This is a genomic window from Paenibacillus doosanensis (genome assembly GCF_025060755.1).
Lineage (GTDB): Bacteria > Bacillota > Bacilli > Paenibacillales > NBRC-103111 > Paenibacillus_S > Paenibacillus_S doosanensis.
In genome coordinates, this window is sequence record NZ_JANYUY010000049.1 from 1 (window position 1) to 57,010 (window position 57,010).

Annotated in this window: 54 protein-coding genes, 1 tRNA gene and 1 pseudogene (1 of these 56 cut by a window edge); 12 read left to right on the top strand and 44 right to left on the bottom strand. The window is 55.2% G+C overall.

The window, feature by feature from the left end:
* Window positions 1–440: 440 nt before the first annotated feature.
* From N0M98_RS26425 to N0M98_RS26460, 8 genes are all read right to left on the bottom strand, one after another.
* Window positions 441–1,715 (bottom strand): MFS transporter, encoded by a 1,275-nt coding sequence (locus tag N0M98_RS26425; RefSeq protein WP_249861426.1) that lies wholly within the window; start codon window positions 1,713–1,715, stop codon window positions 441–443.
* Between the two features lie 225 nt (window positions 1,716–1,940).
* On the bottom strand, window positions 1,941–3,227 hold the full coding sequence (locus N0M98_RS26430; RefSeq protein ID WP_259619615.1) for an MFS transporter: 1,287 nt from the start codon (window positions 3,225–3,227) through the stop codon (window positions 1,941–1,943).
* 47 nt (window positions 3,228–3,274) lie between these two features.
* A complete protein-coding gene (locus N0M98_RS26435) occupies window positions 3,275–4,225 on the bottom strand; it encodes a phosphoglycerate dehydrogenase (protein ID WP_249861424.1) in 951 nt (316 codons plus the stop codon).
* 116 nt (window positions 4,226–4,341) lie between these two features.
* The gene (gene pdxA, locus N0M98_RS26440) at window positions 4,342–5,346 is read right to left on the bottom strand and encodes a 4-hydroxythreonine-4-phosphate dehydrogenase PdxA (RefSeq protein WP_249861423.1); all 1,005 of its coding nucleotides are present in this window, start codon (window positions 5,344–5,346) and stop codon (window positions 4,342–4,344) included.
* A complete protein-coding gene (locus tag N0M98_RS26445; protein ID WP_259619616.1) occupies window positions 5,343–6,629 on the bottom strand; it encodes a four-carbon acid sugar kinase family protein in 1,287 nt (428 codons plus the stop codon). The genes pdxA and N0M98_RS26445 overlap by 4 nt, the downstream gene beginning before the upstream one ends.
* 21 nt (window positions 6,630–6,650) lie before the next feature.
* The gene (locus N0M98_RS26450; RefSeq protein WP_259619617.1) at window positions 6,651–7,817 is read right to left on the bottom strand and encodes an iron-containing alcohol dehydrogenase; all 1,167 of its coding nucleotides are present in this window, start codon (window positions 7,815–7,817) and stop codon (window positions 6,651–6,653) included.
* A gap of 33 nt (window positions 7,818–7,850) precedes the next feature.
* The gene (gene dapA, locus N0M98_RS26455) at window positions 7,851–8,735 is read right to left on the bottom strand and encodes a 4-hydroxy-tetrahydrodipicolinate synthase (RefSeq protein ID WP_259619618.1); all 885 of its coding nucleotides are present in this window, start codon (window positions 8,733–8,735) and stop codon (window positions 7,851–7,853) included.
* A gap of 318 nt (window positions 8,736–9,053) precedes the next feature.
* Window positions 9,054–10,844, bottom strand: a complete 1,791-nt coding sequence (locus tag N0M98_RS26460) for a PrpR N-terminal domain-containing protein (protein WP_259619619.1) — start codon at window positions 10,842–10,844, stop codon at window positions 9,054–9,056.
* A 219-nt stretch (window positions 10,845–11,063) separates the two neighbouring features.
* Between N0M98_RS26460 and N0M98_RS26465 the strand changes: the two genes are divergently transcribed.
* The 6 genes from N0M98_RS26465 (at window position 11,064) to N0M98_RS26490 (ending at window position 15,056) form a co-directional block, all read left to right on the top strand.
* A complete protein-coding gene (locus N0M98_RS26465; protein WP_259619620.1) occupies window positions 11,064–11,645 on the top strand; it encodes a type 1 glutamine amidotransferase family protein in 582 nt (193 codons plus the stop codon).
* Window positions 11,646–11,887: 242 nt separating this feature from the next.
* The gene (locus tag N0M98_RS26470; protein WP_259619621.1) at window positions 11,888–12,292 is read left to right on the top strand and encodes a VOC family protein; all 405 of its coding nucleotides are present in this window, start codon (window positions 11,888–11,890) and stop codon (window positions 12,290–12,292) included.
* A 178-nt stretch (window positions 12,293–12,470) separates the two neighbouring features.
* Window positions 12,471–12,710 (top strand): hypothetical protein, encoded by a 240-nt coding sequence (locus N0M98_RS26475; RefSeq protein ID WP_259619622.1) that lies wholly within the window; start codon window positions 12,471–12,473, stop codon window positions 12,708–12,710.
* A gap of 125 nt (window positions 12,711–12,835) precedes the next feature.
* Window positions 12,836–12,912, top strand: a tRNA-Asp gene (locus N0M98_RS26480).
* A gap of 112 nt (window positions 12,913–13,024) precedes the next feature.
* Window positions 13,025–13,996: a tRNA glutamyl-Q(34) synthetase GluQRS gene (gene gluQRS, locus N0M98_RS26485; protein ID WP_259619623.1), complete on the top strand. Its 972-nt coding sequence runs from the start codon at window positions 13,025–13,027 to the stop codon at window positions 13,994–13,996.
* Window positions 13,997–14,066: 70 nt separating this feature from the next.
* Window positions 14,067–15,056, top strand: a complete 990-nt coding sequence (locus N0M98_RS26490) for an MsnO8 family LLM class oxidoreductase (protein WP_259619624.1) — start codon at window positions 14,067–14,069, stop codon at window positions 15,054–15,056.
* A gap of 615 nt (window positions 15,057–15,671) precedes the next feature.
* Here the strand turns inward: N0M98_RS26490 and N0M98_RS26495 are convergent.
* The 7 genes from N0M98_RS26495 to N0M98_RS26525 all read right to left on the bottom strand — a co-directional run bounded on the left by N0M98_RS26495 (window position 15,672) and on the right by N0M98_RS26525 (window position 21,387).
* Window positions 15,672–16,883 (bottom strand): nucleotidyltransferase domain-containing protein, encoded by a 1,212-nt coding sequence (locus N0M98_RS26495; protein WP_259619625.1) that lies wholly within the window; start codon window positions 16,881–16,883, stop codon window positions 15,672–15,674.
* A 21-nt stretch (window positions 16,884–16,904) separates the two neighbouring features.
* Entirely contained in the window at window positions 16,905–17,348 is a 444-nt protein-coding gene (locus N0M98_RS26500; RefSeq protein WP_259619626.1) for a S24/S26 family peptidase, read from the bottom strand.
* A gap of 10 nt (window positions 17,349–17,358) precedes the next feature.
* The gene (locus N0M98_RS26505) at window positions 17,359–17,622 is read right to left on the bottom strand and encodes a PqqD family protein (protein WP_249861411.1); all 264 of its coding nucleotides are present in this window, start codon (window positions 17,620–17,622) and stop codon (window positions 17,359–17,361) included.
* Entirely contained in the window at window positions 17,600–18,511 is a 912-nt protein-coding gene (locus N0M98_RS26510; protein WP_259619627.1) for a hypothetical protein, read from the bottom strand. The genes N0M98_RS26505 and N0M98_RS26510 overlap by 23 nt, the downstream gene beginning before the upstream one ends.
* A gap of 127 nt (window positions 18,512–18,638) precedes the next feature.
* The gene (locus N0M98_RS26515) at window positions 18,639–18,767 is read right to left on the bottom strand and encodes a hypothetical protein (RefSeq protein WP_259619628.1); all 129 of its coding nucleotides are present in this window, start codon (window positions 18,765–18,767) and stop codon (window positions 18,639–18,641) included.
* A gap of 652 nt (window positions 18,768–19,419) precedes the next feature.
* Window positions 19,420–20,049 (bottom strand): response regulator transcription factor, encoded by a 630-nt coding sequence (locus N0M98_RS26520; protein WP_249861408.1) that lies wholly within the window; start codon window positions 20,047–20,049, stop codon window positions 19,420–19,422.
* A gap of 9 nt (window positions 20,050–20,058) precedes the next feature.
* Window positions 20,059–21,387 (bottom strand): sensor histidine kinase, encoded by a 1,329-nt coding sequence (locus N0M98_RS26525; RefSeq protein ID WP_259619629.1) that lies wholly within the window; start codon window positions 21,385–21,387, stop codon window positions 20,059–20,061.
* A gap of 182 nt (window positions 21,388–21,569) precedes the next feature.
* On the opposite strand from N0M98_RS26525, the gene N0M98_RS26530 reads away from it, so the two are divergent.
* The gene (locus N0M98_RS26530; RefSeq protein WP_249861406.1) at window positions 21,570–21,947 is read left to right on the top strand and encodes a hypothetical protein; all 378 of its coding nucleotides are present in this window, start codon (window positions 21,570–21,572) and stop codon (window positions 21,945–21,947) included.
* Between the two features lie 31 nt (window positions 21,948–21,978).
* Window positions 21,979–22,875: a YitT family protein gene (locus N0M98_RS26535; RefSeq protein ID WP_375295555.1), complete on the top strand. Its 897-nt coding sequence runs from the start codon at window positions 21,979–21,981 to the stop codon at window positions 22,873–22,875.
* A 202-nt stretch (window positions 22,876–23,077) separates the two neighbouring features.
* Here the strand turns inward: N0M98_RS26535 and N0M98_RS26540 are convergent, their stop codons facing one another.
* Both N0M98_RS26540 and N0M98_RS26545 read right to left on the bottom strand, forming a co-directional pair.
* Window positions 23,078–23,281, bottom strand: a complete 204-nt coding sequence (locus tag N0M98_RS26540; RefSeq protein WP_259619630.1) for a 2-hydroxymuconate tautomerase family protein — start codon at window positions 23,279–23,281, stop codon at window positions 23,078–23,080.
* Window positions 23,262–24,455 carry a YbfB/YjiJ family MFS transporter gene (locus tag N0M98_RS26545; RefSeq protein WP_259619631.1) on the bottom strand — a complete coding sequence of 398 codons (1,194 nt, stop codon included), beginning with the start codon at window positions 24,453–24,455 and terminating at the stop codon, window positions 23,262–23,264. The genes N0M98_RS26540 and N0M98_RS26545 overlap by 20 nt, the downstream gene beginning before the upstream one ends.
* Window positions 24,456–24,624: 169 nt before the next feature.
* Between N0M98_RS26545 and N0M98_RS26550 the strand changes: the two genes are divergently transcribed.
* Window positions 24,625–25,482: a LysR family transcriptional regulator gene (locus N0M98_RS26550; protein WP_259619632.1), complete on the top strand. Its 858-nt coding sequence runs from the start codon at window positions 24,625–24,627 to the stop codon at window positions 25,480–25,482.
* A gap of 658 nt (window positions 25,483–26,140) precedes the next feature.
* Here N0M98_RS26550 and N0M98_RS26555 read toward each other — a convergent pair.
* Entirely contained in the window at window positions 26,141–26,467 is a 327-nt protein-coding gene (locus tag N0M98_RS26555) for an ArsR/SmtB family transcription factor (protein WP_259619633.1), read from the bottom strand.
* Window positions 26,468–26,640: 173 nt separating this feature from the next.
* Here N0M98_RS26555 and N0M98_RS26560 point away from each other — a divergent pair, with 173 nt between their 5' ends.
* Window positions 26,641–28,044 carry an MFS transporter gene (locus tag N0M98_RS26560; protein ID WP_259619634.1) on the top strand — a complete coding sequence of 468 codons (1,404 nt, stop codon included), beginning with the start codon at window positions 26,641–26,643 and terminating at the stop codon, window positions 28,042–28,044.
* A gap of 36 nt (window positions 28,045–28,080) precedes the next feature.
* Here N0M98_RS26560 and N0M98_RS26565 read toward each other — a convergent pair.
* From N0M98_RS26565 to N0M98_RS26625, 13 genes and pseudogenes are all read right to left on the bottom strand, one after another.
* A pseudogene (locus N0M98_RS26565) lies at window positions 28,081–28,266 on the bottom strand (carbohydrate ABC transporter permease); the annotation flags it as partial.
* A gap of 109 nt (window positions 28,267–28,375) precedes the next feature.
* Entirely contained in the window at window positions 28,376–29,770 is a 1,395-nt protein-coding gene (locus N0M98_RS26570) for an MATE family efflux transporter (protein WP_259619635.1), read from the bottom strand.
* Between the two features lie 218 nt (window positions 29,771–29,988).
* Window positions 29,989–30,960: a Gfo/Idh/MocA family protein gene (locus N0M98_RS26575; protein WP_259619636.1), complete on the bottom strand. Its 972-nt coding sequence runs from the start codon at window positions 30,958–30,960 to the stop codon at window positions 29,989–29,991.
* Window positions 30,961–31,075: 115 nt separating this feature from the next.
* The gene (locus N0M98_RS26580) at window positions 31,076–32,083 is read right to left on the bottom strand and encodes an aldose 1-epimerase (protein ID WP_259619637.1); all 1,008 of its coding nucleotides are present in this window, start codon (window positions 32,081–32,083) and stop codon (window positions 31,076–31,078) included.
* Window positions 32,084–32,224: 141 nt separating this feature from the next.
* A complete protein-coding gene (locus N0M98_RS26585) occupies window positions 32,225–32,641 on the bottom strand; it encodes an NUDIX hydrolase (RefSeq protein ID WP_259619638.1) in 417 nt (138 codons plus the stop codon).
* Between the two features lie 34 nt (window positions 32,642–32,675).
* The gene (locus tag N0M98_RS26590; RefSeq protein ID WP_259619639.1) at window positions 32,676–33,107 is read right to left on the bottom strand and encodes a nucleoside 2-deoxyribosyltransferase; all 432 of its coding nucleotides are present in this window, start codon (window positions 33,105–33,107) and stop codon (window positions 32,676–32,678) included.
* Window positions 33,108–33,159: 52 nt separating this feature from the next.
* Complete coding sequence (locus tag N0M98_RS26595; RefSeq protein WP_249861396.1) at window positions 33,160–34,506, bottom strand: ABC transporter substrate-binding protein; 1,347 nt, start codon at window positions 34,504–34,506, stop codon at window positions 33,160–33,162.
* A gap of 191 nt (window positions 34,507–34,697) precedes the next feature.
* Complete coding sequence (locus N0M98_RS26600) at window positions 34,698–36,248, bottom strand: response regulator transcription factor (protein WP_259619640.1); 1,551 nt, start codon at window positions 36,246–36,248, stop codon at window positions 34,698–34,700.
* Window positions 36,245–38,068, bottom strand: coding sequence for a cache domain-containing sensor histidine kinase (locus N0M98_RS26605; protein ID WP_259619641.1), 1,824 nt, complete (start codon window positions 38,066–38,068; stop codon window positions 36,245–36,247). Before N0M98_RS26605 ends, N0M98_RS26600 begins: the two co-directional genes overlap by 4 nt.
* Window positions 38,069–38,312: 244 nt before the next feature.
* Window positions 38,313–38,975 carry a FusB/FusC family EF-G-binding protein gene (locus tag N0M98_RS26610; protein WP_259619642.1) on the bottom strand — a complete coding sequence of 221 codons (663 nt, stop codon included), beginning with the start codon at window positions 38,973–38,975 and terminating at the stop codon, window positions 38,313–38,315.
* Between the two features lie 286 nt (window positions 38,976–39,261).
* On the bottom strand, window positions 39,262–39,660 hold the full coding sequence (locus tag N0M98_RS26615; RefSeq protein WP_249866436.1) for a DoxX family protein: 399 nt from the start codon (window positions 39,658–39,660) through the stop codon (window positions 39,262–39,264).
* A 238-nt stretch (window positions 39,661–39,898) separates the two neighbouring features.
* Entirely contained in the window at window positions 39,899–40,594 is a 696-nt protein-coding gene (locus N0M98_RS26620) for a response regulator transcription factor (protein WP_259619643.1), read from the bottom strand.
* Window positions 40,595–40,599: 5 nt separating this feature from the next.
* Window positions 40,600–41,757: a sensor histidine kinase gene (locus tag N0M98_RS26625; RefSeq protein WP_259619644.1), complete on the bottom strand. Its 1,158-nt coding sequence runs from the start codon at window positions 41,755–41,757 to the stop codon at window positions 40,600–40,602.
* Window positions 41,758–42,129: 372 nt separating this feature from the next.
* Between N0M98_RS26625 and N0M98_RS26630 the strand changes: the two genes are divergently transcribed.
* On the top strand, window positions 42,130–42,459 hold the full coding sequence (locus N0M98_RS26630; RefSeq protein ID WP_259619645.1) for a helix-turn-helix domain-containing protein: 330 nt from the start codon (window positions 42,130–42,132) through the stop codon (window positions 42,457–42,459).
* Between the two features lie 40 nt (window positions 42,460–42,499).
* Here N0M98_RS26630 and N0M98_RS26635 read toward each other — a convergent pair whose 3' ends face one another.
* Both N0M98_RS26635 and N0M98_RS26640 read right to left on the bottom strand, forming a co-directional pair.
* Entirely contained in the window at window positions 42,500–42,715 is a 216-nt protein-coding gene (locus tag N0M98_RS26635; protein ID WP_259619646.1) for a DUF6199 family natural product biosynthesis protein, read from the bottom strand.
* Between the two features lie 58 nt (window positions 42,716–42,773).
* Window positions 42,774–43,376: a YdcF family protein gene (locus N0M98_RS26640; RefSeq protein ID WP_259619647.1), complete on the bottom strand. Its 603-nt coding sequence runs from the start codon at window positions 43,374–43,376 to the stop codon at window positions 42,774–42,776.
* A gap of 226 nt (window positions 43,377–43,602) precedes the next feature.
* Between N0M98_RS26640 and N0M98_RS26645 the strand changes: the two genes are divergently transcribed.
* Window positions 43,603–44,607 (top strand): SH3 domain-containing protein, encoded by a 1,005-nt coding sequence (locus tag N0M98_RS26645; protein WP_259619648.1) that lies wholly within the window; start codon window positions 43,603–43,605, stop codon window positions 44,605–44,607.
* Between the two features lie 76 nt (window positions 44,608–44,683).
* Here N0M98_RS26645 and N0M98_RS26650 read toward each other — a convergent pair whose 3' ends face one another.
* From N0M98_RS26650 to cobJ, 11 genes are all read right to left on the bottom strand, one after another.
* The gene (locus N0M98_RS26650) at window positions 44,684–45,241 is read right to left on the bottom strand and encodes a nitroreductase family protein (protein ID WP_259619649.1); all 558 of its coding nucleotides are present in this window, start codon (window positions 45,239–45,241) and stop codon (window positions 44,684–44,686) included.
* Between the two features lie 5 nt (window positions 45,242–45,246).
* Window positions 45,247–46,710: a cobyrinic acid a,c-diamide synthase CobB gene (locus N0M98_RS26655; RefSeq protein WP_259619650.1), complete on the bottom strand. Its 1,464-nt coding sequence runs from the start codon at window positions 46,708–46,710 to the stop codon at window positions 45,247–45,249.
* Window positions 46,694–47,854: a cobalt-precorrin 5A hydrolase gene (locus N0M98_RS26660; protein ID WP_259619651.1), complete on the bottom strand. Its 1,161-nt coding sequence runs from the start codon at window positions 47,852–47,854 to the stop codon at window positions 46,694–46,696. The genes N0M98_RS26655 and N0M98_RS26660 overlap by 17 nt, the downstream gene beginning before the upstream one ends.
* Window positions 47,851–48,627 (bottom strand): precorrin-4 C(11)-methyltransferase, encoded by a 777-nt coding sequence (cobM, locus tag N0M98_RS26665; RefSeq protein ID WP_259619652.1) that lies wholly within the window; start codon window positions 48,625–48,627, stop codon window positions 47,851–47,853. The genes N0M98_RS26660 and cobM overlap by 4 nt, the downstream gene beginning before the upstream one ends.
* Entirely contained in the window at window positions 48,627–49,337 is a 711-nt protein-coding gene (cobI, locus tag N0M98_RS26670) for a precorrin-2 C(20)-methyltransferase (RefSeq protein WP_259619653.1), read from the bottom strand. The genes cobM and cobI overlap by 1 nt, the downstream gene beginning before the upstream one ends.
* The gene (gene cbiE, locus N0M98_RS26675; protein ID WP_259619661.1) at window positions 49,330–50,583 is read right to left on the bottom strand and encodes a precorrin-6y C5,15-methyltransferase (decarboxylating) subunit CbiE; all 1,254 of its coding nucleotides are present in this window, start codon (window positions 50,581–50,583) and stop codon (window positions 49,330–49,332) included. The genes cobI and cbiE overlap by 8 nt, the downstream gene beginning before the upstream one ends.
* A gap of 426 nt (window positions 50,584–51,009) precedes the next feature.
* The gene (locus N0M98_RS26680) at window positions 51,010–52,128 is read right to left on the bottom strand and encodes a cobalt-precorrin-5B (C(1))-methyltransferase (protein ID WP_249866434.1); all 1,119 of its coding nucleotides are present in this window, start codon (window positions 52,126–52,128) and stop codon (window positions 51,010–51,012) included.
* 24 nt (window positions 52,129–52,152) lie between these two features.
* Entirely contained in the window at window positions 52,153–52,803 is a 651-nt protein-coding gene (locus N0M98_RS26685) for a precorrin-8X methylmutase (RefSeq protein WP_259619654.1), read from the bottom strand.
* Between the two features lie 3 nt (window positions 52,804–52,806).
* Window positions 52,807–53,580, bottom strand: coding sequence for a precorrin-6A reductase (gene cobK / locus N0M98_RS26690; RefSeq protein WP_259619655.1), 774 nt, complete (start codon window positions 53,578–53,580; stop codon window positions 52,807–52,809).
* A 196-nt stretch (window positions 53,581–53,776) separates the two neighbouring features.
* Window positions 53,777–54,949: a sirohydrochlorin chelatase gene (locus tag N0M98_RS26695; RefSeq protein WP_259619656.1), complete on the bottom strand. Its 1,173-nt coding sequence runs from the start codon at window positions 54,947–54,949 to the stop codon at window positions 53,777–53,779.
* A 34-nt stretch (window positions 54,950–54,983) separates the two neighbouring features.
* Window positions 54,984–57,010, bottom strand: partial view of a precorrin-3B C(17)-methyltransferase gene (gene cobJ, locus N0M98_RS26700; RefSeq protein WP_259619657.1) — the 3' portion only. It continues 67 nt past the right edge of the window; 2,027 of the gene's 2,094 nt are visible here — the last part of the coding sequence; its start codon lies off the right edge, out of view — the gene reads right to left on this strand; it ends in the stop codon at window positions 54,984–54,986.

Here is a 57,010-nt window from a genome sequence, read left to right on the forward strand (position 1 = left end):
TGTCCTCCTTGATTTGATGTTGCGGTTGGCAGACCGGCTATCATCTTATCATAAAGGTCAAGGGATTTTTACTCATAGCTATAAGCTTTCCTGAACCCCCAGTCGAACTGGGGGTTTTCTTAGACAAAAAAAGCGAATGAACGAGTATCGTCCATTCGCTGCCTTCTGTGCATACCGGCAGAGCGCTCTTGATGAACCTAGGAGCGCCTGCAGAAAAGAGCGCGATTGACTTGCTGGCGTTCCACGACAGTCGGATGCCTGCGCTGTCTCCCCCGCAGCGCATTCGCACTTCTCAGTTCCGATTAACGAATCGCAGCTGTCAAGAAAACGTCCGTCATCCTCAACGCGCTATCTCTCCATCTATACGAATCCGTTTTTTATTATGCATAACCGTGCGCTTCTCCATCGGCCCAACTTCCGTAACGGCGGGCCGGCTGCCGCTAGACAGCGGATTGGCGGCTTTCGCTCGTCCGGTTAATTCGTTTGGCCTGAGCGGCCAGCATGACGAAATGCAGCAGGAACACGCCGGAAATAATATAGAACACGACCGAGATGCCCATATGGCTGGCGACGATCCCGCCGAACAAGGAGCCGGAGACGTTGCCGAGCGAGCTTGCGCTGGCATTATACGAGAAGACGCTCCCCTGAATCGATTTCGGCGTCAAGCTTCTAAGCAGCGAGCTGATCGACGGAATAAGACCGCCCACGCATAGACCGGATAGAAAACGCGCTCCCATGAGAACCCACGGATCGGTAATTCGCGCTTGCGGAATATACAGGATCGAGATTAACAGGAGACAGCAGAGCAGCACGTTCAAATAACCGTACCGGTCGCCGATCCGCCCGAGGATCGGGGCCGAGATCATCGTGCCCAGAGCGCTCGACGCAAAGATAAGACCGGCCATGATCTCTACATGATTCTCGATGTGCATACTTTTTACGTACAGCGTAATGATCGGGCTGATGCTCTGAAAGCTGACGGAGATGAGGAACGTCGAGACGAAGAGCGTCAAGATGACCGGCGCCTGCTTCACGACATCCTTCAGCTGCACTTTCTCGAATTTGGCCCCAGCCGCACCGGATTGACCTGCTGCAGCTTCCGCAGCCGCCTGGCCCCTCCGCCATTGAAACCGGAACTTCGGGTATTTCTTTTTCTCATGAACGCCGAACAGCACCAGCAATCCGGCGATAAAGAGACAAATGCCGGTAAAAAAGAACGAATTGCGCATCCCGAGCCATTCGGCCAAGATACCTCCGAGCAGCGGCCCGAGCAGTTGTCCCGTCACCTGGCCGGTTTGCAGCGTCCCGAGCACTTTGCCGACCTGCTCCTTCGGGGTCTCGATGGCCATCAGCGCGACCGCGCCGACGCTGAAGCCCCCCATCGTGCCGAACAGCCCTCTCAGCAGCAGCAGCTGGAGCGGCGTATGCACAAGCCCCATCGCGGCAATGATAATCGCCGAGCCAAGCCCGGCGCGGACCATCGTTACTTTTTGCCCGTACTTGTCGGAGAATTTCCCCCAGAACGGCGACACCAAGGCGATCATCAAATGATTGATGCCGAAGATCATCGCCGCCCACAGCGCAGCCTTCTGCACGTCATGAATGCCCAGCTCCTGAACGTACAGCGGCAGAAACGGGATAATCATCCCGATTCCCGCCGAGCTGAAAAACGTGCCGAACCATAAAATGTACAAATTGCGTTTCCATGCTTCCATCTGGAGTAACCTTCTTTACAGTAAATTATGCGATGAATGCACAGAATGCACTATCCTCTCAATAACTAATGTATAGAATACTCCGAACGAATAAAAGAAACCATGGATTTACCTGCCCTGTAACATGGACTATTATGCTTTTTTGCAGCCGTTTGCAGCTGCCTCCGCAACCAAATGGGGCGGGCGGAGCCCCGTTACCGGCACACCGCCCGCCCCTATCGGCAGCTATTCATGTTCCGCTTGAATCGGTTTTACTTTGCCTAACAGGAACAAATAATTCAAAATTCCGATGACGATCAGCGCCGCGGAGAACAGCAGGGCCGGTACGAAGGAGCCGTAAGCCGCGACGAAAAAGCCGGTAATGATCGGGCCTACCACGCCGCCCATATTGGATACCGTATTTTGCATGCCCGCGACGACAGAGGTCATATTTTTCGGAGCTACGTCGCCAGGCAGCGCCCATACTTGCGAAGCGGCGACCGTGGTGCCCGATTTGGCGATGCATAAGAGCACCACAGCCAGCACGGCCAATTGGGCGAAGGCGGCGAAGCCGATACAAGACGCCATCAACAATCCGATAATAAGAAACAGCTTGCGCGTCGCCGTCAGCGACAATAAGCCTTTGGCATAAATGCGGTCGGACAGCCATCCCGCAATGACCTCGACGACCATCGCGCAAAGCAGCGGCAGGGAAGCCATAAAGCCCATCTCGATCAAGCTCATGCCTCTTTCTTTCACCAGGTACGTCGGCAGCCAAGTAATGAAGAAATACGAATTGTAATTGATCATGAAGAAACCGATGCACATTGCCCAAATATTGCGATACTTCAGCAGCTGATACCATTTCATCGGCTGCTCGGCGTCCAAACCTTCCCGTTTGAACTGCCCTTCCCGGATATGCTTCAGCTCCGCTTCATTGACGCCTTTATGCTCTTCCGGCGTTTCCTTGAAGTACAAAATCCAAATAATCGACCAAATGATGCCCAGCAAACCGATGATGAGGAAGGTCATTTTCCAATCGAACATGGCAATCAGCCAGACGATCAGCGGCATCGCGATAGCTCCGCCGAATTTGGAGCCGCTGTCAAAAATCCCCGCTACCGTCGCTCTCTCCTTGTCCGGAAACCATTTGGACGAAATTCCGGCGTTGCTCGGATAAGCGGCGGCTTCGCCGACCCCGAGCGCGATGCGGAAGCCGAGAATCGATTTGAAGCCTGTCGCCAGACCGGTCACCGCCGTAGAGAGCGACCACCAAGCGACGGCGAAGCCGAGCGTTTTCTTCTGTCCGATCCGGTCGGCCACCCAGCCGGACGGAACCTGCAGCAGCGCGTACGACCAGAAGAAGCCGGACAGCACGACGCCCATCTGAGCGGCATCCAAGCCGAATTCCTTCGTAATATACGGCGCTGCCGCCGAGAGAACCGTTCGATCTATATAATTGATCGCTATTGCTGCCCACATAAGAATGGCGACGACCCAGCGCACATTAGATTTCTTAGTCAGTGTTTGCAAGATGTATCTCTCCGTCTCTTGATGTTGTAAGTGAATCCGATTCTCGTTTACAAGCCGTTCATCACATGCTCGGGTCTTTGCCCGTTCACAAGAACATTCACGATATTGCGCACGCAAGTCATGCCCAGCGCGTTCACCGCCCCGCTCGTATAGCCGGCGATATGCGGCAAAGCGATACAATTAGGAAGCGCAAATAACGGATGCTCCTTCAGCGGTTCCTGCTCGAATACATCCAATGCCGCTCCGGCGATGATGCCTTCGGTCAGCGCTTCATGCAGAGCCTCTTCCTCAACGATGCCTCCGCGGGCCGCGTTAATCAAATAAGCGCTTTCTTTCATCCGCTTCAATTGATCCTTGCCGATAAAATGTTGCGTTTGTTCCGTCAAAGCGATGTGCAGCGTGACGAAATCGCTGCGTTCGAGCAGCTCGTCCAGCGTGACGAAGGACACTCCATGCCGCTCGGCGAACGCGTGATCCGGATACGGATCATACGCCAGTATATTCATATCGAAGCCGCCCGCCCGGCGCGCAACCTCCTTGCCGATGCTGCCGAGGCCGATAATGCCTACCGTTCGGCCGTATACGTCGGTGCCGAAAATCCGCGGCCATTCTCCCTTCTTCGTCAGCTCGTTTGCCAGCGGAATTTGCCGGGCGAGCGACAGCATCAAGGCAAAAGCGAAGTCGGCCACCGCATGCTTGTTGGCGTTAGGCACGTTCGTCACCCACACTTGACGCTCCTTGGCCGCCTTCAGGTCGATATTGTCCACGCCGACGCCGTGCTTGCAAACCAGCTTCAATCGCGGCGCTTGCGCGAGAACCTGCTCCGTAATCTGATTAAACGCAACGATCGCGGCGTCCGCGTCCTGAGCCGCGGCGATAAACGCTTCCTCCGTAATATCTGCCGGCAAATGCATGAGCTCAATGCCGTACTTCTCCAAATACTCGATAGGTTCGTTGGAATATTTGGCGAAGGACGGCGATGTCGATACAACTTTCATCGTAGTAGTCGCTCCTTCTAAAAGCAGGCGGTGAACGCTAACGTTGCTGCGGAACCGTTCCCGCTGGCTTCGCCCCGCTTCATTCACCGCAGCTTTTCGGTTGTCTGTAATCCAAGCTATTTAACGGTAGTCTTCGGAGCCAAATCGGCTCCGGATTGAATCGCCGCGAGCATGCTGCGTTCGTCGGCGATGTTTTTGCCTGCGATGTCGAAGGCGGTGCCGTGATCGACGGAAGTGCGCACGATGCCGCCCTTCAGACCGACCGTGATATTAACGCCTTCCTCCAGTCCCAGCACCTTGATCGGCACATGGCCCTGATCGTGATAGCAGGCGACGACGATATCGAAATCTTTGCGCACCGCCCGGAAAAACAGCGTGTCCGCAGGATAGGGACCGGTAACCCGGATGCCTTCGGCCGCCGCCTGCTCGATGCCGGGAATAAGCTTCTCCTCTTCCTCCCCGTTGCCGAACAATCCGTTCTCGCCCGCATGCGGATTAATGCCGCACACCGCAATGCGCGGGTTGTCGTAGCCGGCGCGGGTCAGCGTCTCATGAGCGAGCTTAACGACTTTGTACGTCCGTTCCGGATTGATCGTCTCGATCGCTTTGATCAAACCGACATGCGTCGTCAGATGGATGACCTTCAGCTTCGGCGAGGACAGCATCATGGAATAGTCCTCGGTGCCCGTCAAATCGGCCAATATCTCGGTGTGCCCCGGATACAGATGGCCTCCCTTCTGCAGCGCTTCCTTATTCAGCGGCGCCGTGCAGATCGCCTGAATCTCCTGCGCTTTGGCCAAATCAACCGCTTTCTTCAAATATTGAAAAGCGGCGTCTCCAGCCTGCGGAGACATGACGCCAAGCGGCAGGTCCGCCGGAAGCAAGTTCATATCCAGGCAGTCGATCGTGCCGTGAACGAACGCCCCTTCGCCGGGCCGCTCAACCCGCCGCAGCCGGACCGGCGTGCCCGTTATGTCGATGGCGCGCTGCAAAATACCGTAATCGCCGATGACGACCGGACGGCAAATATCGTAAACCGATGCATGTCCGAGCGCTTTTACAATCACCTCGGGGCCGATGCCTGCCGCATCCCCCATTGTAATGCCGATAATAGGCTTCATCGTTCTCCTCCTCGCAGCTTGCGGGCCGCCTTGATCATAGCCGACTCCGAGCCGAAATTTCCTGCTTTGGTCACTGCATATAGGTCTTTCCCCGGCTTGCGGACGGTTCCTAGCGGAATGCCGGGCTCCACCTCGTCCAGCAGATGAAATTCATCCGCCCCAAGCTGCTGAAACACTTGACGCGCCGTATCGCCGCCGGTCAGGAACAAGTAGCGCAGATCGAAGCGATCCGCGATCCGCACGGCCCATTCGCCGAGCACCCGGGAAATCCGGTTGCTGATGTCGACCGGGCTGCAGCCGAGCTCCCGGCCGAGCCGCTGCGTGCGCTCCACTTCGCTGGATGAATACAGCGCAATATGGCGCCCCGCCTTCACGGCCGCTTCCGCCTCCGGCAGCACGCGGCTCCACTCCAGCTGCAGGGGCGCCCCCTCGCGGATAATTTCCTCCGCGCGAACCTCGATCCCGGCCGTGCCGGGCTCCGCCAGCAGCCGCCGCAGCTGCTCGCGGCCGATCGCGCTGACGCTGCCCACGACAAGCAGCACCGGCGTTTCGTGCGCCGCAAGCGCGACCCGCTTCGTCTGAGGCTCGAAGCCGTAAGCCTGCGGCAGCGCGCTCATCAGCCCCGCCGAGCCTACCCAGACGATGGACTTGCCGGTATGCTTCATATGCCGGGCAAGCCGCTCCAAATCTTCGGCGTCCGCGGAGTCCGCCGTTATATAAGCGACGCCCCGCTCCTGCAGCGCGGCCAGTTTGGCGCTTACAATCTCGGGCGGCTGCCGCAGATCGCTGCGGGACAAATGCCCGACCTCCTTGCCCGCTTGCTCTTGGATGAGCCTCGTGATCAGCGAGTCGCGGACCGGCGTCTTCGGGTCCTTCGCCACTTCCGTCTCATGCAGCGGCTTGCCGCTGAGGTACATGACGCCCTCTTCGACCGTGCGCCCGTTCTGGGGGAAACCGGGAGCGATGACGACGAGCTCCGGGCGGAACGCATCGAATACCGCGTTAATCTCCTGCCCGATATTGCCCCTCATCGTCGAGTCGATCTTCTTATAGATGATATCGAACGGCTCGGCCCGGAGCGATTCGCACGCTGCCTTCACTCGGCGGTACGCTTCCTGCGCGCTTACGGAGCGGCTGTCCGTATCGATAATAACGGCATCCTTGTTCCTTAGCCCTTCCGCCTGCGGCTCCAAAATGACCGATACGTCGAAGCCATAGCGGATCAGCTGTCCGCCGCAATCGCTTGCGCCCGTCAAATCATCCGAAATAACGGATATTCTCATGCCCGTTCCCCCTTTATCCCTTTAAGAAAGCAATTTGCGGTAAATCGCTTCCATATCCTGCAGGCTGAGCTCCTTCGGATTGTTATTCAGCAGACGCGTTACTTTCGAGGCCGAAACGGCCATCTCCGGCACGTCTTCCAGCTTTACTCCGAAGCTTCTCAAATCCTGCGGAATCTCAAGCAGCCTCGTCCATTCGACGATGCGCTCGACGACCTTGCTTGCCGCCTGGGAAGAAGTCAGCCCCTGCGTATTGATGCCCATCGGTTCGGCCGCTTGCTGCAGCCGGTCCGCAATCGCGTCCATGTTGAACTCCATCACATGAGGCAGCAGCATCGAGTTGGCGACGCCATGGGCGATTTTGAATTTGCCGCCGAGCGGATACGCCAAAGCGTGAACGGCTGCGGTGCCTGCGGCGGTCAAAGCCATGCCGCCGTACATGGAGCCAAGCAGCATCTTCTCCCTGGCCTCCACGGAAGCTCCGTTCCGATACGCCTCCACGATGCTCGAGGAGATCAGCCGAATCGACTCCAAAGCGAACATATCGCTGATCGGATTGGCCTTATTCGATATGAACGATTCGAGCGAATGCGTGAACGCGTCCATCCCGGTAGCCGCCGTAATCGGCTTCGGCAAGCCGAGCGTCAGCATCGGATCGAGGAAGACGAGCTTGGGCAGCATATATCGGCTGACGATGCCGATCTTCAGCTCTTCCTCCGGCAGCGTGACGATCGCGTTCGGAGTCACCTCCGCGCCCGTGCCGGAGGTAGTCGGGATCAGGATCGTCGGCAGCCCCGGCTTCTTGACCAGATCTGTTCCGAGCAGGTCGCGGACGGAACTGTCGTTCGTGGACAGAACGGACAAAATTTTCGCGGAATCGAGAACGCTGCCCCCTCCGAAGCCGATCACGAGATCGTAAGCTGCCCCCTCCATGGCGGCAAATACTTGCTCGATATTATCGATCGTCGGTTCCGGCAAAATGCTTGTACTGACGTCCGCCTGCACGCCCTTGTCCGCCAGTTGGCCGACCAGCGTATCGACGAAGCCTAACGATTGGATCGAAGGCTGCGTAAGAATAAGCGCCTTATGCACATCGGCGCCGATCAGGTGCAGATGCTCTCCCACCCGCTGCAGCGAATTTCGGCCCGCGACGATATGATCCGCGGTTTGAAACCGGTATAGCGTTTGCATAAATTCAACCCCTTGAATTTGTAGGAATATTGGCTAGCGGCGATCGTTATAAAAATCGACCATAGCTTGAACCTTCTCTAGCGCCTCTCCCGATAAAGAGGATACCGGCGATTTGGGAGGCCCGACCGAGATGCCGTGCAGTTCCACCGCTTTTTTCAACACCGAAGGAAGCGTTCCCAAAGCGAACGTGTCGCGCAGCGGCTGAAGCGCATCCTGCGCTTTTTGCGCTTCTCCGATATTGCCGTTTCTCCAGTTCTCATAGATGGAGACGACGGTTTCCGGAAGCATATTGCCCGTTGCAGCAACCGCTCCCGCGCCGCCGGCAAGCAGCGTCTTCAAAATTAAAGAGTCGGTTCCGGCATATACGTCGAACGGTTCGTCCTTCGTAACGCGAATATAATGCTCGATGTTGGCGAAATTGCCGCTGCTGTCTTTAATGCCGATGATATTCGGAATTTTGGCCAAGACGGCCGCCGTCTCCGGCTCCAAATTCACTCCGGTCCGCGCAGGGATGTTATACAGAATGACCGGCAGCTTCACCGCTTCGGCAATCTTCGTATAATGAACGATAAGCTCCTCCTGCGATGGCGCTATAAAGAACGGCGTAATGACGGAAATGGCGTCCGCTCCCAATTGCTCCATTTGCTTGGAAAGCTCGATCACATCTTCCGTTGTCCCGCCTCCCGTGCCCACAATGACGGGAACTCTGCCTTTCACTTCCTCTATGACGATCCGAGCCATGAAACGCTTTTCTTCCGCTGTCAGCAAATGAAATTCGCCGTTCGTTCCGAGAATGAAAATGCCGTGAACGCCCGATTCGATAAGCCGGTTAGCCAATTGGCGCACTACAGGCTCGTTGATTCGCTTCTCTTCCGTGAGCGGCGTCAGCATCGCAGGAATAATCCCTTTTAATTCCACCGTAAAAGCCTCCTTTTTTTCCACAGTCGATTGCATCGTTTTAATTAACAACATTAATGAATCATAAATCTCACTTAATGAATTATAGATAATATCGTTTAAAATATCAACAGTTATATTTGATTATACGACGTATTTTTAATGAGTGCTGCATTATAAAACAACAATGGTTGCATTTTGCAACAAAAAAACCTATATCCGGCTTCCGAATGATTACTCACTCAGAACCGAATATAGGTTGCATAGATGATAAGCGCTTGCCCGAAATGGGTAATACACAGCCTGCAAACCGCGGCAATGCTCTGTTTATCGAAGCTCTCATGTCGGGTCTTTCAGCATTCGCCATAATGTCGAACGGTTGATTCCGAGCCTCTTGGCGGCGCGGGACTGATTCATGTTCTCTTCCTGCAGCACCAGTTGAACGATCTCTTTCTGAATGCTCTGAAGGGGCTGGTCCAGATTGAGCGTTCTTGCGGCCCCCGGCTGGCTTTGCTCCGTTCTTCGTTTCTCCAGCGCGGCAATCAGTTCCTCATCGATATATTCCCCTTCGGCCGCTTTGACAAGCTCTTTCACCGTATCCCGCAGCTCGATCAAATTTCCCTTCCAAGCATATTCATAGAGCGCTTCCTGCGCCTTCGGACGGATGCCGACGACCTGCTTGCCGTATTTCTCGTTGTTCTCCGATATAAATATGCGGATCAGCTCCTCCAGCTCCTGCGGGTTGCTGCGCAGCGGCTTCATCTCGACGATCGCTCCGCTCATCAGCGCGAACAGGTCCGGCTCCAAAAGCCCTTCGTCCTGAAGCCGGTCCGGCGCTTTCTCGAAGGAGAACATCATGAGCGCCGCGCATTTGGCAACCGTATCCGCGAGTCTTCGTTGATATTTGGGAGACAGGCGCTCCGCTCCGCGCAAATAGATCATGCTGCCTTCCTCCGCTCCCTCCAGCAGCTGCTTCACCTGGCGGTAAGCTTCGTCCGAGCTTCGCAGAACGGTAACTTCCAGCAGCTCTCCCCCCTCCGGCCGAAACTGCCTCCACAGCGTGCCGGCAAGAATCCGTTTGCCCGTTCCTTGCTCGCCGTATACGGTAACGGGCTGCCGGCGCTCCAGACGCTTCGCCGCAAAGGCCAGCGAGTCCCGAAAATCGGCGCGGGCCCGAATGAGATGCGGAAACGTTCCGAGGAACGGCTCCAGGCGCTGCACCTGAATATCGCTTTCGCTTTCCGTCACCGGACGCACATACAGATGAAAAAGCGCCGTCTCGTCCTCGCCCCGGGCAGCCGTCAGCTTATAGCGGAACGTCGGGTCGTATAACTCGAATGCGGCGGCCGAATCATCCGGCTTCTCCTCCGCTTGACGCAGCATCTCCGGCAAGGCGGGAAAACGCCGCCGCATCGCCTGAGCGGCTTCCGGGCCGGACTGCGTTCCCAGCAGCTCCAGGAAAGCGGCGTTCATGAACTTCACATTCCCGTCCGCCTGCACGGCGGCCATTCCCTGCTCCGCTCCTTGAGCGAGCGAGCTCAGCATACGCCCCTCGGCCTTGTAACGGCCTACGGCCCGGCACAAATTTCCGGCATTCTCGAACGCCTCCAGCACCGATTCCTTGCCGGATGTAATCAGGATGCCTTGAAGCCCCTGCTCCTTGGCCAGCCGCACCGTATTGGTGCCGCCGACAATGACGAGCGCCCCCTTCTTCCTCGCCGCTTCCAGCGCCGCGTTCACTTCGTCCTGCTCATAGATGACCGTGTGCGGAATATGCACGTCAAGCAGCCGCGAGACGGCTACGACCGCTTCGATAATGTTCGGAAAACCGATCATTTCGATCGGCGTTGTATATTCTTTCAGCAGCGTAATAAGCCGCAAAATATCATAGCCGGATATTTTAATCTCCACTACAGGCAGCGAGGAGCGGTCGCGGACGAGCTGAGCCGTCCCGCCGCGGCTGATGATGACGTCATAGCCCTCCTCTTCATATTGGCGGATCGGCAAAGATTCCGACAAGTCCCTCTGCACGACGGTCACATCAAAATCGCCGAGCTGATCGGTGAGACTGGAGGTTAGCTCCACCAGTCCGCGATAGGGCGCAATAACCAGCGCCTTTATTTTTTTCATAGCGTACTCCTTTTGCCGGCACATAAATTCCGGACACTTTCTTCATGCTTCATTTTCGGTCACTTTATAGCTAAATATACTGACTGGCCGCTTGAGTGTCAATTTAAGTGGCGTTTTGCATCAACGTATCGACTGACCGTATTTGTCAGGGAAGATCCATTATACTGAAAGAGAAATGCTGCTGTAAAAAGCGGACTTATCACAATGGAGGGATCGTTGATGAAGGAAGTTTGGATTTTCATAACGGACGGCTTCGCCGACTGGGAGGCAAGCTACGCGGCGGCCGAGCTTAATAACCCGGACAACGGGTATCGGGTCAAAACCGTCGCAATCGATACTAAGCCCAAAACATCTATGGGAGGCTTTCAAGTCATCCCCCATTATGATCTGACGAAAGATCCCGTCCAGGCGGAGATCGCCATGCTTATCGTCCCCGGAGGCACCGGGTGGAGAGAGGATGTCAATCAGCAGGCCGCCCGGCTGGTCAAACGCTGTTTGGACAACGGCATACCGGTCGCCGCGATTTGCGACGCGACTACGATGCTGGCCCGCCACGGCTTCCTGGATAACGTCAAGCATACCGGAAACAGGCTGGAATGGATGAAGCAGGGGGCTCCGGACTATCGCGGCGATGCCGGCTATATCGAAGCCCAATCAGTCAGCGACAGCTTGGTTATTACCGCGAACGGCAGCGCTGCCGCAGAATTCACCCGCCATATTCTGGAGAAGCTCGGCGTCTACGAGGGCAAGAAGCTGGAGGAGTGGTACGCTATAGTCAAAAAAGGCTATTTGCCCGAATAGCCGCGCTCTTCATTGCGCAGGATTACTCCCGCAGCACCCCGTCCATACTAGAAATATAGCAAGCAGCGAGCAAGCGGAGCCGTTTGGCGGGCTATGCACGATTCCGACCCGAAAGGGGCCTAATATTAGCTCGGCATGTAATTATAGCAATCCGTAAGAAATCATCGTATGTCTTACCTGCTATACTTGGATACAAATCAAATGAATTTAAAACTCTCTTTCTAAGAAAGGATGATGTATTTATGGCTAAATTAACCCCCTATTTATTTTCCGAGGACGCGAAAGCCCAAGCTGATTTTTATATTGGGGCGCTCGGAGGCGAGATTGTCTCCGTCATGACACACGGGCAGCTTCCCGATCCGGAAGAAGCGCTCAAGGACAAAGTGCTGCACCTTAGCATGGTAGCCGCCGGCATCCCGATTTTCATGTGCGACGCCGCTTTCATGCCGATTCACCGCGGCAACCAAATCCATCTTAGTCTGGAATTTGCTACTGAATCGGAAGCCCATGAAGCCTTCGGCAAGCTTGCGGAGGGCGGTCAAGTGAGACATCCGCTCCAACCCGAATTCTGGGGCACGCTGTTCGGACAGCTTGAGGATAAATACGGCGTAAACTGGATGATCACTACCGAAGCCAAACAGGCATAGCCCCGATTTTCATACATTTATTGTTAAAAGGAGGTCGCCGTTCGTTTCGGATCGGCCTCCTTTTGGCATGGACAAATTCCTCTCTCGCAATAAAAGGAAAAAACGGATGAATGTCGAATCATATACCATTATGTCGAAAATGATTAGCGGCCGATTACTTGTGCAGGAGGTGACTCCCTTGCTTATTTCCAAAGCCTTATATACGGATACGGAGCTCTTCGCCGCTTCCTTGTTCCAGCTGAAGGTGTCCGTGTGGGAACGGACGGCCGACGATATTCCGGTCCGCGTCGAGGACGGCGGGATTATTACCAAAATTACGCCGTTCAGCGTAACGATCAACGGCATCCGTTATATCCGCAGCGACTGCGAGTTTCGTACGGACGCGGATGCAAACGGGCCTGCGGGGCGAAACATATAAAACGGCAACCAAGCCTCTATTATCGGTCCCGACCGACTTCCTATTCCGGGACAGAAAAAGGCTTGTCAGATTATGCCTATTTGTGGTAAAATTGATCTTGTGTTGAAAAACGCAATACAAAGTGTGGAGCCGTGGTGTAGAGGCCTAACATGCCTGCCTGTCACGCAGGAGACCGCGGGTTCGAATCCCGTCGGCTCCGCCATGATTTATCCTTGCATACGACGAGCTTACCGGGTTCGTCGCACATAACTTGAAGAAGACCGAGCAGAGCGACTATTCTGCTCTTTTTTGTATTGGTTAAGGAGCGTGAGAGGATGAACCGTCGCGGACGTTTTGCACCTACTCCATCGGGACTGCTTCATATCGGCAATGCCTTCACCGCGCTCGCCGCCTGGCTGCAAATGCGCCAATGCGGCGGCGAATTCGTGCTGCGCATCGAAGATATCGATCAAGCGCGCTCCCGTCCCGCCTATGCCGAACAGCTGCAGAACGACCTCTTGTGGCTCGGCATCGATTGGGATGAGGGGCCCGGAATCGGAGGCCCCTATGCCCCTTATGAGCAGAGCCGTCGCGAGCCGCTGTACATGGAAGCGATCGAACGGCTGCAGCAGGCCGGCCGCTTGTACCCTTGCTACTGCAGCCGCCGCGAGCTGGCTTCCATCGGCAGCGCTCCCCACGGGCTGGCGTCCGAAGGCGGCGTCTACCCCGGGCGGTGCCGCTTCCTTACGGCGGAGGAGCGGCAGGTCAAAGCCGCGAAAAAGACGCCGGCGCTGCGCTTCATCATGCCGCAGCAGGAAGTAACGTTCCGCGACATGCTGTCCGGAACGCATACGTTCTCAGGCGACGCGCTCGGAGACTTCGTCGTCAAGAGAGCCGACGGCATGTTCAGCTACCAGCTCGCCGTCACCGTCGACGATGCCGCCATGGGCATCACCGACGTGCTGCGCGGCGCCGATCTGCTGGACTCGACGCCCCGGCAGCTCATGCTGTACGAGGCGCTTGCGCTGGAAGCGCCCGCATTCGCCCACGTCCCGCTGCTCGTGGACGAGGGCGGCCAGCGCCTGTCCAAGCGCGACCGCTCGCTGACGCTTGCCTCGCTGCGAGGCGAGGGCGTCGCGCCTCAGCGGCTTCTCGGCGCGCTGGCCTGCCTGGCCGGCTGGGTTGACCGGCCGGAGCCGCTCACGGCGCGCGAGCTGATCCCGCGCTTCGGCCCCGTTCGCCCGCCCGGAGCGCAAGCGAAGATGATCGTCGACGGCACGATCCGAAGCTTGTTGACGGCAAACTGAGCGCCGTCCGACAAATAGGATGATGCCCGGCCGTTTGCAGCACCAACCACTACCATTGTACGGAGGAATCATGAACGAACATTCGACGATCCGACTCAGCGTGCTTGATCTCGTCCCCGTCCTGAATCAAGCGTCTCCGAGCGCCGCTTTGAAGCATGCGGCAGAGCTCGCCCAAACCGCCGAGAAGCTCGGTTATACGCGCTACTGGACCGCCGAGCATCACGATATGCCGGGGCTGGCCTGTACTTCGCCCGAAGTGCTGCTCGCCTCGATCGGGGCCGTAACCCGCACGATCCGGCTGGGGTCGGGCGCGCTGCTGCTGCCTCATTACAGTCCGCTGAAGGTGGCCGAGTCGTTCCACATGCTGGCCAGCTTGTACCCCGGCCGCATCGACCTCGGCATCGGCCGGGCACCGGGCGGATCGGCCCATGTCACCCTTGCGCTCAGCGGCAACTTTCTGGAGCGGGTACGGCAGATGCCGGATTCGCTCGACGCGCTATCCAAGCTGCTGCAGGGAAGCTACGCTTGGGACGGGGAGCCGGTTACGGCCAGGCCGGTGCCCGACATAGCGCCGCAGCTTTGGCTCCTAGGCACGAACCGTAAGAGCGCGGCTTACGCCGCCGGTCACGGAGCCGGGTACGTCTTCGGGCAGTTTATGAGCGACCTGGAGGCGGACGAAGTGATTCCCGCCTATCGCGAGGCGTTCGTCCCGTCGCCTTTGGGCCCGGCCCCGCGCGCCATCGTAGCGGTCGGCGTCGTCTGCGCGGAAACGGAGGAGGAAGCGCGGCAGCTCGCCGAGCGGGTCAAAGCGTCCGTTCCGCCGGAAGCGAGAGCCGCCGCCTCGTCAGCAGAGCCTTCTCCCGCTGCCGGACGGAAGCTTCTCGTCGGCGCGCCGCAGCAAGTGAAGGCGCAGCTGGAGCGAATGTCCCGCCGATACGGCGTAGACGAGTTTATCGTCGTTACGGCCATACCGGATTATGCGCAGCGGCTCCGCTCTTACGAGCTGCTGGCCCAAGCGTTATGGGGGAACGGAGTCCTTCCGTCCGCCCCGAAACGATAAAAAATCTTGCCGGCCGCCGCCTTCCCCCCGGACAGACTTCCCTTTCTCTGCATATCTTAAATAATAAGAACGCCTTGATCCGAGAGCCGGTTGATTGGACGACGGCCGCGATCAAAGGAGGTTTGATTGCCGATAGGACATGTTTTTGGCCCTCGCGTACGCTTTAACGGGCCCAAGCATGCTTATCCGGCAAAAGAGTGCGAACGGAGGGGAAGTACTTTGCGCATAACGGATCGTTGGCTTAGTCTTACCCGCACGACCTTTTTATTCATGCTCCTTGCGGGGTTAGGTTGGTTCGTGGTCAATCCGGCTAGTGTGTTTATTTGCGTCCAGGAAGTTAGAATTATACTTAAATTGATGTAAATGTCCGGTATCCGCGCAATCCGCAGTCTCCGTCTTCCGAGCCGTACGCCAAGGCTCCTAAGCCGGGGACTATTTCGTCCGCAGTGCGGCGGGCATCCGCCGGTCGGACGTTGAAAACTCGCTTGGACGGATCTAAAAAGGCGGAGATTTCGTCGCGGCCTGCGGTCGATAGAGGTTTCCACTTCGAGGTTTCCACTCGCTCTTGCAGACGCTTTTCCAGATTCAAATGGCCGAAACCTTTTTTGCCCAGGCCTATAAGCCCAGCCTCAGCAGCAGTTCATACTGCTGCTTAAAATCCTTTTTGCCTTGTACAATTCCGCAAACGAAGCGAAACGTGTTTCTGCTATTTAGCAGCATGTTTCGGAGGATGCGAAGAATCCAGGCTGCGGGCAGCAAGAACGGCATTGTTTTCAAAAATGAACAGTAAGGAATTTCGGCCATTTTCTCATAGCCTGGAAAGCAAATTTCCAAGTATACCCCTATGGTTAAAGGGGCCTTCTTGACTTCCTTATTATTCGTATATACTTGACGCAGCATGACGACATGAGGCTCCCTTTGGTTCGCCCCGAAGGTCCCCCCCGATAAAATATATTCGCCGATCAACTCATAAAAGCCCTCTTTCATCTTCGGAAGCTTGATGGGAGGGCTCACTTCAAACCAGCGCCGGCATAGGGCGAATATGTTGTGCGCGAATAAAACCAGATTCAGCTTCTTAAGCTCCCGCTCCAAATATCCCCAATCCAGCTCCTTCTCAAAATAGATCATATACATAGCGGCATCCATGACCATCCGAATTCCGCAGCCGTAACCGTAAAAATGCTTCGCCATATGAACCAGCATATACAGTAAATGATCGTTTACCGAGAACTCGTAGGTATATCTGTTAGGCTGCATGACGGCCTTGTCCCAGACGTCCGAGAAGTAGTTCATATAATCAAATTTATTGTTAATATTGTTGACCAACAGCTGCGTATGAATCTCAAGATGGACGGTGCCTTTCGAATAGCTCCAAACCTCGCCGGTGACAATCCCCGGTTTAAAACCCATACTTTGCAAAAGCTCATGGGACTTCTCCCGGTCCTCGGGCTTGATTAAAATATCGATATCCCCCATCGTTCTCATCTCTTTCACCGGATAGCAGTTTTTTATCGCATAACCTTTGAAGATGAGATGGGGAATCTGCAGCCGGCTGAGTTCATCAATAACTCGAAGCATTTCGCTTTCCTGATGGAGCGCTCTTACAATCGTTGAGGTGAAATCTTGTTTCATCATCTGCAATAATGCAGCAGGAGGCCTCTTTCCCTGTTCTTGCGTCTTGGCCATTAAATAAATCATTCCGCCGACGAAGTGAATGTTCCCCAGTTGATAAACCTGCTCCCATTCGATTTGCCGCTGCTCCGGGGACCTCCTTTGATGAATAAAGGCGGCAAGCAAGGAAATAAAGTATGCCGGTTGATGCTCCATTGCACAATTCCTCCGCTCATTTCATATTCTTCTTATTGTTCCAATCCGCCGAAGCCGCAAGATCCACATCCATACACTCGCATATACCCTATACCTGAACTGCCCGCAGTTGTATTCCCTGCCCTTGCGGGTAAAGGAAGTAACGACGGCCATAACATTTTTTTGCGGCAGCTTGCTTTCAATCTGCGATTGGGCGTCACCGCACATATCGTAGCTATCCGGCCTTACTTTGACAATTCGATGCAGAACCATCTGCCCCGTCGATCTTCGGTACAGAACAATATCTCCCTTTTTCAAAGCACATGGATCGCATTTCGTTAGCACAACCTCGTCCCGCCCATGCTTCCACAACGGATACATACTGTTTCCCGTCACGGGAATCGCTACATTCCAATTTAGTTCGAGCATCGGCAAAAGCAGGGCGGATAGCTGATCCGGAGTGATCTTCGCGCTTGATCTGTGCATAGCGGAACGATTACTCCAACAAGCCAGCAAGCTGCAGCTTGTCCACAAACTCGCGAATATCCGCTATCGCCGTTGCAGCATCGATTTCGTATTCTTCCTGCATCGCTTGAAGCAGCTCCGCTTCGGTCTTGTCCGTCCCCAGCTGCTTCCACAAAAACGCCCCGCTATCGTTTAGGGTGATCATTCCTTTGAAGCTGATCGTGGCGGCGCCTACGGGCACAACGATTTGGCTGTCAGCAATCGTATGGATGCTAAAACCGTTTACCAGTTTCATATTTGAAACCCCTCTTCGCTATAATTTCATCATAAACGACCTCAACCGCCTCCTGACTCCTATTGCAATGCAATCTGTAGACGGGAACCGTTGCGACCAGATTCTCGATTCTTTCGAGCGTCTTTAAGCCTAATCCGCTGTCGTAATAAGGCCTCTCGATTTGAGCGGTTAATTCGAAGATACTGTCCCTGGCATTCAACCGCTCTATCCTATTGCGTTCGGAACGCCGAATGAATACAACCGCCTTCAGGGGCACCCGGACATTCATGTTCAGATCCGTCTTCCCGCTCCATGGCGTCCCGAAGATATAGGGGATTCCTTCATAAAAGCGAATCGCGGGCTTATCGTCGTTGACGATCACAACGTCCTCGCCAAAACGTTCCTTCCAAAGATTCGTATGCGTGGACTTGCCGATGCCGCTATTCGCCGAAAAGACAATCCCCTGATGCTCAAACGCCAGGGATGAGCCGTGCAGGACGGCCCCCCCAAGCTGAGTTAACCGATTGCTGAAGGCAGCTCCCGTAAAAATATATTCCCAATCGGTCAACGAAAATATCGGATGATTTCGTCCTTTCCATAGGTGAATCCGCACCTCGGAATAATCCCGGTTGTAATAGAATGCCGTCGCAAGCTTCCCCGTCTCTTGATCCCTTACATATCTGCATAATTGATGTTCGCTTGTACGAACGATGGTAGCGGATTTCACTTGCTCGATGATTTCGCCGGGCGGTTCCTCCACCTCGTCGCAGGCAACCGTCTGTAACCACATATCTCGATTTGTAAAAGCGTCATTTTTGTATGCGGACAACCGTTTATCAAAAAAGGAAGTATCGATCATCCCGCATTCCATATGGAGATCCGCTATCGTTACTTTGTTCACGGCTTGCATTAAAAGTCTTCCCCATCCCCTAGTCCTCCCGAAAGGGAGCAGATGTTGGTAAGTTCATACTCTTCAATTTCTATTTGCGGCTTTTCATATTGCTTCTTCAACTTCGAAACCTCCCTTCTTTCCATGATTACGGCATCGTGCCCGAGACTACGCTTCGGCTGTAGATGACCGTCTCGGCGCCTGCGCTATCCTTGTAAACCAGATACGCTCTTGCGTACCAGGTTTCGCCTGAATTCACTTTTGTCTTGTTCATCATATACTGCCCCGTTTCCGTCGGTCCGCTGGATTTGGCCCGCAAGACACCTGCGCTGCTAAATGGGTTTCCAGACCGGGTATTCCGTGGTCAGATCAATATCATTGCCCAGCCTATAGTGCGCTTTCAAATCATTGCGAACAAGGTTAAGCTCACTCGCCGTTGTGATGACATAAGGATTCTCCTCCGTACCGGCCCCAGAGGCAAAGCCCGAGGCCCACGCCTTCCCGTCTGCAAATAGCACGAACGTTAGCGCCGCGAAAAAAAATAGAAGCGCTAACCTGCTTAGTCCAGACTTCTTATTCCAGGTATACAAATGACTCGGCTCCTTTACTTCTGACCTATTTATCCTTACCGAAAATTATAATCACGAATGGAGACAAAAAGTAAGTAGACACTTATATGTCTACCTGCCGCCCGTTTGGTCAGGAACCAATCCCCCAAAAGTGACGTGATGCTCTGAAGCTTATTCCGTCCGCATCCAGCCTAAGCTGGATCGGCGTCTAACCATTCCTCTGGGATCGTTCTATGGGTAGACATTCCTTTCGGGGGTGCCCACGGATTTCCACAGGATATGGCTGCGCTTCATTTCCTAAACAATAAAAAACTGCTCATTGGGATGAGCCCAAGAGCAGTTTTTCACGGTTGTTTTCATTTACGGGTCAAGCAAGCCCCATTTTTTGCATTTCTCGGCTAATTCCAGGCTCGACTTCTCCCAACGAAATTTTTTCATGATTCTCCCGACATGCTTTTTCACGGCCGCCAGGCTGACACTAAGCTCCACCGAAATTTGATACTGCGTTTTCCCGTCCAGGATGGCCCGTAACAGGCTGCAGTCCCCGTCGCTGAGCATGCTTCGCTTTTTTTCATAGACGAGCTTTCTGAGACGATCGCCGTATTTGGACGACTTGTTTTGATAAGCAAGGAGAATGACCTCGGGCAGTTGCTCGAAATCGTATTTATACACATAATCGTAAGCCCCGTTCAGAAACGCTTCATTAAAAATCTCGTCATCTTGATCCAGCGAGCTCAGCATAATGACTTTGACGTAAGGAAACTGAACGGTAATATCCAGCGCTGCGTCCAGCCCCGACGCCTTGGAATCATTCAAGATAATATCCATGATCACAATATCGGCGTGTTCGTTACGAAGCAGCGTGAAGCATTCTTGAATCGTAGACACGCAGGAAAACAAATCGATTTGTTCATGCCCGGCCAAAAATTGCTGCAGCCCGCTTCTCCATTCTTGATCATCCTCGACATACATTGCCCTGATCCGATCCATAGCACCACCTTAAACCGTTTGTCTTAAAGTCAGTATGACCGTAGTTCCTTGGCCCGGCGCACTTCTGATCTCCACCTTGCCTCCATGCGCCTCCATAACTCGTTTGACATGATACATCCCCAAGCCGAAATGCTCCCTCGTTCGATGCTTCGTAGAGAAGAAGGGCTCGAAGACATTGTGCAGCTGCACGCTGTTCATGCCTGGGCCGGTATCGCCGATAGAAAGCAGAACCTTCCTTCTCCGGCTTTCAGTCTTGATCCGAAGGGTCCCTTCCCCCTCCATCGCTTCGATTGCATTGTTGCATATATTGAGTATACACTCCGAAAGGAGCTGTCTATCCACAGGCAGCATGAGAGTCCTGTAGCATTTGTCCACGCGAATATTCGAGAAGGCCTTACAGATGTCCACAATTTCATCCAAGATGATGGCCAGGTCATGCCTCTCTTTATGTAATTCCGTCTTGTCGCTCACCGCACGTGAAATAGTGGCCATCGTCTTCATCATGGCTTCATGGGTCGTTAACAGATTGTCTACCATCGGTTCTATCTCTTCATAGCGCTTCATGGTCAGGCTCTTTCGGATGTTGAGTGCATTCAGTTTAATTTTCCCGATCGAATTTTTCAACGAATGATGAATGATTGCTGTGCCGACATGAACCGTCCGGATGGACTTTCGCTGCAGCCCCAAAAAAGCTCCCCTAAGATATAAAATAAGAAGAAGCAGGATGCTTCCGACACATAGGTAAGGGATGAAAATCAAGATCCGGTCGCCCATCACAGAGGACGAAAAATGATACACATTTAAAATCGTTACAGGAACCAAAAACATCAAAGCTATCGCGATATGATGCGCGCGCTTCCGCGAATCTTTCTCCATGACGACGGGACGAATCGCTAACCACCAAACAGCCAGCACGTATACAAGCCCCCACGCGGAAATAAACGCCGTATTCAATTTATTTACGGACAGATCCGTCTGAATCAGCAAAGTCATCCAAAGCGGCACGCTTAATGCGCCTAGCATCCACTTGTCCTTCCTCATATAGTTATTGTAAATGAGGTAAAAGACAAGGATCGCATAATACGGAAATGTACTGATGAAAAAATTAAGGGTTCCCGTCAGAAGATTCATCGAATCGATCATAAAAGCGCTGCCATGATGAGTCAGCGAGGGGACGATCCGCTTCTCTAAAATAATCTGCGGTCCGACCAGCCCGGTGCAAAAAATAATCGCAGTCGTCCAGAAGATAAGCCGGTTCCTTCTATGCTTTATGCTTAAATAAATACCAAGGGTCGTTAAGCTTACAAACATGAACAAAAATGTTAAATAGAACAGCATGCCCTTCCGCCTTTAGCTGAAATCAATGGTTACCTACAGTATATATGTCTTAGCCCGTAAAGGCTAGGTATAGGTTCGTCCGGCATGTTCTCAACAAAAAGATGACGAACCGGGGCTTTTTTTGTTACAATTTTAAATGGACTCTTATGCGGATCACATCAATAAGGATTGGAGGGGAAACTATGGGAAGCTTTCATCGCAGTCGTCGCTGGGTCGTTCTGGTCTGGTTTGTCGTAGGCCTGGTACTGTTCCCGTTAACTCCGCCCATCTCGCAGAACGTTACCTTCGAACAAAATGTGCTGAGTCCGTTCAACGAAACTCCAGCCTTTATGCGGGTTGCGCCCGAATCGTTCAAAATTACCGTTCCCGCTCTCCCTCCCCCGATCCCTTGGCACGAACAAGAACATCGTCCCGATCCGTGTTATCTGCTTTTGCTGGTGATTTATATCATTTTCTTACATTCCAAAATACCCAAAATTCTTAAGAAGGTCGTGCTTGCTCCGTTGAAATACACCTCGGATTACGTGGCATTTGCTTATTCGTTCCCGACAGCAAGATAGGAAGAATAAGCGTAAGAAGAGGGGATTTTCAATGACTAATATTCCGGTTTCGAATGAACAAACGACAGCTCAGCATCAAAAAGTAACCCGCACCAAATTTATGCAGCGCATCTTTTTTATGTTCTTCGGCGCGGCGTTCTTCTCGTTAGGTCTGGAAGTATTTCTGGTTCCGAACCATATTATCGACGGCGGCATTGTAGGTATTTCGATTATTTTATCGCACTTGTCCAACATTCCGTTAGGGATCTTCCTGGTGCTGCTCAATCTGCCGTTTCTGATGATCGGCTACAAGCAAATCGGAAAAACGTTCGCCTTATCGACGCTGTTCTCGGTTCTGATCATGTCTCTGGGCAGCTCGCTGCTCCATTCGATCAAGCCGTTCACGCTGGACCCGCTGCTCGCGGCCGTATTCGGAGGCATCATTCTGGGGATCGGCGTCGGCCTCGTCATTCGTTCGGGCGGCTCGCTCGACGGGACGGAGATTGTCGCCATTCTGTTCAGCAAAAAGACGCCGTTCTCGGTCGGCGAAATCGTGATGTTTTTCAACCTGTTTATTCTTAGCAGCGCCGGCTTCGTCTTCGGCTGGGACCATGCGATGTACTCGCTGATTGCCTATTACATCGCTTTTAAAATGATCGATATTACGATTGAAGGTTTGGATCAATCCAAATCGGTATGGATCATCAGTGATCACTCGGAAACGATCGGGCAGGCGATCACGTTCCGGCTAGGCCGCGGCGTCACCTATTTGAACGGGGAAGGCGCCTTTAGCGGAGATAACAAAAAAGTTATCTTTAGCGTCATTACGCGCCTGGAGGAAGCGAAGCTGAAATCGATCGTCGACGAGCACGATCCGAACGCCTTCCTGGCGATCGGCAACATTCACGATGTGAAGGGCGGCCGCTTCAAGAAAAAAGACATCCACTAAAGCGCAGGACAGCTCCGGGTTCATTCCCGGGGCTGTTTTTTTGGGGCGTTGCACTGACTGCGCCGCGGCGTATGAACAACGCAAAAAAAGGAACGGAATCGCCGCGTGAAGCGGACGACCGTCCCTTTCCAGTTCGGATTTTCCATCCTTTGCCGATCATTATACACCGGAATATGGAAAAGTAAAGCGCTATCGGCCAGCTTTATTTTCCAAGCTGCCTGCGTACCGTGACCGTTTCTCCGCCGATTCCCCAATTATCGGTATCGACCTCGTCGATGACGACGACCGTCGTTTGCGGATTTTTCCCCATCACATCCGCCAGCAGCTGTGTGACTCCGCGGATTAGCTCCGCTTTTTTCTCCGGCGTTACGTGTTCCTTCGTAATCTTAATGTTGACGTAAGGCATTGTCGCGATCTCTCCTTTGTTTATCGTATCGCAATCCGGTTAAGAGCAGGCAGCCTCCCGCCAGGACGACGGCCGCCGCTCCGAGAAGCGCTCCGTTGTAATCGCCGGTCAGCGAAAACAACGCGCCGGCTCCTGCAGGCCCGAGCATTTGACCGGTGCCGTATACGGCGGTTAATATGCCGATGACCCGGCTGCTGCGGTTCGGGCTCATCTGCCTCCCCAGCGTCGCGGCCAGCGTAGTGATGCCCATGAAGGTAGCCCCGAATAACAAGGCGCTGATCACGAAGCCGCCCGGAGCGCTCCACCAGGCCGGAAGCGCGATGCCCGCCGCCTGCAGCAGCATCGACCACAGCAGCGTCCTCACGAAGCCGAGCTTCTTGGCCAGCGAGGACCACAGGATGCAGGAAGGCGCGGCCGCGGCGCCGACCAGCACCCATACCCAGATCGAATGTCCGGCAAATCCGGGGATTTGGTCCGCAATGGCGACGATGAACGTGCCCGTCACGATGTAGCCGAGCCCTTCCAGGCCGTACGAGGCGATCAGCCATGGCAGCCAGCGAGCGGGCGGCGCGGCGGCGGAATCCGATGCGGTTCTGCCCGCGCCGCTTGCGGACTCTCCCTCCTGAACCCACATCCAAGCGAACACGGCGCCGACCGCGCTGAACAAGCCGAGCCCGATCCATGCGCCTTGCCAGCTTCCCAAGCGGGCAAACAGCGGAGTGAGCAAACCGCTGGCCAGAATGCCAGCGCCGACACCGCCGTAAAACAGGCCGGACCAAGCCGTCTTTCCTTTGGCTGCCAGCACATCCAGCACCATAGCGGAAGCAAGCACGAAGACGAAGGCGCTCACGATCCCGGATGCGAAGCGCAGCGCAAACCATACAGAGGGCAAATGAGTCAGCCCCATCGCTGCCGTCGTCAGCACGCTTGCCGTCAGGCCGATTCTATAATAGAGCGCCCGTCTGCCGTGCCACGGAATCACTCCAGCCAGCAGCGCTCCGAGCATATAGCCCGCATAGTTGCTGGAAGCCAAATAGCCTGCGAAGGCGTCGGAGAAATGAAGCTCCTGCTGCATCAGCGGCAAAATCGGCGTGTAAGCGAAGCGGCCGACTCCCATCGCGATTGCCAATGCCCATATCCCGCCCGCCACTTGCCGCCGCGGCTGTCCTGTCATGATCATCATCCCCCCGATTACACCGGCGAGGCCGTCGGCCCGCCATTCTCCCTATAATCATATACGATGCTTTGTCATCTGGTATAATACATAATAAAGATTCCACCCATCACTAAAACAGATGACAGATTAACTTAAATCGTTATTCATTGTTAAGGAGGCGGCCTCTATGGACCTGCATGCTTTGAAAATATTTCAAACCGTCACACAAACCGGCAGCATCACCCGCGCGGCGCAGGAGCTGAACTATGCCCAATCGAATGTGACGACCAAAATTCAACAGCTGGAGCAGCATTTTCAGACGGCTTTGTTTTACCGTCATAACCGCGGCATCACGCTCACGGCCAAAGGACGGACGCTGCTTGACTATACCGAGCGGATTTTCCAGCTGATCGAGGAATCCTCCAAGGCGATGCGCGACGAAGATACGCCGTCAGGCCCGCTCCGCATAGGCTCGATGGAGACGACCGCCGCCGTCAGGCTGCCGGATGCGCTCGCCCAATACCATCATCGGTATCCCGGCGTCGATTTAACCCTAGTGACCGGCCCTACCGAGCAGCACCTGCACTCCGTGCTCCACTACGAGCTGGACGGCGCCTTCGTCGCCGGTCCGGTGGATCACCCCGAGCTAGCGCAGGAAACGGTGCTCCAGGAGGAGCTCGCGCTCATCACCGACGCCGCTCATCCGCCGATCGGCTCGGTGAAGGAGCTTCGCAATCGCACGCTGCTCGTCTTTCGCTCCGGCTGCTCCTATCGGGCCAAGCTGCAGCAATGGCTCCACCACGAAGGAGTGTATCCGGACAAAATGATGGAGTTCGGCTCGCTCGAAGCGATCCTCGGCTGCGTGCGGGCAGGTCTCGGCATCAGCCTGCTTCCCTTATCCGTTGTGGAACGACAGGTCGCGGACGGAACGCTTCGGGTTCATCCGGCCAGCTATCCGTTCGCCCGGGTCGATACCGTGTTCATCCGCAGAAAGGATGCGCTGATGACCGCGGCGCTGCTCCGCTTCATCGAGTTGTTTCGTTAACCCGTGTCCGGTGCCAGCCGCTCGCTCTCGAAGCAATGAGCCTGACGATAACTCTTACGGACTTAGCTGCCGTTATTAGCACCAATATCGCACTTTTGGATCTCTAAAGGACATGGCTGCAGCTATTTGACGCCAATGTCGCATTTCGGCAGCAGATTCGGGTCAATAGGTGCTGTCATGTCCGTTATGATTTGAAATCGGCGGATTGCACCGTATTTACAGCTGTGACGTCCGTTAGCTTTCCTCAGCGTTGAAGTGAGCGGATATCCCCGCAATCCGCGCATTTCTTAATCTTGCACGGCAAAAAGCCCCTCCCGAGATACGACTTACGGGAAGAGCCTAGTTTGTCCATAGAAAAAAAGATGATGCGAAGCAGCATGAATCCTCGTTTTGCAGCATGCGCTCTACCAGTGCGGTGAAAAAGCCCGCTGCGGCACCCATTCGATCTTCTGCTCGCTCTCATCCCCCGGATTTATCGAATGGTTAGTCCTTGAATGGGTTGAAAACCGGGAACAAAGGCGAACGCTCACGCTTATCTAGATGGCTCTTGCTTGGCGATGGCTGCTTCTTCCCGGACTTCTAAGAGTCTGTTCGACGGAGTTACTTGTGATCTCCCCGTAGTCTCCAGCCGATAGAGCTCCCATAAGTGATCCGCGCCTTATAATTCTTCAGTCATCGTATGATTCTGCGCGGCTTGCAGAATCGTACTCAGCAAATTCGGAAACCGGACCTCCAGATCTTCCGTCCGGAGCGAGACAAAATGCTGCGTTCCCTGAATCCGGACGCGGACGATTCCCGCTTCCCTGAGCGTACGAATATGATGAGACAAGGTCGATTTGGCTATCGGCACTTCAAACGTGCTGCAGGACTGCTCCCCTTGCTTCGCAATGGTATGCACAAGACAGAGCCGGGTCGGGTCGCTTAGCGCGTAGAGGACGGAACCGAGTTGTATTTCCTCCGCGGCGGGATGATATAAAATTTTCAATTACATCGCCCCCTTTTCCGGAAATTTACACTTTACCTGTTGAATTATACCACAACCCGTGCTATATTTCTATTGTTCGATAACAATCGAACTAAATGACAAACTATCCCTCATGCCCTTCGGACACAGCATGCTGAGGAGCGGCATGATGCCACTAAAGGAGGCTTAACCTCATGAACCAACCGTCCGCAATCCATGATCCATCGGCGGAGACCGCCGCCGGCGGCGCCTTCAAAGAGCGGCTGATCATTCCGCTGCTCGGCTTCACCGTCATTCTCGTCGTGATGAACACGATGATGTTCAATCTCGCCCTGCCGCAGATTACCCAAGACTTCGGCTTATCGGCGATTGCGGCTTCGTGGATCGTGACAGGGTATTCGATCGTCTTCGCGATCTCCTCCATCACGTATTCCCGCTTGTCGGATTTCGTGCCGATCCGCAAGCTGTTCATGATCGGGCTCTTGTCGCTGGGCTTCGCTTCGCTGCTTGGCTTCTTCAGCCATCATTTCATCCCGCTGCTAATCGCCAGGCTGATTCAAGCGTCCGGCGCGGCTTCGGTTCCGGCCCTCGGCATCGTCCTGCTAACCCGCTACATTCCGCTGACGCGCCGGGGCAAAGCAATGGCGACGGTCATGTCGGCCAGCTCGCTCGGCCTCGGCCTCGGTCCCGTAATCGGCGGTTCCATCACCCAGTATTTGGGCTGGAACGATCTGTTCCTCGTCACCGCCGCCACGCTGCTGCTTGTGCCCGTGTTTTACCGGCTGCTGCCCAAGGAACGGCCTCAGCGAGGCTCCTTCGACATCGCCGGAGCCGTCCTGATCGGCGTCGGAACGACAGGGATGCTGCTGTTTCTGACCAGCCGCTCCTGGATTATGCTCGCCGCCGGGCTGCTCGCCCTCATCCTGTTCTGGCAGCGGATTAAACGCACGGCCAATCCTTTCGTCCAGCCTGCACTGTTCGGCAACAAATCGTATTTGAACTTAAGCGCGCTCGGCATCATGGCTTATATGAGCAGCTTCGTCACGCTATTCCTGCTTCCGCAAGTGCTGGCGCATCTGTACGCCATGTCTCCGGGGCAATCGGGGCTTGTGCTGTTCCCCGGAGCCGTCCTGTCGATGCTCGCCTCGAACTGGATCGGCAAAATGATCGACCGCTTCGGCAACAGCGCGCTGTTCCGTTACGCTCCATGGCCTCTGGCCGCCGCTGCCGGACTGTTCGCTTTATTCGCAGTGCATTCCGTCTTTGCCATCGTCGCCAGCTACATGCTGCTCAGCATCAGCTTCTCGGCGCTCACGACAAGCGTATCCAACGAAATTTCGCGCATAGTGCTCAAAGAATATATCGGTGCAGGCATGGGATTGTTCCAGTTGCTGCAGTTTTTCAGCGGGGCCTTCAGCGTCGCCGTTACCGGCACATCGCTTACGATGCAGCGGAATCTCCCGCTTCCTCATGCGTACGCCAACATTTTCTGGGGCATGACGATCGTCGGAGCGATTGCCATCCTCTGCTCCTTGCTGTACCGCGCCGAGAAGGGACGCCCGCAAATGAAGATGAAGGTGCCTGCGGACAGCGAATAAACGAACGCCTCTGGACCCAATGAAGCTTGAGCATCTTTATTTCACCGAGCCGACCATGCCCGCGACAAATTGCTTTTGCATCAGGAAAAACACAAACGCCGTCGGCAGCGTCGAAATGACGATGGCCGTCATGATGACGCCGAAATCCGGGGAATAGCTGGAGCCCAGGTTGGAGATCAGCAGCGGGATCGTCCGCTTCTCCGGAGATTGAACTACGATAATTCCGCATATGCCAAAGAACCTCCCGTCCCACAAAAGTGGAACGGAAGGTTCTTAACCGCAGGCGCATCCCGCTTGAGGAGCGGCGCTCCTCTCTCTTCGTGCCCCGCATTTACGCTCCGACCGATTGCTCTTTGAACTCCGCCTTGACCAGACCGTGCTTTTCCCAGGCCCGGCTCTTCCACCGGAAATACATAATGACCGCGCGGGCCCATTCATCCGATGCGATCGCCAGCCAAATGCCGGCAAGGCCCATGTCCAGCTTGAAGACGAACAAATAGCCCAGCGACAAGCTCATCCCGACCATCGTAAACATGCCGACCCACAGCGGGTATTTGGCGTCGCCGGCGGCGCGCAGCGAGTTGATGAGCACGATGTTCATCGTCCGCCCGGTTTCAAGCAGGATACTCAGCAGCAGCACATTGGCGCCGAGCCGGATAATTTCCGGGTCTACCGTGAAAATGCCCATCAGCTGCTTGCGCAGCGTGATAACGACCGCCACCATCAGCAGCGTCGCGGCGCTGGCCCATTTCACGCTTTTCAATACGCGCAGATAAGCTTCATCCTGCCGGTTGCCGCCGACCAGTCTGCCGACAATAATCGCCGTTCCCATGCCGATCGCAATGGCGAACAAGTAGATGAACATCGAGATGTTAGCGGCGTACTGTCTGGCCGCCAGCGCCTCCGCTCCGAGGAACGTCGCATAGAACAGGAAGATCGTCTGGCAAATATGGTACATAACCTGCTCCAGCGCCGACGGAATGCCGATCTTCAATATTTTGCCGATATATTCCTTACTCAGGTTAAAATAATATTTGACCTCGATCCGCACCTCGGTGACGCGGTACAGCAGCCACAAGAAGACGAGCAGCGCAACCGCCCGGCTGCCTACCGAAGAGATCGCCGCCCCTTGAACCCCCAGCTCCGGAAAGCCGAAATGGCCGAAGATCAGCGTATAGTTGCCTGCAATGTGAACGACATTCATCCCTAACGACACGAGCATCGCCGCCTTGGTGAAGCCGTGCACGCGGATGATCGCCGCAAGCGAATTGATGATCGCCTGCAGGAAGATGCCGCCGCCGACAATATACAAATAGCTGCGGGCGAAGGAGAGAATTTCGCCGGACAGATTCAACGTCTCCAGCAGCCTGCCGCTGAACAAGACGAAGCAAGCGCTGATCACAAGTCCGATAAGCAGGTTGAGCGTTACCGCGTGCGCGGAAATTCGGGCCGCTTCAATATATTTGCGCGAGCCGATATATTGCGATACGACGATCGACGCCCCGTTGCCGATCACTTCAAGAATCAAAATCGCGATAAACAAATATTGATTCGCCGCTCCGACGCCCGAGACCGCATTATCCGATATGGCGCTCAGCATGAACGTATCGGCGATGCCCATAAGCATAAACAAAAAAACTTCCAGAAAGATCGGCCAAGTGAGAAAAAACAGATTGAACTGCTCCGGCCGTTTGCCTTGCTCTTGTTGTCCGTGAATGGATTCCATGTTGCCCACCTTTTCGCTAAAAGTACCGTTGCTCCGACTCTAAACTCAGGTATCGTAGCACAGTTCCTTTCCCGTGAAAAGACTCATTTTGCGATTTTACAAAAGTTTCAAATTGAGTGCGCTTACTTTTGCTTAAACGCTTAACCATTGGCCGAATGGCGATTAAATGACGACAAAAAGAGCAGCCCGTACAGGCTGCCCGTCGCTCTATTTATTCACTATGCCAACCGAATCGGCGCTCCTGCTTGAGCCGAGCGAAGCGCGGCGACCGCAATCGCCTGCGTCTTGACCGCATCCTCGTACGGCGAAAGAATACCGGAGGTATCTCCCGTCCGGACCGCATGCAGGAACGCTTCGTGCGCGCGTACGTACGGATTGGTTTGGTTGCGGTATTCGAATACGGTCGATTTGCCCGTATCCTTCAGCGATTCGTTCGTCAGCTCCATCACGCCTTGATCGGTATACAGATGCAATCCGATTCGGCCGCCCCCGGGCAGGATGCACGTATTCGACAGCGTCGCCACCGCGCCGCTCGCCAGCTTGATCGTCACCGTGCCGACATCCGGCGTCGTTACTCCTTCTTCGACGAGGTGCATCACCCGGCTGCCGTAGGCCGCATACACTTCAACCGCTTCGCCCATCGTGTAACGCATCAAATCGACGATATGCGTCGTCTGCTCGATGAATTGTCCTCCGGAGCCGTCCTGCTTGCGCCACCACGGCACGCGCGGCATGCCGCCCATCCAATAGCCGAGCCCCATCCCGATCGTCCGCTCTCCTAACATGGAGAGAGCCCGCTGCGTGGAATCCATATAGCGGAAGTGATACCCGACCGAAGTGACCAGCTTCTTCGCCTGAACGCTTTCGAGCAGCGCGGAAGGCAGGACGAGGTCGATACCGACCGGCTTCTCGACGAAGAACGGAATGCCGCGCTCGATCAGCGCCCGTTCGGCTTCCCCATGAGCCATCGGCGGCACGCAGATATATACCGCGTCCAGCTTCGTCCCGTCCAGCATCGCATGAATGCTGTCATACCCTTGAGCCCCGTTCCATTCGGCGGCCGCCCGCTCCGCCTTATCCAGACTCGTCGCGCAAAAAGCTTGGATGTTAACATCGTCCATTTTGGCCAGCAAATTGCAGTGAAATCTCGTAAAGCCTCCGGTACCGACAAATCCGACATTCAGTGACAACGTTTCATCCCTCCATGAAAGATCTTTTTGGCATCACTTACCGATCGATCGCTAAAACCCCCCGGCCGCCGGGAGCATAATCGAATTGACGGCTCCCTCAAGGCTTGCTGCCGGATTAGTTGAACTCTGCGTACATCCGCGTCCATGCATGCCAACTCTGGCCTGGCGCAAGCAGTTGAAAGCCCGTGAGCGATTCCGGCGCATCCACATTCGGCGCGTTGTTCGCCCAGGTCTGAGGCTCCGGACATACGAAGCCGCTGAGCCCGTCGTCGTTCCATACGGTCCAATGGCCGTATTTCGGATCGACTTCGTAGACGAGGCTGATGTTGCGGCGCGTATCCGTCAAGGCCGCCCCATAGAACGGCTTGCCGCCGCGTTCCATCGGCCCGCCGGTAAAATGATTCGCATACGGAGTTCCCGTCGGCCGTATGCCTTCTCCGCGCAGCGCCCGGTCGCTTTCGCTCAGAGGCAGCAGCTTGCCCGTCGATACGAACAGCGGCGTTACCTCCCACTGCTCCGCTACGGAGATCGCCAGGCGATAATCCTCCTCCCGGCCTTCTTCGTGAAACGGTACCCGCAGCGCAGTATGAAATCCGACGCCGAACGGCATCGGCTCGCCGCTTTGATTCGTAATTCGCACCTGCTGGTGCAGTCCCTTCTCGGACAACGTATAAGCAAGCTCGTATGTAAATTCATGCGGAAAATAGGAAAACATTTCACCGTCTTGGCCCATCTCCATCAAGAAGACGACCTCGGCCGCCCCATTTTCCAAAATGCCGGCAGAATGAATCTGCCAAGGCCGTTTATGCAATATGCCATGCATAAAATGCGCCCCGTCGGAGCTGTTCAGCGGCAGCTCGTAACGGCGGTACGGCGTCGCAAACTTGCCGTCGATAATCCGGTTCGGCGGAAACAGCGGCGGCAGTCCGTAGCGCTGGCTCTTCTGGCGCAGCGTCTCTCCGTTCTCCGGCGTGCGGAGAAAGCTCAGCCCGTCCCCTGGCCGGCTCAGCTCAACCATATTGCTGCCCACGCTGTGCGCGATGACCGCGCGGTAACCTCCCGCATCGATTTGAATGGCGGGCGCGTCGTCGAAATGCACCCTTTGAATGGAAGCCTGGCTCATTGTAAATAGCCCCCTTGAGCAATAGAATGTCGTAAGCATTAGCTAGTCCCTTCCATTATCCAACAAATCGCCGCGGAGCGCAAAAACGTTTTTTGCGCATAGATCTTTCTCCTCTTGAGACGCTTGCTTTCGGCGCGGCGTTCAGTCGCTAAACAGAATCTCTCTGCTCAGCTTCACCTGCTCGATCATGTGTCCGATATTGCCTTCTCCCGCATAGAGCGCCATATCGAAAAAGTCCCGCTCCAAATCAGACCAATATAACTCGTTTTCGTCTCCGGAGACGATGACGTCTCGCTTCAATTTACCGACATACACCTCGACATAGCAATCCTGCAAATAATAGGTAAAATCCATCAGATGACGTAAGCGCACATCCTCCGCGGAAATTCCGGTTTCTTCCCGCAGCTCTCTGTAAGCCGCCTCCGGCCCCGGCTCCCCGGGTTCAATTTTGCCGCCGACCAGATTGCTTAGACCTAGATACGGCTCCTTCAAGCGTTTGCACATAAGCAGCCGGTCCATATCTTTATTGTAGATCATAATGACGTTATACCCTTGCATGACCGGATCTCCTCCTTATATTTACGCGGCATGATCATGCGCGGCAAATCCCTTCGATAAGCTCGTCTACCGTTCCGGTGAATACTCCAACTTCATCCAAATGGTAGAACGTGCTCGTCGTCTCCAGATTCACCGTTTCGCCGTTCGGAGCATATAGATACACCTTTTTGCCCGCTCCCAGCGCAATCCCCATTTCAATATGACTTCCTTTGCCGGCGGGCAGCATAATGATCAAGCAATCCGCATCCATAACGGCTTGCTTTTCTTGTTGACCGATTTCTTTGAACTGCTCTATCGTCGCATCTTTGAAGCCTTGCGTCCAATCGTAAGTCAAGCTCCAGCCTTTTTCCTTCAGCCCTTTGGTAACGGTTCTGACCGCGTCGATATTCCGAAAGCTGGATGCCGCATAAAATTTCATACCTTTCACCGCCAACAATATGTATTTAATAAAGGACAGATTTCTCATCGTACACTCTCTTCGATAATAACCCGTTCGGCTTCGTTTGCGAAGGCTAAACTTATTCGTAATCGCTGATGCCGCCTTCCTTCTGAATTTTGATCGTCTCCTCGATCGCTTTATTCATCGATTCGTTCGTCATTCTGAGCGCTGTCTGGCTGTCTTTGGATTCCGTGGCGATCAGATTCCACACCATGTCCGTATTTTCGTTAATAAACGTCAGGCCCGGCTTGCGCAGAGGCGGCTTCGCGCTGTTCAAGGCAAACAACGATTCGACGTGCTTGCCCCTCCATTCCGGAATGGAGCTTCCGTACGCTTGCTGCACGGCAGGGTCCATCAGCGGAGACATGACCCCTTGCTTGGACATCTCAATCTGCACCTCGGGAGACAGCAAATAAGCGATGACCTGGAACGCCAAATCCTTTTTGTCCGATTGCTTCGTTATAAACATGCCGTTAGTATTAGGCTGGAACTTGGACTTCGGGGCTTCCGGGAACACCGGGACTGAAGAAACGTCGAAATTGATCTTGGGGTTCTCGTTCACAATTCTCGTTACATTTTCCATGGAATCGACGATCATCGCGACGCGTCCTTTGGTGAATTCATTCGTCTTGACCAGCTGATTGCCCGGGATATCGTAGAAGCGCCGAATATTATCGACAATGCTCGTCCATTTGCCCGATACCATGGATGCCTTGTTCTCGCTCGGATCAAGCCCCGGCTCCGATAGCTGATTGAACCGCAAATAATGGGCGGGATTCATTTGGAAGCCTTTGTAAGTGATGTCCCCTTCCTGCCGGGTCAGCTTCTTGGCCATTTCATAGGCTTCGTCCCATGTCATGCCGTCTTGAGGGTAATCGGCGCCGAACTTGTCAAAAATATCTTTATTATAAATAAGCACATATTCGTTCGAGTTGAAGGGGAGGGAGTACAGCTTGCCGTCCGACGTATTAATCGAATGCTGCATGTCCGCCGGATTCAGCTTGCTCGTGTCGAAATTATACTTTTTGATCAGATCGGTCATATCATATTCCATTTTGAACCTTCGTACCTGTCTGTACGTGTTGCGGCGGACTTCGTCAAAGACGATATCCGGTATCGTGCCTGCTGCAATCAGATCCTCGTATCTCCGGCCGGGATTATCCCAGGCTACATGCTTGACTTTAATATCCGGAAATTTCTTTTTTATAAATTGGCCGACCTGCCGCTCGAAATTTTCCTCCTTAACGAAATAGGCGGGCCATGCCGTGAAAATGAATAATTCATTGTCCGGCGGCGCCGCGTCCGCTTGCGAAGGCTTAGCCTCCTGGGCGGCCCCAGGCAGATCCGCGCCCGTCCCGCCATAGCATCCGGCCAAAATAAAAAGCATGGAACCGATCAAACACGATGGTTTTATAATATTTTTCATTAAAAGCACCCATCCTCCCGAAATGAAGTAAAAAGTCGTCTCCGCACTGCCGCGCCTGCCGCTGCCCGAAGAAACAAGATTATCATAATCGTTAGCCGGAGGATTGATAATTCTAATTTTTTAAGAAAGGTGGACTGGTTTAAAGTCAATTGACCCGCCCGGCGGATTCCGAGAAAACCTGCCGAAGTCGGTTACCGGTGCAGCCGCTGAAACTCCCCCGGCGTAAGCCCCGTCGCTTCTTTAAATACGCGGGAAAAATATTTGGCGTCCGAATATCCGACCCGCTGCGCCACCTCGAACGCTTTGAGCCGGTTTCCGGCGAGCAGCTCCTTCGCTTTGCGGATTCTCATATTTTTGACGCAGGCCGTGAATGAAACGCCCAGCTCCTTCTGGAACAAAGAGCTCAAATATTCCGGCGTAATGCCGAATGAGCCGGCCAGCTCCTCAAGCGTAATTCCGGTCTGGTACCGTTCCTGAATCCGCTTCACCGCTTTATTGATCACAAGGCTGTGCGACACGGGAACCGACGCGAAGCCTTCGGCGGTCCGATCGGCGGCATCCAGCAGCGCCTCTCTCAGCTCACGGGGCGTCTGCGCGAGCGACAGCCGATGATAGAGATCTCCCCACTCCTTCGCCGTGCTGGCATCGCCGAGGATGACTCCCGCCATATACTGCATCGCGGATAGAAACCGGATACAGGCGTCAAGCACCTGCTGCGGATCGGCAGCCTCTCTCATGCAGTGCTCCGCAAACAGCTCCGTTTCCCGCTTCATTCCCGTCCGGTCGCGGCTAAGTACCGCTTCCTTGATCTTCGGCTCCCATTCCGCCGGATACGGCAGCGGCCCTCTGCCGGCAACGCCAGCCGCCTTATGTTGATTGAGAGCGGCTTCGCCGCCCGCAAGCAGAGACCATTTGCGCAAGCCTCTCAATTCGCGCAGCCGCTCTCTTAAGTCATCGCTGGGAGCAAGCTGCTCCCAGGTCAAGATCGCATCGTTCAGCGGCAGAGCGCGCAGCTTGGCAAGCAGATGCTCCCACAGGCTGCTCATGCAAGGAGCCGCGGATTTCATCGTCAGCGCAAGATTCAATTCGCACAGCTCCGGAATCCCGGCCAACAGGAAGTCGTTGACCCTGTCATCCAGCTCCAGAGCGGTTTGCAGCGTTCTTCTTGCTTCCTCCGCCTGCTCCCCGCCGGCTTGGCCGGTGTAGACGGATGCAAGGTAACGCGCCGAAGGCCCGTTCATTGCGAGCCGCTGCTTGACGCGCTCCGGCGCCTGATCCGGCTCCATATCCGGTTGCAGACAATACCTTCTGAACCACTGCCCGCCATCCTCATCCGCCCCGGCTGCCTTCATGTCATCCGCGCGGCGGTTAGCCAAATCGGCTTCCATATGAAGCAGCACCTGCTTGAAGTCGTCGGCCGTAATCGGTTTCAATAAATATTCGACGACAACGCCGAGCTGCAGAGCTTTTCGGGCAAATTCGAACTCGGAATAGCCGCTTAAAATGATCGTTCGCGGCGCGATCCCTTCCCCCTTAAGCGTCTCCAGCATGTCCATCCCGCCCATAAGGGGCATTCGAATGTCCGTTATCACCAAATCCGGATTCAACCGCTTAATGGATGCTATGCCTTCCAGACCATTCTCGCATTCTCCGACAACCCGGTACTGTTCGCTCAATTTATGGATCAGCCGAACGATGCCCTTGCGAATTTTCTCTTCATCCTCCACAACGACAATTCTCATGAATTCCCCTCCCGGCACAGCGGCATGATCAAGTTCACCCTCGTTCCCCGGCCCCGGACACTTTCGATACGGCAATGCGCCCGTTCCCCGTAATATAGCTGCAATCTCTCTATCACATTCCGTATGCCGATTCCGGAGGACGCTTCGGCGGCATCCCGCGCTTCGGCGAGCAGTATGCTTCTCACGACGGCCTCATCCATACCGCAGCCGTTATCTTCGATTTCCACGCATAACGAGCTCTCATCCTCCGTCCAAAAACGAATATGCAGCTCCGAGCCGCTCTTCCTTCCTGCAAACCCGTGCAAAATCGAATTTTCAACAAACGGCTGAAGCAGCAGCTTGTACATCGGAGCCTGCTGCAGTCCCGGCTGCATATGTACATAATATTGAAACGAATCGCTGAAGCGAGTTTTTTGCAAAAACAAATATTGCTCCAGCCATTCGAGCTCCCGCGCCAGCGGCACCATCTGATTGCTGCTGCTCACGCTGTAACGGAGAATGAGCGCGAGCCCCTTCAGCATCCGGCTAATCTCATGCTCTTCTTTCTCAATCGCCATCCAATTGATCGAATCCAGCGTATTGTATAAAAAATGCGGATTAATCTGGGCCTCCAATGATCGGATATCCGACTCCTTCTGTTTCTGCACGGCTTGCTTCGTTCGCTCCATCAGCTCGTTGATCGTCGCCATCATCTTATTGTAGCTGGAAGCGATGATCGACATTTCATCTCCGCTGGTATCGTCCAGCTTCACGTTCAGGTTGCCGTGCTCGGTCTGCTGCATCGCGCTGACGATGGTCCGTATCGACTTCGTAAGCAGTCCCGAGAAATAGACAATCAGCAAAATCGAAACCGAGAGCATGGCGAGCCCCGTCCAAATCGTAATTTTCTGCATGGCGTACATTTCCGAGAACATCTTCGCTTCGCTGGTAACGTTTACAATCGTCCATCCGGTTTTCTCGTTCGGATAATAATTCATGATGGAAGGCTGTCCCATCACCGCGGCCTGCTCGGGGAGAGGAGACACGTCCGAATGTTCGGCGTCCAAAAGACTGAAGAAGCTCGCTCCGATCTTTTCCTTCTCCGGGAACGAGATAAGGTTACCAGAAGCGTCCATGAGAAAGTTAGCGCTGCTGATTCCACTCGTCGGAGCATTCGGCAGCGACACGGTGCACGCTTCTGAAAGTACCGACTCGTCAAGATCCATGACGATATATCCCATTCTCTCCAGCTGCCCCGACGAGATGCCGAACAGCTTGCGGGCGATATGGAATATATAGTATGCTTCGCCGCCGTCCGTTTTCGCTTTCTCTGTGACGGTAATCAGTGGATTCTGCCGCATGTCGTTCAGCTTCATAATGAGCAGAAACGGTGTTCCGTCCCTCTCCTGACTCCATGAGGAACCCGTCGTTTTATCATAAGATACCAGCACATTCCCGTTGTTGTCGAAATAAGTAATCCTTCGTATACCTTTCTTGGAATTCGAATAACCGGCGAATATCTGCTGCAGCACATCCGAGGCGACGAGCTGATCGAAGTCGGAGCCGTGAAGCAGCTTAGGGGTCGATTTGACGACATCGTCGTTAATGATCAATTGATACAAAGTATCTTCATACTCGGTTAAGACCGCATCGAGACTTTTATTCGTTTGAATCAAATTGTAGTTAACCTGCTCGTTGATTTTCGCTTTCATCGCCTGCGTCGAATTCATATAAGTGACGTACTGCATCAAAAAGGACGGCAAAAAAGCGACTAGCACAAAAATAATAATCAGCTTATTTTTATAGGTTAACTTGAAATTTGCCTTTCCGATCCCCCGCATCCAACCACCCGTTAATCATGTATTTTGTTCCATCATAAATCTTCCGCGGTCATATCGCCATAATAAAATTAAATTAATTCCCATTCCGCGATTATTTTCCCAACCAATCGATCCGGGCATTTCCCCCGAAAAAAGAAACCAATCCCCCAAATATCCACAGGAAATTGCTGCGCATCATTTCCTAAACAACAAAAAAAGCCCGCCGCAGCCGGCAGGCTTTAAACTGCTTCATAATGTTACGATTTCACGATTCAGGAGTCCCCGTCACTTCGCGAATAAATTTCTCCAACGCGCCGACATCCGTAATGTTTCTGTTGCAGGCTTCGCTGTCTACGCACAAATAGTTGCCGATCGCTTTGTAGTAATCGGGAGAAGCGTTAGCGGGTCTCCACTTGGTCACCGCCGAGAACAGCGCCACCTCTTCATGCCGGTTGCACAAAAAGCACACGCCTTTATTCGTCGGAGTATACCGGCCTTCAATACCGACCGGCTTCCCGTTCAGCTCGTAAACGATAAACAATTTATTGGTCGCGATGTCCACCCATCCGAGATAAGTGACATAGCGGTAATCGATAGCGGTTAGGTCGGGAGTCTTCAATTTTTTGACTTTGGGATACAGCTTGGCAAGCTGCTTGGCCGTCAATGACGGAAACGGCACCATATACGGCGCGAGCGAATGCAAATACTGCTGAAATTCTCCGGTCGTTCGTAACGATACGGCCTGCTCCAGCAATGGTTTTTGCAGCTCCGAAGCATCCGGGAACGCTTCTATGATTTTGTGCTGCGCGCTGTATCTCACCGATTCGACCACTTTCGGATCGGATACGGTGTTGCAGGCATTTTGCAGCAACCCGATCTGCTTTTTAATAATGTTGTACTGATGGTTTCTAATAAATGGTGTATTCATAGCTTTCAGCCCCTTATTTTTTATAAAAACAAAAAAATAAGTGCAAAGCCCATTATTAGAAACGATATAAGCTCCCTACGGGCGACATGTTAGCAATAACCGTCCGCCCACGCAAAGTATCGCCCTAATGCTAGGCTTTGCATGAGCCGATTCTTCTTCCGGCAAAATGATTTGCCATATATACCGACCTCCTTTTATAAGCATTATATAAAAAGTCCGGCCTTTACTGCAATTGCAAAATTGTGTATAAGAGTTTCCGGCCATGCGGCAGCTCCATGAGCTGCTGTTACTTTCCGCTCGACAGCGAGAATAGCTTGCGCACCCGTTCATCCTTGAGCCAAAGCGCTCCCCACATCAAGACGGCGACATAGACCGCGGACAAAACGTGGGAGAAGAGCGGGGAATCCATGCGAATATGCGTGGCTACCGCCCCGCCGCAATAGGCGGTGAGCAGCACCGCTCCCAGGATCGAAGTGCGGGGGATTGCATACAAGATCGTAGGAATCAGCCCCAGGATGCCAAGAATGACAATATGATGCTCGGCAAAACCGAGTGAAACCGTGCCTTCCACAACCGGGGCGGGCTTAAACAGCTTCGATACGCCGTCGAACAGCATAAACAAAATGACTAATCCGCTCATGACTCGCGCCGTCCACAATCGGCCTTTGGAAATAGAGACATTCATATTTTGCACACCTTTCTCGTTCATTTGATACAGCGATCATACCACAGAACATGAAAGCGCGTTTCTTCCCGATTGCTTTTATACCGGCACAACGGCCGCGGAGAAAATCGAGTTATGGCGAAGGAATGGGAATTGTAAAGCGGTGCCGGAGGGAGAATGCAGCTTCGGCATTGTTGGTCATTGCAGCAGAGGACGTTACTGACAAGCGGATGAAATGCGCGTCAAGCGGCGCGATCCGCTATAGATCATGTTTATGCAGATAGGCGATCGCTTCGGAACGTCCGGCGACGTTCAGCTTTTTATAAATGACGCTCAAATAATTTTTGACCGTGCCGGTCGTCAGGAATAATTCGGAGGCGATGGCTTGATTCGACTTGCCTTTTTTTAATTCTCTGACGATGTTGCGTTCCTGAACGGTTAAACTATGCGGCTTATCGTCATGCTGCCGGTCTGCAGCGGAAGGAATGCCGGCGCCGCTTTCCTCGGCCTTCGGCTTCTCTCGCTGCTCCGAGGACTGAAGAGCTTGTACAAGACGCTTTTGAATACTGAGGGGATAGGTCATTCTTCCGTCCAGGCAGTCTTGCACGGTGGAAATAATGGTTTGCGTCTCGACCCCTTTAACTAAATAACCGCTGGCGCCGTAGCGAATAGCTTCCATAATGTACTGCTCATCCTCGAAGGTGGTCAAAATTAAAACCTTGGTGTCGGGATATTCCGCTTTGATTCGTTTGGTCGCTTCCAGACCGTCCAGCTTCGGCATATGGATGTCCATCAGCACGAGCTGAGGGCGATGCAATTCAACCTGCTCCATCGTGCTCAGCCCGTCTACGGTCCTAGCTACGACCTTGTATTCATCCTCCATGCCGAGAATAGCCGCCAAACCGTCGCGAATTAAGGGCTGATCGTCCGCTATAATAATGGTCGCTTGTGACATTCCGTTCACTCCTCCCGATGATTTGCGCTGAAAGGGATTGTAATTTGCAGCGTGACTCCGCCGGCCGCCCCCTCGGCTGCCACCGAAAGCTCCCCTCCGGCATCCTGAACCCGTCCCTTCATGGCGCTCAGACCGTACCCGTGAACAATCGCGATCGGCGAATCGCCGTTATCGGACAATACAAACCGTATCATTACGCCGTCGTACGATAACGAAAAGTGAAAATACGTGCTCGAACCGTGGCGGATGCCGTTGGTTAATCCTTCTTGCAGCGCGCGGTAAACCGTCAGCTCGATCATTGGCGTAAGATCCGGCATCGCCCCGTCTATGTCGTATTCGATCTTCACGCCGGTTTGCGTGACGGTCTCTTCAATCAGCCGGATCAGCTCGGGAATGAACGTGTGATCGGGGAAATTGTCGCGCAGCAGGTGAACCGAGCTTCGCACGTCAGCCAAGCCTCTGGATATGTTATCCATAGACCGGCCCAGCATTTCTTCCGCAATAGCGTATCGCTGCTTTTTCATGGCATGGGAGGCTGTCTGTAATCCGGTTAATGCCGCCGTCAGCGTATGTCCTACCGAATCGTGGATTTCCCGGGATATTCTCGTCCGCTCCTGCAGCTTGGCTTTGCGCTCCAGTTCAATCGAGGCCAGCCGCAGCTGTTCGTTGTCTTTGGCCAACTGATTCTTTTGATGAAAAGCGATTCTCGCCAACAGGCTTACCCCGAATATGGCAACATAATCGACGACTCTGGGAATAAGCAGATAGATTTGTTCAAAAGTCGGGAAGTCGCGATATATCACTACGCCTATGAAAATACTGATATAGGTCGCCGCCGTGAACATAATCGAATGATTCCTCGATTGGTGAAACGTAAATTCGCCTATGAGAACCAGCAAATAGATTTGCCCGAAAAAGCTTTCCGACTTGATGCATATGACAAGGGCAAGCGCCAACTGAACGCACAAAAACCAAAAACCGCTTCTACGATGCAGCTGGATGTTCAAGAAGTAATCTCGGATCAGGACGATCGCTATATATACGCCCAAAAGCGACAAGAGCCCAATAGAAAGATGAGCCGTATGGAGCATTAAGCAGATCGTTGCTCCCATGACGATAACGGTCGTTATGAATTTCATTCTTCTGACCAACTGCAAATCCATGGTTATAGGCCTCTCATCAGTCATAAATTACATATATTTTACCACAAATGTGACTTAGGTCATATAAATTGAAGGAAAATGTCGAAATCTCTCCGTTTTTCCCCTCATCTAGTGAATTTCTTCATCTAGTATAGGCCATTGGACATATCTATAATGAAATTAGCCCGATTCATCGATTGCAGCAGGTTACGCGGATAAAAAAGATGACCATAATATGTTTTTAGTTTCATATGAAAATAAAAATTTCAAGGGAGACATGTACAATGTTTCTAATTTTATGGAACGTATTAGGTTGTGTTCTTTTTTTATCAAGTCAATATTTGCTCATTACATTGCTGCTGGAACGAAAGCTTGAATAGGAGGGAAATATAGTTGGAAGACGGTAGTCGCGGCGAAAACATCAAAAAGATGCTTGAACTTTGCGGTTCAGACTATGAGAGCATACATGATTTGCCGATTCAAAGGGTGGAGATCGCTATGGAGACATTGGCCAATCGGTATGCGCTTACGAAGCGGGAATCGGAAATGGTGACGCTGATCGCCGCATTCGGATTTTCCAATCGGGAAATTGCCGAACATTGCACGATAAGCGAAAAAACGGTCAAAATTCATCTTGCTAACGCCATGAACAAAATGGGCATTAAATCCATGCGAAAACTTTTGTCTCTGCTGTTTCGATACGTGCTGGACGCGTCGCTGTAGCCCTGCGTCGGCTTATCCATTAAAAGACCTTAGCGTTAAACTACAGCATCCCGGCGACAATACCTCCGCACCCGGCCAGAAAACACATAACGCCTCCGAAACGAACCGACCAAATGTACAGGTCCGAAGGCTCCGCGCCATCCTCCGATTTCCAGCTCTCCACCGCATTCCACACCCATACAGGCTTCCACAGCATCACCAGACTGCAAAGCACAAGCAATATCGACAGTACGGTCATTCCTCGTCGTTCCCCCATTCGCTTTACTCTTTAGAAATCCCGCATAAAATGCGGCGGCGTACGGAATCCGCGCCGGTTAGAAAAGATCGTCGGCTATATGCCCTTCCCTCACGTAATGGATTAACGCCTCCGCTTCACGGTACACCTTCTTCTCTTCTCCCGGACACAGCCACCAGTTATAAGACTGCCCGCAGGAGCGGTCATCCGGGCATAACGCATAGTCGATCCAACCCGGCATGTAGGTGCGCAGCGTCAAGAGACATCTTCTCATATGCCACGGGGCGCTGACGACAAGCAGCCGGCCGATTCGGTTCAAACCGAGTTTTCGATCCAAGACCAGCATGGAGGCAAGCACATTTTCCTTCGTATGGTTGGACTCCATCTCTACCAAAATCGCCTCTGCCGGAACGCCCCACTGCATCGCCTGTTCCCGCATGATCAGAGACTCCGGCACGCTCCGCTGCCCCCACCGGGTCCCCCCGGAAAAAAGAATTAACGAAGCCTTGCCCGCATGGTACAGCTGCACTGCTTTTTTGACCCGTTCCTCGGCCAGGCTGCCGCCGCTGCCGAATACAAAGATGCACTCCCCGCGCTCTTCCTTTAGCGGGCTATCCGCAAATAACAGCCGGGTCAGGTCGTCTCTTGACAATCGGTCCGCGTGAAGTTCGGAAATCAGCATAAGAGATCAACCCCTTTCATAAGACCCACCGCTTTCTACTAATCTTCTATCGATTGTACCATATACTATGACGAAAAGGATCGTTTCGTGTCTCTATCATTCCAGCGCTGCTGCGGAAAAAGAGCGGACTGCCGGCGAATCGTCCGAAGCAAGAAACCTTTTGATGAGATACGGCGTCTAACTATCATCACGATCCATTTACTGGTAATAAGGAGGCTGTCAGACCATGAAATTCCGAACTAACCGGCATGCCCGCCGATTCATCCGCTTCATGTTCGCCGTATTGCTGTGCGCTTCGCCGCTTCTCGTCCCGGCCGGACCGCCCGCAGAAGCGATAGCTCTGCCTGCGCTGGCCCATAAGTTCAGCCCCCCTGAGCTGCCGCCGGTCATCACCTTATTGGAGGACACCCCGCTCTACCCGGAGCCGGACGATAGCGATGAGCCCTGGGCCGTGCTCTCGCCGCAGGACGTCCAAACGGTCGAAGCGGAACAAGAATGGTACCTCGCCCCGCCGCCGGGCGAGCAAGGCAAACGCTGGATTCGCATCTCGACCACCTGGCTCGGCGACATGTGGATGCATATCGATTACGACCGAATCGGCCGGATCGTCCCGGCGGATACGAATATCGCGCTGATTTGGTCCGCGGCCTTATATACGGAGCCGGTGCAATCCGCGCAAACCGATGTCGTGCTGGCTCCGCAGACCGTCCACTGCAATGCGATGTTCCAAACGCCCGGAGGCAGCAATGCGTACCGGATCGAGACATCCTGGCTGGGCGACATGTGGCTTGTAAGACCTAACCGCATTTTGCTGGATATGGAAATCATCGGCCGGGACATGGTTTTGCCGACGGAGACATTGCGTATGGAGGATTCCGATACCGCGCATCGCCTGCAGCGGCCTTCGGAGGCCGTCATGATCCCGCCGCAGACGGTATACGCTTTGGAGAAGACCGTTAACGGGGAGTATCATGTCCGCGACGCCGAAGGCGCCGAATTTTGGATCGATCTCCGCTATGCGCAGCCGGCTTCGGCCAAGCCGAGCAGCGACACGATTCAGTTAAGCAAGGACACGCTGATCCATTTGTTCCCGGCGATGGACCATCCGATCTTCGGCTCCCTTTCTCCGCAAAAGATCGAAGCCTTTCAGCAGTGGGACGATGAGCAGGGTCAGCGCTGGTACCGCATCCACAGCTGGAACGGCGATCTTTGGATTCTTCCGGATCACTGATCGAAATACGCTACCGCGGCAGAAAAGAAGCCTCCGGCGCTCGCGCTTCGAAAAGCGGCGCCGGAGGCTTCGTTCATTACAGCCAGGTCGTTTTATCGCTATGCGGCGTGCGGGCCGTCGGAGCCGCTACTTCAACCGGATAGCCGATAAACAGCGTGCCGACTACCTTCTTGTTCTCGGGAGAGCCGATGAAGGCGTGCATCCGCTCGTCATGCACCAAACCGATGCCGCGCGTGCGCCAGACGAAGCCTAGTCCGAGCTCCGTCGCCGCAAGCCACATCGAATGGATCGCGCAGGCGGTCGCATATTCATTGTCCTTGGACGATGCCGCGTCGCCCGGAATGACGTCGGCGGTGACTACAATCACCAGCGGAGTGGCCGTCAGCACCTTCAGCGATTCCTGCACCAAGTTCGGCTTGGTCGGGAACCGCTCCTCCAGATAAGACAGGGCTAGCGCTTCGTAGCGCGCTTTGGCTTCGCCGCGAATGACGTAGAAATGCCACGGCTCGCGCAGCCGGTCGTTGGGAGCCAGCGTGGCGGCGGCGAGCAGAGCGTGGATTTTTTCCTCCTCCACCTCCACAGGCTTCACGTTGCGCACCGCGCGGCGCTGCTGCAGCACATTCATAATGGACATATCGTTTATTCCCCTTTCGTTCGGTATTGTACGCATGCTTCGACCCACCGCTCCGCGAGGAGCGGCTCGGAGGCGAAATGGATATGGGTATATCCGGCAACCAGCGTGCCAGCTTCATTCAGATAGCCTTCCTGTTTGATACCGCGCAAGCCTTTCGTCTCGTAAGCATGGCGGATAACGGCGTCAGGATGCGGCTGGAACGTCGAATAGTGAAACTCATGGCCCTTCGCCTTGCCCGAAGATCCCAGCAAGAAGTTGGCTTCCGTACCCGTAATTTCCCTGTAACCGAGCGCAGCGAGCTTCTTCTGCATCTTGACCGCGCCGGGAATGAGACCGGCCATCGGATATCTCGTCCCGTCCGTCGTCTCGATCGCTTCGGTCAAATACATGAAGCCGCCGCATTCGGCGAGCGTCGGCAAGCCGCGCTCGATCGCTTCGCGGATCGACTGCCGGACCGCTTCCCGGGCCGACAGAACGTCGGCGAACTCTTCGGGGAAGCCGCCGCCGAGATACAGCCCGTGAACACCCGCAGGCAGCGATTCTCCGGCCAGCGGCGAGAAGAAGACGCAGTCCGCGCCGTACGCATGGAGAAGCTCGAAATTCTCCTGATAATAGAAATTGAACGCAGCGTCCTTCGCCACCGCGATGCGAACTCTCGGCCGAGGCGCATCCTCACGCGGGAGGAAGACGGACGGGGCGGCCGCAGGCTTCTTGGGTTCGGGTTCGGGTTCGGATTCGGCTTCCGGCGATGCGGCCAGCTCCCAAATCTTCTCCACGTCCACCGTAGCGGCAACCAGCTCGGCCAGCTTGTCGAAGAACGGACGGAGCTCGCCCCGTTCGATCGAAGGCACCAAGCCGAGATGACGCTCCGGCATCTCGATCCGATCCTCCCGTTTCATATAGCCGACAACGGGAATGCCGCATTCCTGCTCGATCGCCTCGCGGACGAGCTTGTAATGGCCGTCGCTGCCGACCTTGTTGGCGATGACGCCGACGATGTTGACCGCAGGCTCCAGCATCTGGAACCCGCGGACGATCGCGGCGGCGCTGCGCGCCATGCTCTGGCAGTTCACGACCAGAAGCACCGGCGCTTCGAGGAGCATGCTGATCTCCGCGGTGCTGCCTTCGTTCGTTTTCGGATTTTTGCCGTCATAGAAGCCCATGACGCCTTCGATGACGGAGATGTCGGCATCGCCGCTCGCCCGGTTATAGATGTCCTTCACCGTATCGTGAGACAGCATGTAGCTGTCGAGGTTGCGAGAGATACGGCCGGTGACGGCCGTATGATAAGTCGGGTCGATATAATCCGGCCCGCATTTGAAGCCCTGCACCTCGCGGCCGAGCCGCTTAAGCGCAGCCATCAGGCCGATCGTCATCGTCGTCTTGCCGACGCCGCTGCCGGTGCCGGCAATGACGATTTTGCGAGCGCCGTGCGCGACGCCTGCGCCGGAATTAACGCTGTAGGACATTGGCTTCCGCCCGCCCTTCCTGCGCGAATGAAGCGACGCCGACGGAAATCGTCACGTTGCCGGACTTTTTCTTCACGAGCGCGAGCTTCTCGGCGCCCGTATGCAGCTTGGCCGCCGGTTCGCTGACGCCGTAGGCGCCGGTGAATTTGTACACGGTGTCCGAAGGGTCCTCGATAGCCACCGAGTTCAACTGCTCGGGCGTATAGGTGACGAACGCCCAGCCATGCTTTTGCACGACGGCGAGCAGCCCCTCCTCGTCCTTCTTCAAATCGATGGTGCACACGGCCTTGACGCTGCGCACCGAAAACTTCAGCTCGGCAAGCGTCTCCGTTATAACCGCCTCGATCTCCTCGGCGGACGTGCCGCGGTTGCAGCCGATGCCGAGCGTAATGACCTTCGGCCGGTACAGCACGCCGTTGTCCAGAATCGCCTGCTCCTCCGGCTCCAGCAGGCGATGAGTGACAACCAGCGCGGCCTGAGGTCCGGCCGCCAGCGCTTCGCGCACCGCAACGTACGTGCGGATATTCGGCGGCAGCGGCGTGTCGTACAGCCACCAGCCGGATTCGCCCGACTCCTGAACGACCGCGACCCGCTCCTCGTTGACGACCGAAGCGCTGACCGGCGTCAGCTTATCCGCCGACTCCCACTCCCAGCCGAACCGGCGGCCGAACAGATCGACCGCGATGGTGCCCTGCACGTCGGAGGCCGTCGTAATGATGGGTCTGGCCCCCATCGCCGCCGCCACCTCGCGGGTCAGCTCGTTCGCGCCGCCCAAATGGCCGGAAAGCACGCTGATGACGTTCTCCCCTTTATCGTCGGTGACGACGATGCCGGGGTCTTTCTTCTTATCCTGCAGCAGCGGTGCGATCATCCGAATGACCGCGCCCAGCGAAATGATAATAATAAGGCCTTTATACGCGGGAAACAAAGCGGGAAACAACAGCCGGACGCTGCCCTCGAACAATTGAATGCCGCGCGCTTCCTCGTCGCCGCGCTCGAACTTCGACATATAATACAGATCGGCATGGCTGAAGCTGCCATGCAGCTTGCGCGCCATCTCGACGCCGTGCTTCGTAATGGCGACGATCGCATAATCGCCGCGCTGCGCGATCGCAGGAATCTCCCCTTCTTGCAGAACGATCATGCTTTCACCCCTTTGCGGAAGCGGTGGGTGAACTCCTTGTCGTACAGCTTCGAGCGGTATTCGTCATTCTCGTGAATATTCGGGTCCAGCGCCCATCCGGCCAAAATCATCGCATGAGAGCGAATTCCGTTTTTGTGCATATCCTGATCGAGATTCCCGAGCGTCGTGCGCACGATAATCTGATCGGGCCAAGTCGCCCGCTGCACGACGGCTACCGGCGTGTCCTCGCTCCAGCCCGCCTCGGTCAGCTCCTTGACCACCTTCTTCGTCAGCGTCGCGCTCAGAAACAAGGCGATCGTGCAGTGATGCGCCGCCAAATCCTTCAGCTTCTCCAGCTCCGGCACCGGCGTGCGGCCTTCGGCGCGCGTCAGGATCAGCGTCTGGGTCAGCTCCGGTATCGTCAGCTCCGCGCCGAGAGCGGCCGCGGATGCGAACACCGAGCTGACGCCGGGGATGACCTCGTAGCCGACGCCTTCCTTCTTCAGCAGCGCCACCTGCTCCATGATCGCGCCGAACACCGCCGGATCGCCGGTATGCACACGCGCCACAAGCTTGCCCTGCTTCACCCGGTCAACCATGACGGCGACCATCTCCTCCAGATCCATGCCGGCGCTCTTCAGCACCTCGGCCTCCGGCTTCGCCCTGGCGATCAATTCCTCATTGACCAGCGAATCGGTGTACAGGACGACGTCCGCCTCCTGTAAAATGCGCAGTCCTTTGACCGTAATGAGATCGGGATCGCCCGGACCTGCTCCGATAATATAAATTTTCACTATTTTTTCACCACCATTAATGTCAAGTATTCAAGCCCTTTGCCCTGCAGCTCGACAATGTTCGTCCAAATCATTTCCTCGGAGGAGGTCACCTTCGTAAGCACGGCCGCTTTGTCCGTTAGCCCCAGATCGCGCAGCACATGAATCATCAGATCGATGACCTTCGCGACTTTGATGAATACGACGCAGTCATGGTTTTCGATAGCGGTGCGCATCTTGTCGTAATCGTCCGTCGCTGGCACAATGGCGATCTGCTCGTCGCCGTCGGCAAGCGGAATGCCAAGCCGGGACGCCGAAGCATTGACCGATGAAATTCCGGGGATCGAACGAATCTCGACCTCCGGATGGCGCTCCTTCATGAGGCGCATCAAATGAATGAACGTGCTGTATATCATCGGATCGCCCTCCGTGACGAACGCCACGTCCTTGCCCTGCTCCAGATGCTCCCATACGGCGCTTACCGTGCGGCTCCACTGCATCTCCAGCGCCTCGCGGTCCCGCGTCATCGGGAAGGTCAGTCCGATCATCGTCTTCTCCTCGGTGTTCACATACAGCTCGGTGATGGTGAGCGCATAGCTTTTGGCTCCCATTTTTTTGCGCGGATATGCAATAACCGGCGATTCCTTCAAAATCCGAAACGCCTTGACCGTAATCAGCTCCGGATCTCCCGGGCCTACGCCAAGGCCGTATAATACGCCTAGCTTACTCACCCGCATTCGCCTCTCTTTCCTCCGCCCCGCCGGGCTCCTTATGCTTGGCCGTAATAATATAGATCGGGTTCAGCCCCTCGAACCTCGTCAAATCGAGAATCGGCTTGCTGCGCGCGATTTGCGCCAGCGTGATGCTCGTGGCGAAGCCTTCCTCGGCGAACGCCTTATTCGCTTCATACAAATTTTCGATCGTCGCCGCGTTCAGCACGATCCGCCCGCCCGGCTTCAACCGTGTGCAGCATGCGTGCAGCAGCTCCTTCATCTCGCCGCCGCTGCCGCCGATGAAGACGGCGTCCGGATCGGGGAACGCTTCGAGCCCCTGCGGAGCTCTGCCTTGAACGGCCGTAATGTCGGTGCGGAAACGATGCATATTGTCGATACAATTTTGCAAATCCGCTTCGTTTTTCTCAATCGCATACACTTGTCCGTAACGGGCGATCTTGGCCGCTTCGATGGCGACCGATCCGGTGCAGGTGCCGATGTCCCAGACGACGCTGTCTTCCTGCAGCTGCAGCTGCGCCAAGCTCAGCACGCGGATTTCTTTTTTCGTAATCAGCCCTTTATCCGGCTTGCGCTGGATGAATCTGTCGTCCTCGATGCCGATCGCATCTCTGGTGCCCGGGCCCTTCCCGCCTGCTGCCGACAAAATCAGCACGTTCAGCGGCGAAAACTGCTGCTCCGCCAGCTCCGTGAGGTCGTACCAGCCGGTCCGCTCGCCCTCACCGTCCAAATTCTCGGCGACAAACGCGCGATATTCCGTCATCCCGAACGATAGCAAATAGCGGGCGATCGCGCCCGGATGATTCGTTTCGTCGGTCAGCAGCGCGACCTTCGGCTTGCCGTCGATGCGCTGCGCCAATCCTATGATGCTGCGCCCGTGCACGCTGGTTATGTATGCATCCTGCCAGCTTTGGCCCATCCGCGCGAACGCCACCTGGACGGAGCTCGGGCTCGGGTACACCTCTACATCCAGCTTCGAGGACAAATATCCTCCGATGCCGTAAAAGAGCGGGTCTCCCGACGCCAGCACGACGACGCTCCGTCCTTGCTCCGCTTCGGCCTTCAGCTTGGCCGCAAGCTCGGACAGACCGCCTTTAATCACGATTGTACGCCCCATATAATCGGGAAAAAACTGCAGCTGCCGCTCGCCGCCGACCAGCACGTCGCTTTCGCAGACCCACTTCGCATATTGCGGAAGCAGCCCTTCCTGCCCGTTGTCGCCGATGCCGATCACTTTCGGTTTCATCACTTCAGTTCCCCTCCTTGTTTCGCCGCACTTCTAAAAACGTGTCCGACGGATTGAAATTCACGAATAATTATCCAAAATCGCCCCTTCCATGCAGCCGCCGGAACCGAGCTTCGAATCGTTTCTAGATTTTAATGGACATGGGGGAGCTTAATTCGTCGCAAACAGATGCTTTTTAAACGTAACGGTCACCATGGCGCTTACATAGCTCCAATTTGCATTCTAAGGCGGCTTTGTCAGCAAATAGCTGCATCTGTGTCCGTTAGAAATCCAAATGGGCTGATAGCGTCGATATAACGGCCGCTGTGTCCGTTGCGAATTTAGCCGTGGCCTGCGGTCGATAGAGGTTTCCACTCGCTGTTCCAGCTCTCAACCGATTCTTCGGCCTCTTTTTCTCCGTGTTTCAAAAAAAAATCCCCATCGATCTTACGCGCCGCCCGGGGGCAAGCTCGCTTTGCCCAGCAGCTGGCCCTTCATGGAAATAATGACCGTCTCCACTTCCATGCCGCCCTGCACTTCGTTCATACCGGATTGGCAGCAGTAGAAGCTTAACCGCTCGAAGAAGCCTGCATAGCCCCATTCGAGCATCAAATCCCCGACAAGCGCCGCCGTATTGGCCTCGCGCACGGTCGCAATCTGTTCCGCCGTCGCTCCCGATTCCTCCGCCACCCGAGCGAGAAAGCCGAAATCGACAGGCGTGCTTTTGGAATGCACCATCATTACCCCTTGGGCAACCTTGGAAAATTTGCCCATCATCCCGACCAGCGTCACCTTCTCGATGCCCTGCCGTTTGCACTGGGTCAGCGCAAAGCCGACGAAATCGCCCATTTCGATGAACGCTTCTTCCTGAAGCTCCGGGTACATGTCCATCCCGTACTTCTCGCTGCGCCCGCCGGTCGACAGCACCGCCTGCTTGCACCCGCACTTCACTGCGACGCGGATGGCTTGGGCCACGCTGGCCTTGTAAGCCGCCGTGGAGAAAGGCACCACAATGCCCCGCGTGCCGAGGATCGAGATGCCGCCGATAATGCCGAGACGGCCGTTCAGCGTCTTCTTGGCGATTTCCTCGCCGTCCGGCACGGAAATGACGACTTTCACGCCGCGATGAATCTCGTATTGATTGAGCACTTCCGCTACGGCATCGCGAATCATTTTGCGCGGCACCGGATTGATCGCCGCTTCGCCGACGGGAACCGGCAGCCCGGGCTTGGTGACCCGGCCTACGCCGATACCGCCGTCCAGCTCGATGCCCGGCTCCTGGCGCCAGGTGACGGTGGCGTAAATTCTCGCTCCGTGCGTCGCGTCGGGGTCGTCTCCGCCGTCCTTGATCACCTCGGCTTCGGCGTGCTCGTCCGAATATTCGCAGCGCACCATCATGAACGTAACGTCCTGCCCGATCGGCAGCCTGATCGTCGATTCGAGCTGCGTTTCCTGCAGAATTAAAGCGGTGAGCGCCGCCTTTGCCGTCGCCGTCGCGCAGGAGCCTGTCGTATAACCATACCGAAGCGGTTTCGCTTCCTGATTATCGCTGCCGTTACCCTTCATCGTAGCCATGGGTCCTGGCGCCCCTTAACCGAGGCGCTCCGCCATGAGCGAAATCGCGTTGACCGAGGCTACCGCGACAGGGCTTCCGCCTTTGCGTCCGACATTCGTAATGAACGGAATATCGAGCTTCGCAAGCTCCTCCTTCGATTCGGCCGCCGACACGAACCCGACCGGCACCCCGATCACCAGCCCCGGCTTCGCCTCGCCTTCCTTCACCAATCGAATCAGCTCCAGCAGCGCCGTCGGCGCATTGCCGATCGCGAAGATGCCGCCGTCCGCCTCGCGGATCGCCTTGCGGATCGAGATGATGGCGCGCGTCGTATTAAGGCGCTTCGCCTCCTCCATAACGTCCGGGTCCGATATGTATACCTTCACGTCGCCGCCGAACTTCGCGATGCGCGGCTTGCTGATGCCTACCTGCACCATTTGCACGTCGGCCACGATCGTTTTGCCCGCACGGATCGCCTGGATGCCGGCTTGCACCGCATCTTTGTGAAACAGCATGCTTCGTCCGAGTTCAAAGTCTGCGGAAGCATGAATGACCCGCTGCACGACCGAATACTGCTCATCGGTATAAGGATGCTCGCCCAATTCCTCAGTGATCATGCGAAAGCTTTGTTCTTCTATTTCCTGCGGCTGTACTGTGAGCGGTTTAAATTCCGTTTTAAAATCCATCGATCACGCCTCCTGCAAAAGTTCGTTTAATTTGCCGATCACGCCGTCAAAATCGCCGTAATGCGTGCCGTACTCGATGCTCGGCCGCCCGATGACGATCGTTTCAATTCCCAGCTCCAGCGCCGATTCCAGCTTCTCGTCGACAGCTCCGACCTTGCCGCTTTCCTTGGTAATCATCAGCGTCACTTTATAATGCTCGTACAGCGCCTTATTCAGCTCCCTGGAAAAAGGCCCCTGCATCGCAACGATGTTTTTTTGCTCAAGACCGAGCTCTTCGCATTTCTCCATATTGTCTCTGCGCGGCAGCATCCGCGCCACCAGCGTCGTATCCGGCAAGCCTAGGAGCCGCTTGGCGAAAATAGGCAGCGTCTTGCTGCCGGTCGTCAGCATCACGACGCCCTTGCGCTGAGCGGCCAGCTCAGCCGCCTGCTCATAGTCGTCAGCAAACGTAATGAGCGGGTGCTGGTCGATAGCGATCCGGTCCCGCTCATAACGAATATACGGCACCCCTGCTTCCCGGGCTGCCGCAATAGCATTCTTCGACGCCTCTTCCGCAAACGGATGCGTCGCATCGACAAGCGCGCGTATGCCGCGTTCCCGCGCCAGAGCAACCAGCGCCTCGGCGGTCAGACGTCCGGTCATGACCGGGAGTCCGGCCTCCTCCATCGACTTGGCCGCGCTATCCGTAACCACCGTCGTAAGCAGCGTGTAACCGGACTGATGGATGCGAAGCGCCAGCTCGCGGGCGTCGCTCGTTCCAGCCATCACTAATATCATCGTAACTGCCTCCTCTATCTTGTGAAAAATCCGGGCAAAGGCGGCTGTAAAGCGAAGCCGCCTTTGCTTGCCGGACTGCCCCGGGGCCCCCTCTAGCGCTCGCCGGACTTCCGGGATATTGCCGTCTTACGGCTTATGACTTGCGGGTTGCAGCCTTGCCTCTCGCTCCGTCATGGCCTTCTCCCCACGTTCGCGATCAATGACCTTCGCTGCGCCCGCGGGCAAGCGCGTGATCATGATCATGCGCAGATTCATGACTGTGTCCTTGGTCATGCTCACGCTCGTGTTCGTGATGATCATGCTCATGTTCATGATGATGATCGTAGTCATGCTCATGCTCGTGACCATGATGGTGATCGTGCCCGTGCTCATGCTCGTGACCATGATGGTGATCGTGCCCATGCTCATGATTATGTCCATGATGATGGTCGTGGTCATGTCCATGCTCATGATGGTGATCATGCTCATGTTCGTGACTATGATGGTGATCGTGATGATGGTGATCATGATCGTGGTCGTGATGGTGATGATGATCGATATGCTCCATCGCCGCCAATCGGTATTGGCACATGTCGCAGTTCATCTTTGTCTCGCCCTGGACCGCTTCCAAAGCCCGCTCGCGCAAAATATGACGCAAATTCGGATGAAAGCCGAAATAGTCGGCCAGCATAAACTGATGCCCCGGATACTTCTCCGAAAATTGGGTGAGCATCGCTTCCATCCGCTTGATCAACACGCCTGTAAACAAGAAATACGGCAGGATGACCACTCTGCGCGCGCCAAGCTTCAGACATCGCTCGATTCCTTCGTCGACCAACGGGGCGGTCACTCCGATAAACGCCGTCTCCACCCATTTGACCTTGAGCTTTTCCCAAAATAAACGTGAAATTTTGAACAGATCGCTGTTCGCATCGGCATCGCTGCTTCCCCGGCCTACGACGAGCACTGCCGTATGTTCAAGCTCAGGTTCCAGCTCCGGGCTCCCGGTCAGTTCAAGCCCCGCAGCGGCCCCGGCGGATTCCAGACGGGATGCGAGAATATCAAGCACTTGTTCATGCACTCCGATAGGCCGTCCGTATGTAAATTGTACGGAAGGGTAGCGAAGCTTGGCTTCATCGATCGCGGCCGGAATATGAATTTTGGCGTGCCCCGCCGAAAATAACGTAATAGGAACAATCGCGATTTGCGAAGCTCCCTGACGCACGCAGCGCTCAATGCCTTGAGCGATCGTAGGCGATTCGAATTCCAGAAAGCAGGTTTCCACCAGTTGCTGATCCATCTCTCCTGCTATCGTGCGGACAAATTCCCGCACCTCTTCGTTGCCTTCCGCATCCTTGCTGCCGTGCCCTACAAATAGTACAGCATTCATGATCAGTAACCCCTCCCATATCCGTCACGTAACGTTAATCCCCACACACCGCGTTCTCAATTTGGAAAACGGGAAGTTCTTGGTGACGATAACCTTCTAATTCCTTGACCCGTTTGAAAAATTTATGAAACCGCTCATTCGGATGACCTTCCGAAATATAGCGCTGCACGATTCGTTCTATCGTTTCTACTAATTGATCGGGCTCGATGCCCTCGGCTACCGGCTGCCCCGGATGAGCGTTACGCCCGACCGTCTTGCCGCCGAGGAACAAATCGAACTTCTGCTTGCGGTATACGATGCCGATGTCCTCCTGCACCGCTCCGTAGCAGGCCATACCGCAGCCGTTAAGACCAATCCGCAGCTCCTTCGGTACATTGAGGCCGCCGAGCTTGCGCTGCAGCTCTTCGGCGTAAGGAATGGCATCTCCCTTGTCGCCGTTGCAGAAGTCGCAGGCCTTGAGCTGCGCCACATCGCCGATCGGAGCAAGCAGAAAACCTTCCGCGCGCAGCCGGGATGTAATTTCATCCGGATTGTCGGTCGGCACCCGCACGATCAGTTGATGATGCGGAGTATATTCCATCGAGCCCTTCTCGCCGACCACATCGGCCAGCGTGATCATCTGCTTCGCAGTGAATCGCTTCTCCGCTACGCCGGGACTTACCGCCAACTCGAATATCGACTGCTGGCGGAACAATCCGGCTCCGGCCGGCAAGCTGTCGGCCGCCGTCTCTATGCCGCGGCTGCGGTCGACAAGCTGCAGCGCCTGCATCGCCAGCTGCAGCGGCGACGCTTCCGCGACGCTCACGCTGCCTCCGCCCGGGCGCTCGCCCGCTCGCTCCGCGCTCACCGCTGTCGCCGCTGCGCCTGCGCTCGCTTCCGCGACGCTCACGCTGCCTCCGCCCGGGCGCTCGCCTGCTCGCTCCGCGCTCACCGCTGTCGCCGCTCCGCCTGCGCTCGCTTCCGCGACGCTCACGCTGCCTCCGCCCGGGCGCTCGCTCGCCCGTCCCGCGCTCACCGCTGTCACCGCTCCGCCTGCTCCCGCTTCCGCGACGCTCACGCTGCCTCCGCCGGGGCGCTCGCTCGCCCGTCCCGCACTCACCGCTGTCGCCGCTCCGCCTGCGCTCGCTTCCGCGACGCTCACGCTGCCTCCGACGGAGCGCTCGCCTGCTCGCTCCGCGCTCACCGCTGTCGCGGCAGCACTGGCGCCGGCGCCGGCATCCTCCTCGTCCCAATCGGACTCGCCCGGCTCATCCCAGTCCCAATCTTCGTCGTCGGAGTCGCTTCCCGACGGCTCATCCCACTGCCGCAGCGCCCACGGCTCCGCCTCCTCCTTCAGCCGCTGGTGAGGCTTCAGAGGCTGAACGTCCGCGTTCAGCGTATACTTGCGCTGGTAGCCGCGCGGCGTAATCATCAAGCCGTCGTACACCGTTGTCGACGCGTTGCCGATGATCACCGTCGTCAGCATGCCGATATCGTGATCCAGCATATCGCGCAAATTCGTCAGCACGACGTGCTGGCGGTCCCGATAGGCGCTCTTCACGATGCCGACCGGCGTTTCCGGTGACCGGTATTTAAGCAGAATGCGCTGCGTCTCCACGATCTGCCGCGTCCTTCTGCCGCTGCGCGGATTGTACAGCGCAATGACGAAGTCCGCTTGAGCCGCCGCCTCGACGCGCCTGGCAATCAGCTCCCATGGAGTCAGATGGTCGCTTAGACTGATCGTGCAAGCATCATGCATGACCGGTGCCCCGAGCAGCGAAGCCGAGGAGTTGATAGCCGAAATGCCGGGAATGATCTCGACTTCGACGCCGCCGCTGCGGCTCCAGCCTTTTTCCATCAACACTTCGTATACCAGTCCCGCCATCCCGTACACGCCTGCGTCGCCGCTGGAGATCACCGCTACCTTCTTGCCGGCTTCCGCCTGCCGCACCGCTTCCTGGGCCCGGCTGACCTCCTCCGTCATCCCCGTCCGGACGATTTCCTGGTCCGTCAGCAAACCGCGGATCAAATCGACGTACGTGTTGTATCCGATAATCACTTCGCTTTCTTCAATCGCTTCCC

What these genes read in the sequence shown, in the direction of transcription:
- N0M98_RS26425 (WP_249861426.1), bottom strand. Translation starts at nt 1,715, where the DNA reads ATGGAAGCATGGAAACGCAATTTGTACATTTTATGGTTCGGCACGTTT.
- N0M98_RS26435 (WP_249861424.1), bottom strand. Translation starts at nt 4,225, where the DNA reads ATGAAAGTTGTATCGACATCGCCGTCCTTCGCCAAATATTCCAACGAA.
- pdxA (WP_249861423.1), bottom strand. Translation starts at nt 5,346, where the DNA reads ATGAAGCCTATTATCGGCATTACAATGGGGGATGCGGCAGGCATCGGC.
- N0M98_RS26445 (WP_259619616.1), bottom strand. Translation starts at nt 6,629, where the DNA reads ATGAGAATATCCGTTATTTCGGATGATTTGACGGGCGCAAGCGATTGC.
- N0M98_RS26450 (WP_259619617.1), bottom strand. Translation starts at nt 7,817, where the DNA reads ATGCAAACGCTATACCGGTTTCAAACCGCGGATCATATCGTCGCGGGC.
- N0M98_RS26460 (WP_259619619.1), bottom strand. Translation starts at nt 10,844, where the DNA reads ATGAAAAAAATAAAGGCGCTGGTTATTGCGCCCTATCGCGGACTGGTG.
- N0M98_RS26465 (WP_259619620.1), top strand. Translation starts at nt 11,064, where the DNA reads ATGAAGGAAGTTTGGATTTTCATAACGGACGGCTTCGCCGACTGGGAG.
- N0M98_RS26470 (WP_259619621.1), top strand. Translation starts at nt 11,888, where the DNA reads ATGGCTAAATTAACCCCCTATTTATTTTCCGAGGACGCGAAAGCCCAA.
- gluQRS (WP_259619623.1), top strand. Translation starts at nt 13,025, where the DNA reads ATGAACCGTCGCGGACGTTTTGCACCTACTCCATCGGGACTGCTTCAT.
- N0M98_RS26490 (WP_259619624.1), top strand. Translation starts at nt 14,067, where the DNA reads ATGAACGAACATTCGACGATCCGACTCAGCGTGCTTGATCTCGTCCCC.
- N0M98_RS26495 (WP_259619625.1), bottom strand. Translation starts at nt 16,883, where the DNA reads ATGGAGCATCAACCGGCATACTTTATTTCCTTGCTTGCCGCCTTTATT.
- N0M98_RS26500 (WP_259619626.1), bottom strand. Translation starts at nt 17,348, where the DNA reads ATGCACAGATCAAGCGCGAAGATCACTCCGGATCAGCTATCCGCCCTG.
- N0M98_RS26505 (WP_249861411.1), bottom strand. Translation starts at nt 17,622, where the DNA reads ATGAAACTGGTAAACGGTTTTAGCATCCATACGATTGCTGACAGCCAA.
- N0M98_RS26510 (WP_259619627.1), bottom strand. Translation starts at nt 18,511, where the DNA reads ATGCAAGCCGTGAACAAAGTAACGATAGCGGATCTCCATATGGAATGC.
- N0M98_RS26515 (WP_259619628.1), bottom strand. Translation starts at nt 18,767, where the DNA reads ATGATGAACAAGACAAAAGTGAATTCAGGCGAAACCTGGTACGCAAGA.
- N0M98_RS26520 (WP_249861408.1), bottom strand. Translation starts at nt 20,049, where the DNA reads ATGGATCGGATCAGGGCAATGTATGTCGAGGATGATCAAGAATGGAGA.
- N0M98_RS26525 (WP_259619629.1), bottom strand. Translation starts at nt 21,387, where the DNA reads ATGCTGTTCTATTTAACATTTTTGTTCATGTTTGTAAGCTTAACGACC.
- N0M98_RS26530 (WP_249861406.1), top strand. Translation starts at nt 21,570, where the DNA reads ATGGGAAGCTTTCATCGCAGTCGTCGCTGGGTCGTTCTGGTCTGGTTT.
- N0M98_RS26535 (WP_375295555.1), top strand. Translation starts at nt 21,979, where the DNA reads ATGACTAATATTCCGGTTTCGAATGAACAAACGACAGCTCAGCATCAA.
- N0M98_RS26540 (WP_259619630.1), bottom strand. Translation starts at nt 23,281, where the DNA reads ATGCCTTACGTCAACATTAAGATTACGAAGGAACACGTAACGCCGGAG.
- N0M98_RS26545 (WP_259619631.1), bottom strand. Translation starts at nt 24,455, where the DNA reads ATGACAGGACAGCCGCGGCGGCAAGTGGCGGGCGGGATATGGGCATTG.
- N0M98_RS26550 (WP_259619632.1), top strand. Translation starts at nt 24,625, where the DNA reads ATGGACCTGCATGCTTTGAAAATATTTCAAACCGTCACACAAACCGGC.
- N0M98_RS26560 (WP_259619634.1), top strand. Translation starts at nt 26,641, where the DNA reads ATGAACCAACCGTCCGCAATCCATGATCCATCGGCGGAGACCGCCGCC.
- N0M98_RS26570 (WP_259619635.1), bottom strand. Translation starts at nt 29,770, where the DNA reads ATGGAATCCATTCACGGACAACAAGAGCAAGGCAAACGGCCGGAGCAG.
- N0M98_RS26580 (WP_259619637.1), bottom strand. Translation starts at nt 32,083, where the DNA reads ATGAGCCAGGCTTCCATTCAAAGGGTGCATTTCGACGACGCGCCCGCC.
- N0M98_RS26585 (WP_259619638.1), bottom strand. Translation starts at nt 32,641, where the DNA reads ATGCAAGGGTATAACGTCATTATGATCTACAATAAAGATATGGACCGG.
- N0M98_RS26590 (WP_259619639.1), bottom strand. Translation starts at nt 33,107, where the DNA reads ATGAGAAATCTGTCCTTTATTAAATACATATTGTTGGCGGTGAAAGGT.
- N0M98_RS26595 (WP_249861396.1), bottom strand. Translation starts at nt 34,506, where the DNA reads ATGAAAAATATTATAAAACCATCGTGTTTGATCGGTTCCATGCTTTTT.
- N0M98_RS26600 (WP_259619640.1), bottom strand. Translation starts at nt 36,248, where the DNA reads ATGAGAATTGTCGTTGTGGAGGATGAAGAGAAAATTCGCAAGGGCATC.
- N0M98_RS26605 (WP_259619641.1), bottom strand. Translation starts at nt 38,068, where the DNA reads ATGCGGGGGATCGGAAAGGCAAATTTCAAGTTAACCTATAAAAATAAG.
- N0M98_RS26610 (WP_259619642.1), bottom strand. Translation starts at nt 38,975, where the DNA reads ATGAATACACCATTTATTAGAAACCATCAGTACAACATTATTAAAAAG.
- N0M98_RS26615 (WP_249866436.1), bottom strand. Translation starts at nt 39,660, where the DNA reads ATGAATGTCTCTATTTCCAAAGGCCGATTGTGGACGGCGCGAGTCATG.
- N0M98_RS26620 (WP_259619643.1), bottom strand. Translation starts at nt 40,594, where the DNA reads ATGTCACAAGCGACCATTATTATAGCGGACGATCAGCCCTTAATTCGC.
- N0M98_RS26625 (WP_259619644.1), bottom strand. Translation starts at nt 41,757, where the DNA reads ATGGATTTGCAGTTGGTCAGAAGAATGAAATTCATAACGACCGTTATC.
- N0M98_RS26635 (WP_259619646.1), bottom strand. Translation starts at nt 42,715, where the DNA reads ATGGGGGAACGACGAGGAATGACCGTACTGTCGATATTGCTTGTGCTT.
- N0M98_RS26640 (WP_259619647.1), bottom strand. Translation starts at nt 43,376, where the DNA reads ATGCTGATTTCCGAACTTCACGCGGACCGATTGTCAAGAGACGACCTG.
- N0M98_RS26645 (WP_259619648.1), top strand. Translation starts at nt 43,603, where the DNA reads ATGAAATTCCGAACTAACCGGCATGCCCGCCGATTCATCCGCTTCATG.
- N0M98_RS26650 (WP_259619649.1), bottom strand. Translation starts at nt 45,241, where the DNA reads ATGTCCATTATGAATGTGCTGCAGCAGCGCCGCGCGGTGCGCAACGTG.
- N0M98_RS26655 (WP_259619650.1), bottom strand. Translation starts at nt 46,710, where the DNA reads ATGTCCTACAGCGTTAATTCCGGCGCAGGCGTCGCGCACGGCGCTCGC.
- N0M98_RS26660 (WP_259619651.1), bottom strand. Translation starts at nt 47,854, where the DNA reads ATGATCGTTCTGCAAGAAGGGGAGATTCCTGCGATCGCGCAGCGCGGC.
- cbiE (WP_259619661.1), bottom strand. Translation starts at nt 50,583, where the DNA reads ATGAAACCGAAAGTGATCGGCATCGGCGACAACGGGCAGGAAGGGCTG.
- N0M98_RS26680 (WP_249866434.1), bottom strand. Translation starts at nt 52,128, where the DNA reads ATGAAGGGTAACGGCAGCGATAATCAGGAAGCGAAACCGCTTCGGTAT.
- N0M98_RS26685 (WP_259619654.1), bottom strand. Translation starts at nt 52,803, where the DNA reads ATGGATTTTAAAACGGAATTTAAACCGCTCACAGTACAGCCGCAGGAA.
- cobK (WP_259619655.1), bottom strand. Translation starts at nt 53,580, where the DNA reads ATGATATTAGTGATGGCTGGAACGAGCGACGCCCGCGAGCTGGCGCTT.
- N0M98_RS26695 (WP_259619656.1), bottom strand. Translation starts at nt 54,949, where the DNA reads ATGAATGCTGTACTATTTGTAGGGCACGGCAGCAAGGATGCGGAAGGC.